This window comes from Pseudomonas sp. GW821-FHT11G12 (genome assembly GCF_058808055.1).
In genome coordinates this window covers 1,015,697-1,073,367 of record NZ_JBXARH010000001.1, presented here as the reverse complement: position 1 = coordinate 1,073,367, position 57,671 = coordinate 1,015,697, and the positions used below count along the sequence as shown (strand labels likewise).

Below are 57,671 nucleotides of genomic sequence, written 5' to 3'. Positions count from 1 at the left end.
AGCGCGTTGTCACTGCGATCGAAACAGAACGCCAGAGCCCCCGAGGGCGCACTGAAATTCTGCTCGACCCGGGTGTTCATCTGTTCCTCGTAGACCTCCACGCCTTCCAAGTCCAGATAGCGGATTCGCCCGGCGAAATGCCCCGGCGACATCTGTTGGTAATGCTGGACCCAGCCCGGTGTGGCGCGAACCTGTTCGGCGACATCGGCGGTGTTGAAAGCTTGAACCTGTAGCGGATTACACGTTGTCATGGGAGACCTTGCGCACTCTTTTGGTGCGCTTTGGTGCTGCTTAAAGTGGATAGATGGAACGGCAAGGCCCGCCCAAGATAGTCGTCAACGCGCCACAGGGGAAGCCTGCGAAAGATGAAATCGCACTTCCCCCCGCGTCAATAAAACCAACGACGAGGTCTTTATGAATGCCCCTTTCGATCAGCTGTTCACGTGGCTGAAAGATCACAAGATTACCGAAGTGGAATGCGTGGTCAGCGACCTGACCGGCATCGCCCGCGGCAAAATTGCACCGACCAACAAGTTCCTGCATGAGCGAGGCATGCGCCTGCCGGAAAGTGTGCTGCTGCAAACGGTAACCGGGGATTTTGTCGACGACGACATCTACTACGACCTGCTCGACCCGGCCGACATCGACATGGTCTGCAAACCGGTGAGCGATGCGGTGTACGTGGTGCCATGGGCCATCGAACCGACGGCCATCGTGATTCACGACACCTTCGACAAGTTCGGCAACCCGATCGAACTGTCGCCGCGCAACGTGCTGAAGAAAGTCTTGCAGCTGTACACCGACAAGGGCTGGAAGCCGATTGTCGCGCCGGAAATGGAGTTCTACCTGACCCAGCGTTGCGAAGACCCGGACTTGCCGTTGAAGGCACCGCTGGGCCGTTCCGGTCGTGCCGAAAGCGGTCGGCAGTCGTTCTCCATCGATGCGGCCAACGAATTCGATCCGCTGTTCGAAGACGTCTACGACTGGTGCGAACTGCAGGGCCTGGACCTGGACACGCTGATCCACGAAGACGGCCCGGCGCAGATGGAAATCAACTTCCGTCACGGCGACGCCCTGGATCTGGCCGACCAGATCACCGTGTTCAAGCGCACCCTGCGTGAAGCCGCGCTCAAGCACAACGTCACCGCGACCTTCATGGCCAAGCCGATTGGCGATGAGCCCGGCAGCGCCATGCACTTGCACCAGAGCGTGGTGGAAATCGCCACCGGCAAGCCGATTTTCGCCAATGCCGACGGCACCATGAGCGATCTGTTCCGCCATCACATCGGCGGTTTGCAGAAATTCATCCCGAAAGTGCTGCCGATGTTCGCGCCCAACGTGAACTCGTTCCGCCGCTTCCTGCCGGACACCTCGGCACCGGTCAACGTCGAATGGGGCGAAGAAAACCGCACTGTCGGCCTGCGGGTTCCAACCTCCGGCCCTGAAGCGATGCGCGTGGAAAACCGTCTGCCCGGCGCTGACGCCAACCCGTACCTGGCGATTGCCGCGAGCCTGCTGTGCGGTTACATCGGCATGGTCGAGGGCATCGAGCCAAGTGCCGCCGTCGAAGGCCGCGCCTATGAGCGCCGCAACCTGCGCCTGCCGATCACCATCGAAGAAGCCCTGACCCAGATGGAAGAGTGCGACACCGTCGCCGAGTATCTGGGCAGCAAGTTCGTGCGCGGCTACGTGGCGGTGAAACGTGCCGAGCATGAAAACTTCAAGCGCGTGATCAGCTCCTGGGAGCGTGAGTTCCTGTTGCTGAGCGTTTAAGCCTGCGACCTGATCGCTCCCGGACACTGTCCGGGAGCGATCCCTACCGACTTTACGAGCATAAAAAATCCAACTCGAAGAGGTGTCGATATGCGTCTGTTGAAATCCCTGATCCCCGCCGCCCTGGCATTGGCGTGCAGCGCAGGTGCCCAGGCCCAACCCCAGGTCAGCGTCTACAACTGGACCGATTACATCGGCCCGACCACCCTCGCCGACTTCCAGGCCGGCAGCGGAATCAAGGTGATCTACGACGTCTTCGACTCCAACGAAACCCTCGAAGGCAAACTGCTCGCCGGTCGCACCGGTTACGACGTGGTGGTGCCGTCCAACCACTTCCTGGCCCGTCAGGTGAAGGCCGGGGCGTTCCTCAAGCTGGATCGTTCGCAACTGCCGAACTGGAAGAACCTCGACCCGAAACTGCTGGCCCTGCTCGAGAAAAACGATCCGGGTAACGAGCACTCGGTGCCGTACCTGTGGGGCACCAACGGCATCGGCTACAACGTCGACAAGGTCAAACAGGTACTGGGCATCGACCACATCGATTCCTGGGCCGTGCTGTTCGAGCCGGAGAACCTGAAAAAACTCACCCAGTGCGGCGTGTCGATGATGGACTCGGCCGACGAAGTGTTCCCGGCGATCCTCAATTACATGGGCATGGACCCGCGCAGCGAAAACCCTGAGGACTTCAAGAAAGCCGAAGCCAAACTGCTGAGCATCCGCCCGTACATCACCTACTTCCACTCCTCGAAGTACGTGTCGGACCTGGCCAACGGCGACATCTGCGTGGCCTTCGGTTACTCCGGCGACGTGTTTCAAGCCGCCAACCGCGCCAAGGAAGCAAACAACGGCGTGAACATCGCCTATGCGATTCCCAAGGAAGGCGCGAACCTGTGGTTCGACCTGCTGGCAATTCCCGCCGATGCCGGCAACACCAAAGAAGCCCACGCCTTCATCAATTACCTGCTCGATCCGCAAGTGATCGCCAAGGTCAGCGCCTCGGTCGGCTATGCCAACCCGAACCCGCCGGCCAAGCAATACATGGACGTCGCACTGGTCAGCAATCCTGAGGTTTATCCGCCTCAGGAGGTGCTCGACAAACTCTACATTTCCACCACCCCGCCCCAGTCGATCATGCGTCTGATGACCCGTTCCTGGAGCAAAGTGAAGTCGAACAAATGAATCAGTACACCCAGGAACACGCCCGCTCCTACTACGCCGCGTCGGCCCGGTCGAGCACGCCCTACCCTGCACTTGAAGCCGACCTGATCGCCGATGTCTGCGTGATCGGCGGCGGCTTCACCGGCGTCAACACCGCCATCGAGCTGGCCCAGCGCGGCCTCTCGGTGGTGCTGCTTGAAGGCCGGCGCATCGGTTGGGGCGCCAGCGGGCGCAACGGCGGCCAGTTGATCCGTGGCATCGGCCATGAAGTCGAGGGCTTCGCCCGCCATGTTGGCGCAGAAGGCGTGCGCTACCTGCAACAGGCCGGCGTCGACTCGGTGGAACTGGTGCGCCGGCGCATCGGCGACAACGCCATCGAGTGCGACTTGCGCTGGGGCTTCTGCGAACTGGCCAACACCACGGCGCAATTCGAAGCGTTCAAGGCCGAACAGGACAGTCTCGTAGCCTCGGGTTATGCCCACGAAACGCGTCTGGTCGGCACCGAAGACATTCGTCGGCAAGTGGTCAACGCCGGTGTCTACAAAGGTGGCCTGATCGACATGGGTTCGGGCCATCTGCACCCGCTCGATCTGGTTCAGGGCGAAGCGCGGCTGGCAGCATCGCTCGGGGTGCGGATCTTCGAGCAGAGCCCGGTGCTGGAAATCATCCACGGTGCGACGGTACAAGTGCGCTGCGCTTCGGGCACGGTACGCGCCGGCAGCCTGGTGCTCGGTTGCAACGCGCACCTGGACGAACTCGAGCAACAACTCAGCGGTAAAGTCCTGCCCGCCGGCAGCTACATCATCGCCACCGAGCCCTTGTCCAAGGAACGCGCCGCCGAACTGATCCCGCAGAATCTCGCGCTCTGCGACCAGAAGGTCGGCCTCGACTATTACCGGCTTTCGGCGGATCGGCGTCTGCTGTTTGGCGGTGCCTGCCATTACTCCGGGAAGGATCCGGCGGATATTGCCGCGTACATGCGACCGAAGATGCTCAAGGTGTTCCCGCAACTGGCGGATGTGCGCATCGACTATCAATGGGGCGGCAAGATCGGCATCACCGCCAACCGCTTCCCGCAGGTCGGACGCCTCAAGCAGCACCCGAACGTGTTCTACGCCCAGGGCTATTCCGGCCATGGCCTGAACGTCACGCACTGGTGCGCCAAATTGCTGGGCGAAGCGATTCACGCCGGCCACAGCCAGGGCATGGACGTGTTCAGCGGCGTGCCGCACATGACCTTCCCCGGCGGCCCGGCGCTGCGCTCACCGCTGTTGGCACTGGGCATGTTCTGGTATCGCCTGCGGGAAATGCTCGGCTGAACCTCGCGGCTTGAAGCGACCTGCACATTTGCTCTATCGCAAAGCACTTCTATATTGATGAAGTGCTTTTGCGTTCCTGACGCTCAGTGCCCAACACACTCTGGAGGTCATGGATGGAGTCGTCAGCCGCCGATCAACCGCGAGCACCCGGCCAGGCACCGATCAAGACCCGGCGCTTCAGCATTTCGCTGGTGTGGATCGTGCCGATTGTCGCCGTGCTGGTAGGCATTTCGCTGGTGGTGCACAACCTGATGCAGGAAGGCCCGACGATCGTCGTCACCTTCAAGACCGGCAGCGGTCTGACCGCCAACAAGACCGAAGTCAAATACCGCAACGTGGTGGTCGGCCAGGTCTCGGATGTCGAACTGAGCGACGACCAGAAGAGCGTCAACGCCACGATCAAGCTGTCCAAACAGGCCGAAACTTTCACCCGCGAAGACTCGCAATTCTGGGTGGTACGCCCGCGTATCGGCGCGGGTGGCGTGTCGGGCATCGATACCCTGCTGTCTGGCGATTACATTGGTGCGGATATCGGCCAATCGAACGATCGCGCCAAGTATTTCAAAGGTCTGGAAAACCCGCCCCCGATCACCTATGGCGAACCGGGCAGGCGCTTCAACCTGCACGCCTCGGATCTGGGTTCGCTGGACATCGGCTCCCCCGTCTACTACCGCAAGATCCCGGTCGGCCAGGTGGTGGCCTATGCCCTGGACCCCGACGGCAAAGGGGTGAATATCGAAGTGTTCATTCACGCGCCGAACGATGCCTACGTCACGGAAAACACCCGTTTCTGGAACGCCAGCGGCATTGACGTGAACGTCGGTGCCAATGGTTTTGCGGTGAAAACCGAATCGTTGTCGACCTTGCTGGTCGGTGGCATCGCCTTCCGCGCACCCGATTACAGCCCCAACGATGTCGCCGCGGCGGATGAAAAGTCCTTCGATCTGTTCGAAGACCAGATGACCGCCCTCGCCCCGCCCAACGGCAAACCGCAGTACCTGAGCCTGCGTTTCGATCAGTCGCTGCGCGGTCTCAAGGTCGATGCTCCGGTGGAATTCCTCGGTATGGAGATCGGCCGGGTGGTCAGCATCAACCTCGACTTCGACGAGAAAAAACGCAGCTTCCCGCTCAACGTCGGCATCGTGATCTACCCGCAACGTCTGGGACGGGCCCACGAAAAGATGCTCAAGGTGCTCAACCACAACCCGGACGACGAAGCCGCCGGCGTGCGTCTGATCGGCACCTTCATCGATAACGGCCTGCGCGCCCAGGCCCGCAGCGGCAACCTTCTCACGGGGCAGCTGTACATCGCTTTGGACTTCTTCCCCAAAGCCGAAAAAGTCGCGTTTGACCCCACCGCTCGCCCGATCAGCGTTCCGACCGTCCCCGGCAGCCTCGAACAGTTGCAGGAAAAACTCGAGGCCATGGTCGACAAACTCAACAAGCTGCCGGTGGAACGCATCGCCGGCAATCTCGACAGCAATCTGGTGGAGCTGCGCAAAGGCCTGACCCAATTCAACGCCAAGACCCTGCCCGGTGTTCAGAGCACCCTGGCGGACGTGAGCAAGACCCTGCAATCGGCCAGCTCGACCCTGGCCGAAGACTCGCCGCAACGCGAGCAACTGACCCAGACCCTCGACGAACTCGGGCGCATGTCGCGCTCGTTGCGTGAACTGTCGGATTACCTGGGCCGTCATCCGGAATCGCTGATTCGCGGTCGCCCCGACAACGCCGCGCCGCTGGATCTCAAAGGACCGCCGCGCAATTGAGCACAGGAGCTGTCCCATGGCTTTACCGCTGAAGTTCACCGTGCTCGCTGCGTGCCTGCTGCTGGGTGCCTGTCGCAGCGACCCGATCAGCTTTCATACCCTGACCCCGGCGCAACCGGCGGCCGGCAGATCGGGCTCGGACATCGCGATTGAAGGCATCAGCGTACCGCCGCAGGTCGACCGGCCGCAGATCGTCATCCGCCAGGGCAACAGTGGCCTGGCAATTCTGGAAACCGAATGGTGGGGCGCCAGCCTGGCCGACGAACTGCGCAGTGCCCTGGTGGATCAACTGAGCAACGCCGGCGGGTCGCGCAAAGTCTCGGTGCGCATCGACGTGCAACGTTTCGATTCGCTTCCCGGGCAATACGCACTGATCGACGCCAAATGGCGACTGCGCGCAACCGGTGAATCCGACAATGGGCTGCTCACTTGCCGTTCAGTCCTGCAAACGCCGTCCGGGCCGAGCATCAATGAACTGGTGATTGCACAACAGAACAACGTCAAGCGACTGGCTGCGCAGATCACTCAGGCGGCGGGTAATGGACGGGGCTGTCCGCCGGCGTCCTGAGTGGCAGGGCTCAACTTCACGCTGAAGCGGCAACCGTTGGATTCGCCCGTACTCAGGTTCACCTGCCATTGCTGTCGCTTGCAGATCCGCTGCACCAGCGACAACCCCAGTCCGAGGCCCTCTCCCCGCCCTTCGTCACCGCGCACGAAGGGCTGAAATACGGCCTGGCGCTGTTCTTCCGGAATGCCGATGCCACTGTCCTCCACCACGAAGCCGTTGGCCCTTAAGGTCAATCGGACAAAACCCCGATCGGTGTAATGCCAGGCATTACGCAGCAGGTTACCCATCACCGATTGCAGAAACGTCAGGTTGAAACGTTCCATGCAGGGCTGATCCACGTCGTAGAAAAACTCCAGCCCTTTTTCGCGAATCAGTCGGCCCCAGATCTCGCACTGAGCATCGGCAACTTCCTTGAGCGTGACGCAAATATCATTGCCGGCATCATCCTCGGCGCGAGCCAGCATCAGGAAGGTATCGACCAGTTGGCGCATCTCATGGCTGGCCCGGGCGATGCGATTGACCTGTGCGGTCGAACGGGGATCCAGCGACGGATTGGCGAGCAACAATTCACAGGAGCCGCCCAGCACCATCAACGGCGTGCGCAGTTCATGGCTGACATCGCTGGTGAACAGTTTTTCGCGGCTCAGGGTTTCGCGCAAACGCCCCAGTGTCTGATCGAACGACAACGCCAGCTCTCCCACTTCATCCGCCGCATAGTCCGGGTGCAGCGGGGGCGCCAGCACCAACAGCTGATCGCGGTGGCGAACCTGGCGTGCCAGACGAATGACCGGCGCCATCACCCGCCGCGCCAACAACCGACCGAGCATGATCGCCAGCAGGATGCTCAGGAGAAACCCGACCGTAACCACGATGAACAGCAACCGCTCACGTTGTTCGAGGCTTTCCTGATCACGCAGCAGTACGTATTTGCGCCCGCCGACCACCTCGACCATCGCGAAAAAATCGTCGCCGTTGAACATGATTTCCTGGAATCCGGGTGACAGCGCGGCCAGTGACGGAATCAGTGCCATGGGCCCAGGCCCGCCTTCAAAGAAAAACAATTCACTCTTTTCCGGCTGATGACTCCAGCGATTGATGTCATCCATCGCCAGCAAGCGGTGCAGGCCGCCACTCAGGGTGCTGGTGGCCAGTTTGTGTTCGACCACATGCACGGCGGCAACGATGCCCAGCGCGAATACCCCGGCGACCAGGGCGCTCATCAAAGCGAACACGATGACGATCCGTTTCGTCAGGCTTTGCTTGAGATCCATTCGGGTCGATGACTCCACTGCTGATTTCAGACTTCCCGGTCAAAAACAGGCGAGCGCCGCGACATTGACCGAACCTGCGCAGCTTCACCGCAAACATAAACATTTGTTAAGCCAGGCCGGTAAAAAAAGGGTATTTGAGTATGGTTATCAAACACCCGGTTAATTGCGCATTTTCAACTCTCGCAAATTTTTCACATGTTCTTCACTGCCCCCCAACGTGCACAAACGTAATGTTCAGCCAATATTCAAGTTCACAACTATAAAAGTTGGTTAAATCGCCGGCCAATCTCGCCTGCGACGTCAAGGGGCATGCCGTGGAGCGACAGATGCAATTAACAGCGACATATAAACAACGCCGGACGCTGCGACTTGGAAGACTGCTGACCATCATCGGTTCGTTGCTGGTCATTGCGTTGGTCAGCGGCTTCGTCTGGATGACCCGCTCGCCCATCGATCTGGGCCAGGCCGGCCATGCGGCCAAGGCTGATTTGACCAAGGCCTGGCAGGCCGGCGAAGTCGTTGCTCTGGTGCGTCATGCCGAACGTTGCGACCGTTCTGACAATCTTTGCCTGGGCCCGGCCGACGGCATCACCAAGGCCGGCAACGACTCTGCAGCGCTAGTGGGCAAAGGCTTCGTGGCACTGGGCATGCAGCAGGCTCAGGTGTTCACCAGCCCGCTGACGCGTACCGTGCAAACGGCGCGTGCCATGTTCGGGCAGGACGCCACAGCCCAGATCTGGCTTGAGTCCTGTGGTTCTTCACTGCGCAACGACGTGGTGGCGCACAAGATGGCGCAACACAATCTGGTACTGGTCACCCACAGCGGCTGCATCAGCGACTTTGAAAAACAGACCGGTTTCCCCCACGCAATCGCCGCCGATTACGGCAGCACCCTGTTCGTACGCATCGATGACAAGGGGCAACTTAAAGTGCTGGGCATCATGAATGCCGACGCCTGGTCCCAACTCAAAAATCATTAATGCTTTAGTTGGATCGGGCCGGCAAAGCTGAACTTTTTTTCAACTAACCAGCGCTGATTTCATTAATTTGTAATGAGACATGTATCTGCCCCCGACTTACTGGACAACTGTTTTTTTTAAGCTTGGCTTTATCGCGAGAACTTCGGCCTGGAGGTACGACAGTTCTCTGGATACAGGAAACGCCCGACACCTGCATTCATTCAACACGATGACACGCCCGCTCAGGAACGCGCCGGGCAGGTCATCGACACAAGAACTTAGTTCGGTACCAAGGCTCTGTCATGACGTCTGAAAACAACCCGCTGCGACACGCTGCCCGTCATTTTCCCCCAACCACGACTTTCGACCGCTTGGCCATCCCCGGCCTGATTCTGGCTTTCGTGGTGTTTTACCTGCTGCCGTTGATGACTCACGGCCTGTGGATCCCTGATGAAACCCGCTACGGCCAGATCAGCCAGGAAATGCTGCTCAGCGGCAACTGGGTGGCCCCGCACTTCATGGGCATCCGTTATTTCGAGAAGCCGATCGCCGGTTACTGGATGATTGCGATCGGTCAGGCGATTTTCGGTGACAACCTGTTCGGCGTGCGTATCGCTTCGGCGCTGAGTACCGGCGCCAGCGTCTGGCTGACCTACCTGATGGCCCGCCGGCTCTGGAACAACCCGCGCATCAGCGCCGCGAGCGCCCTGCTTTATATGAGTTTCGGGCTGATTGCCGGTCAGGCCGGTTATGCCAACCTCGATCCGCAGTTCACCTTGTGGGTCAACCTGAGCATGGTGGCCGTGTGGTTTGCCATCGACAGCCACACGCCCCGCGCTCGCCTGGGTGGCTGGGCGCTGCTGGGTGTGGCGTGCGGCATGGGCCTGATGACCAAGGGCTTTCTGGCCTTGCTGCTGCCGGTACTGATCGCCCTGCCCTACATGATCTGGCAACGTCGCTTCGGCGAACTGGTGCGTTACGGACTGGTCGCCGTGGTGGTTTGCGTGCTGATCAGCCTGCCGTGGGTGTTGGCTGTTCATTACCGGGAACCTGACTTCTGGCGGTTCTTCTTCTGGCACGAACACATCCGTCGCTTTGCCGCTGGCGATGCCGCGCAACATGCCCGTCCGTGGTGGTTCTATCTGCCGCTGCTGTTCGCCTCCACTCTGCCGTGGGCCGTGCTGCTGCCTTCGACGCTCCTGCGCACCTGGCGTGAAAAGCGTGAGGCGAAAACCGCTTACCTGGCGCTGTGGTTCCTGTTGCCGCTGGCCTTTTTCAGCCTGAGCAGCGGCAAACTGCCGACCTACATCATGCCGTGCCTGCTTCCAATCGCACTCTTGATGGGACAGACCGTGATCAACTGGCTGGATCAGCACAGTGGCCGCGTCCTGCGCCTGAACGGCGTGATCAATACCGTCATCGCCAGCGCTGCGCTGGTAGCGCTGCTTTATCTGCAAGCGACCAAAGAAATCTACGAAAACACCGAGATGTTCAGCCTGTCGCTGGTGTACATCGTGCTGGTGGGCTGGATCATCGCCAACGCCTTGCAGGTGTTGCGACCACTGACGTTGTGGGCGATGCCGGCTCTGGGCATCGGTCTGCTGGTGGCGTTGCTGCCTGCGGCCATGCCGGCGCAGATAGTCAACAGCAAGATGCCTGACCAGTTCATTGCCGAGCATCAACAGGAACTGGGTGAAACCTCATCCTTGCTGAGCAACGACCTGGGTGCAGCCTCGGCGCTGTCGTGGCGTTTGAAGCGGCCGCAAGTGGATCTGTTCAACACGATCGGTGAGCTCAAGTACGGCCTCGAAGACCCGGCCATGGCGGCGCGTAAAGTCACCATGGAAAACGTCGGCCAATGGATGACCGATGCGCGGAAAAAAGGCGCGGTCGGTGTGGTCTTGCGCGTCAACAGTACCCAGGAAGAGCAGGAAGTCGAATTGCTGCCGGTGGACGGCAAGCACTACCGTCGCGGCAATCTGCAGATCTTCATCTTTGCGCAGAGCCAGCCATGACCTTGCGCAACAATGAACGGGGCGCCCTGCTGCTCCTGCTGGCCGCCAGCGCCCTGATGTTGCTGCTCGGCCTGGGCAGCCGCGAGCTCTGGGGCGCGGAAACCCGCTGGGCCAACATCGCGTTGCAGATGCTGCAAAGCGGCGATTACTTCGACCCGTACCTCAAGGGCGATCCCTACTACGACAAGCCTCTGTTGTCGTACTGGCTGATCACCGCAACCGCCTGGCTGACCGGTAGCCTGGATCACTGGTCGTTGCGCCTGTCTTCGGTGGTGTCCGCGTGGTTGAGCGTCTGGCTGGTGTACCTGCTGGGCGAGCGCCTGTTTCGCAAAGGCACCGGCCTGATCGCCGGGTGGATGCTGGCGACCACGTTCTATTTCGTGTTCTGGGCACGGGTCGCCACGGCTGACATCCTGACCGTGTGCGGCGTGTTGGCGGCAGTCTGGTGGTACTGGCGCGGGCCGGAAGACACCCGGTTTTCGCGCTACGTGGTGTTTTGCGGCTTGCTGGCCCTGACCTCGCTGTTCAAAGGCCTGATCGGCTTCATCCTTCCGGGGCTGGTGCTGTTGCCGCATCTATTGAATGAAGGTCGCTGGAAGCGCCATCTCAACCTGCGCCTGCTCGGGGCGCTGCTGGTGGCCGGGGCGTTCTATATGACGCCATTCCTGCTGTCCCATCTCTACGGCGCGCCGAACTACGGGGAAAGCGGCCTGGGATTGGTGCTGAGGGAAAACGTCGTGCGGTTCTTCCAGCCGTTCGACAACATCGGCCCGATCTACACCTATTTGTTGTACCTGCCGGTGTATACCCTGCCCTGGGCGCCGTGCTGGATCATCGCCCTGTGGGTTGCCGCGCGGAACTGGAAACACATCGAACCGGACACCCGCTGGCTGATTCAGGGCCTGGGGTTGTTGATGCTGTTCTTCACCGCCAGCGGCAGTCGGCGCAGTTACTACGTGCTGCCGCTGGTACCGTTCGCACAACTGCTCGGGGCCTGGTGGATCACCCGGCGCATGGCTGCGCGCAATGCCGAAAGCCCGTTCGGCGGGCGTGGCCTGAAAATCGGTTTCGGCGTGGCTACCGTCCTGCTGCTCGGTATTCTCGGCGTGCTTTACCCGTGGACCAACAGCGGCGGCGGCGCGATCCGTTTCGGCGAGACCGTGCGCCTGCAAGCCAGCCAAAAGGCGCCATTGAGTCAGTGGCACATGGTCATGGTCGAGGTGGACAACAAAGTGCCGATGTACCTGCAGACCGGCGGTGCACCGTTCTACTACGTGCCGGAAACCCGGGATTTCCCCCGTGATGGCGATGCCGCCGCGATGTTCGAGTGGCTGGAGCGCACCAGCGGCCGGCATTGGGATCCGCAACGGACCATCTTTGTCGCCCAGTACCGCACCGGCGATCCGGTGCCACTCGAGCAGCTCGGTCGCGACCATCAAGTCATCACCACCACCCCGACCCGCGGCGAACAAGTGTTCCACGGACGCGAAGATCAAAGCGTCGCCTACCTCCCCCAAGGCTCCTGAAAGACAACGCCGGGTTCGCCCGGCGTCCCCGCCAAGTGACTGCTAACCTGAATGGCAATGACATGTATTAACGGTTTGTTTGACGTTTTTTTCTCATTTGCCTCTCTACATTGCCAGCCAGCCAACATATGCAAATCATTCGCATTGAAATTTCCTCGCGAACGGTTGCCCATAACGTCTAAAAAACAGGAGCTGCCCCGTCATGAGTTCATCCATTCCGTCCTTTCTGAAGCACGCTGCTCTGGCGACGGCGCTGCTGGCTGCCGGCCAGGTGTTTGCCGCCGACTCGGTTGGTATCGTGGTCTACAACGCCCAGCATGAAACCCTGACCAAGGCGTGGGTCGCCGGCTTCACCGAAGAAACCGGGATCCCGGTCACGATCCGTAACGGCGACGACACGGAAATGGGCAACCAGATCGTGCAGGAAGGCGCATCTTCTCCGGCAGACGTGTTCCTGACGGAAAACTCCCCGGCGATGGTGCTGGTGGACAATGCCAAGCTGTTCGCCCCGGTGGCCCCGGCCACCCTTGAACAAGTGGGCGCAGCCTATCGTCCGGCGCACGGCCAGTGGGTCGGCATCGCCGCTCGCTCTACCGTGTTCGTCTACAACCCGGCGAAACTGGCGGAAAAAGACCTGCCAAAATCCCTGACGGACCTCGCCTCCCCAGCCTGGAAAGGCCGCTGGGCTGCCTCGCCTGCCGGTGCAGATTTCCAGGCCATCGTTGCCGCCGTGCTGGAACAGAAAGGCGAAGCCGCCACCCTTGAATGGCTCAAGGGCATGAAAGCCAACTTCACCGCCTACCGTGGCAACAGCTCCGTGCTCAAAGCGGTCAATGCCGGGCAGATCGACAGCGGCGTGATCTATCACTATTACTACTTCGTCGATCAGTCCAAGACCGGCGAAAACAGCAAGAACACCGCTCTGCACTACTTCAAGCATCAAGACCCGGGCGCGTTCGTGAGCATTTCCGGCGGTGGCGTGCTGGCGTCCAGCAAGCACAAGGACGAGGCTCAGAAATTCCTCCAGTACATCACTGGCAAGCAGGGCCAGGAAGTTCTGCGCACCGGCAACTCCTTTGAATACGCCGTGGGCAAGGACGCAGCATCCAACGCCAAACTGGTGCCGTTGAAGGATCTGGACGCGCCAAAAGTCGACGCATCGAAGCTCGACAGCAAGAAAGCCGTCGAACTGATGACCCAGGCAGGACTGCTGTAATTGATGCCTGAAACTTTACCGGCGGGGATCGCTGCGGCGCCCCCCGCCAACCTTTCACGCAGGACCCGCGCCCTCAACGGTCGCGGGAGCCCTTGGGTGGTCGTGCTGGCGATCGGTGTGTCACTGCTGTCGTTACTGCCGATCGGTTTTGTCATCGGCGTGTCGTGGTACACCGGTTGGGCGACCATCGAAGCGTTGATCTTCCGCCCCCGGGTGGCCGAACTGCTGATCAACACCGTATTGCTGGTATTGATCACCCTGCCAATCTGCATTGTGCTCGGCACCACTCTCGCCTGGCTGACCGAACGCACCAATCTGCCTGGGCGACGATTGTGGTCACTGCTGGCGGTCGCGCCGCTGGCGGTGCCGGCGTTCGTGCACAGTTACGCGTGGGTCAGCCTGATTCCGTCGATCAATGGATTGCCGGCCGGCGTGCTGGTGTCGGTGATCGCCTATTTTCCGTTCCTTTATCTGCCGATCGCGGCGACATTGCGTCGCCTCGACCCGGCGATTGAAGACGTGGCCGAATCCCTCGGCCTCAAGCCGTGGGCGGTGTTCTTCCGGGTGGTCTTGCCGCAATTACGGCTGGCGATCTGTGGCGGTGCGCTGTTGGTGGGTCTGCACCTGCTGGCCGAGTACGGCCTGTACGCAATGATCCGCTTCGATACGTTCACCACCGCCATTTTCGATCAGTTCAAATCCACCTTTAACGGTCCGGCCGCCAATATGCTCGCCAGTGTATTGGCGCTGTGCTGTCTGGCGATGCTGACCGTTGAATCCAGCGCCCGAGGCCAGGCACGTTATGCCCGGGTCGGTTCCGGCAGCGCCCGCGAACAGCGGACCGTGCGCCTCAAACGTGGCACCGCCGCGCTGGGCCTGTGTCTGCAAGTCCTGACCTGCCTGCTGGCGCTCGGCGTCCCGATGCTGACGCTGGGCAAGTGGCTGATCGCGGGCGGCGCCGAGGTCTGGCAAGGCGAAGAGCTGTTGCCGGCGCTGCTTCAGACCCTGTCGTTCGGTGTGGCCGGGGCGTTGTTGACCAGCCTTGCCGCGATTCCGATTGCCTGGCTGTCGATCCGCGCGCCCGGCAAGCTGCAGCGTCTGCTTGAAGGCTGTAACTACATCACCAGTTCTCTGCCGGGGATTGTCGTGGCACTGGCGCTGGTCACCGTGACGATCCACTTCGCCCGGCCGATCTACCAGACCACCATCACTGTGCTGCTGGCGTACCTGCTGATGTTCCTGCCGCGAGCGCTGGTCAGCCTGCGTGCCGGTTTCGCCCAGGCGCCGGTGGAGCTGGAAAACATCGCGCAAAGCCTCGGTCGCTCGCCCCTGCGCGCCTTGTGGCTGATCACCCTGCGCCTGGCCGCGCCCGGTGCGGCAGCGGGTGCCGCGCTGGTGTTCCTGGCGATCACCAATGAATTGACCGCAACCCTGTTGCTCGCGCCCAATGGCACGCGCACCCTGGCCACCGGTTTCTGGGCCATGACCAGCGAAATCGACTACGCCGCCGCAGCGCCTTACGCGCTGCTGATGGTGGTGCTTTCGCTGCCGCTCACGGCCATCCTCTATCACCAATCCAGGCGCAGTGCCGGCCGATGAACGCTCTCGACATCATCAATCTCAGCAAATCCTTCGGCGCGCAAACGGCGCTGGACACCATCAACCTGTCCGTTCCGACTGGCAGCCGCACCGTGATCGTCGGCCCGTCAGGCTCCGGCAAGACCACGCTGCTGCGAATGATCGCCGGGTTCGAATTTCCCGATGCCGGCAGCCTGACGCTCAACGGCCAGACGCTGGTCGACAGCACCCACGCCGTGCCCGCCTACCAGCGGCAGATCGGCTATGTACCGCAGGATGGCGCGCTGTTTCCGCACATGACCGTGGCGGACAACATCGGTTTCGGGCTCAGCGAGACCGGCAGCGCCAGAACCGAGCGCATTCGGGCGCTGATGGACAGTGTGGCCCTGAACGCCAACATGGCCGCGCGCTGGCCCCACGAACTGTCCGGTGGTCAGCAGCAACGGGTGTCACTCGCCCGGGCACTGGCCCAGCAACCACGCCTGATGCTGTTGGATGAACCCTTTTCCGCCCTCGACACCGGCCTGCGCGGCGCCATGCGCAAAATGGTCGCCCGCCTGCTCGAAGAGGCCGGTGTGACCACGATTCTGGTCACCCACGACCAAAGCGAAGCGCTGTCGTTTGCCGACCAGTTGGCCGTCATGCGTGACGGACGACTGGTGCAATCGGGGCATCCAATGGACCTCTACCGCTATCCGGACGACGAGCAGACCGCACGTTTTCTCGGCGAAGCGGTGGTCATGCCGGCGCGGATCGAGGCCGGCTGGGCCCATTGCGATCTGGGACGGATCGCGGTGAACAGCAACGGTTTCTCCGGCCCGGCGCAGATCATGCTGCGCCCGGAACAGCTTCAGCTGTCCGACCTTCCCGCCGACTCGGAGGGCTGCAATGCCGTCGTCACCGAACGCGACTTCGGCGGCAATACCTGCACCCTGACGGTCGAACTTTGCGCCAGCGTCAACGAAGAAGCTGGCCGCTCGCTACTGGTTCGCAGCACGGGCATGCACGCGCCACCGGCCGGCAGCGCCGTGCAACTGTCGATACTTGGGGCCGCCCACGTCTTCGAAGCGTCCTGACGTTCAGCTACAGATCGAAACGATCCACGGCGCGGCGCCGCTCGTTGTCGTCGCGCACGTCGTAGTTGGCGGTCGTCTGGATATTGCTGTGGTGCGCCAGTTTCTGGGCAATCGACAGGTCGTGCTCCTCGATCACCCGGGTGATGAATGAACGGCGGAAATCGTGGGGCATGATCTTCACCCCGACCTGCGTGCCGCGCTGGCGGGCGATGTAATAGATCGCATGTTTGGTGATGCGCTCGCGGGTGATGTGGCTGCCACGGCGGATGCGGTTGAACAGAAACGCATCGTCGCTTTCACCTTCCTTGAGCTCGGAACGGCGAAATTCCAGCCAGGTATTGAGTTTGGCGAACGCCCAGGCCGGTGCGTACTTGATCAGTTGCTTGTTGCCCTTGGCGTTGACGCACAGGCTGCGTTCAGTGAAATCCACCTGGTTCAAATCCAGGTCCACTGACTCGGATTTACGCATTCCGGTGCCGTACAGCAGCGCAATCACGGCAGCGTCACGCAGCCCCTGCGGGCGCGGGTCGGCGGCGCAGACTTCCATCAGTTCGTGAATCAGCGTGCGCTTCAGATTGCGCCCCTGAGACAGTCGCGTGCCGGCGATGCCCTTGACCGAACGCATTTTCAAAAGATGATCCTGAGTGATCAGGCTCATGCGCCAGGCTTCGTTCATCACGCCGCGAATGGCATTTACATAAAGTGAAGAGGTGTTGGGGGCATAGTTGTCTGCACGCAATGCCGCGACTAACGCCACAACATCTTCGGGTTGTAAGGCGTGCCACGGAATGTCCTCGACATTCATGTCTTCAAAGCCGAGACGGTCGGCGGCATCCTGCAAAACGTAACGCATGGTGAGTTGGCTGGAGGGTGCCAAACGCGCCAGATACAAGGACAAAGGGTTACTTTTGATGGATTCTGAAGGGGTAACGGATAAGCTGCTCAAACGAAAGGCCTTGAGTAAAAACAGTCCAGCACAACAACTAACAACTGCAATGAACTTGATGTAAAGAAGAGTCTTGTAGTAGGACTTTTCCGATAAAACCGCAGAAGTCTGAACAGCGGCTGTATGAATTCCAGATAAACGATTCACCGACCGGTTTTTCATATTCCTTTCACAAAATCGGGAATAACCTTAGGTGGATAGGTCCTCAGTCGGTACCGCCCAACCTGCCGGGCAACGCCTGAAAAGTCAACCAACCCCCGACGTCTTGCTGCTCCAGCAACTCGTTGATGCAAAACCCGTTTTTTGTGTCTACGCTGGGATTGGATCCGATGAACAGATGGATCTGTCCATTTTTATCGCAATGAGGTGTCCATGAGTCAGGCGTTTCTCCCCTTCTCCCGCCCGAGTATTGGCGATGAGGAAATTGCGGCCGTCGAACAGGTACTGCGTTCAGGCTGGATCACCACCGGGCCGAAAAACCAGGCACTTGAAGAACAGTTCGCGCAGTACGTGGGTTGCAAGCACGCCGTTGCACTGTCGTCTGCCACCGGCGGGATGCACATCACCCTGCTGGCCCTGGGCATTGGCCCTGGCGATGAAGTCATCACGCCTTCGCAGACCTGGGTCTCCACCGGCAACATGATTTCCCTGCTCGGCGCCACGCCGGTGTTCGTCGATGTCGACCGCGACACCCTGATGACCGACGCGGCCCGCATCGAAGCGGCCATCACGCCGCGCACCAAAGCCATCATTCCCGTGCATTACGCCGGCGCCGCGTTCGATCTCGATCCGTTGTATGCCCTGGCCGACAAGCATGGCATCGCAGTCATCGAAGACGCCGCCCACGCTGCCGGCACCCGCTACAAGGGCCGCCACGTCGGCTCCCACGGCACGGCGATCTTCTCGTTCCACGCGATCAAGAACATGACCTGCGCCGAAGGCGCGATGTTCGTCACCGACGATGAAGCCCTGGCCGCCCGTGTACGCATGCTCAAGTTTCACGGTCTGGGCGTCGATGCCTACGACCGCCTGACCGGTGGCCGCAAGCCGCAGGCCCAGGTCATGGAGCCCGGCTTCAAGTACAACCTGTCCGACATCAACGCCGCGATTGCCCTGGTGCAACTGCAGCGTCTGGACGCCATCAACGCCCGCCGTACTGAACTGGCCACCCAATACCTGCAAAAACTCGAAGGTCTGCCCGTGCAACCGCTGGCCGTGCCGCAGTACGCCCAGCAGCACGCCTGGCACCTGTTCATCCTGCGCATCGACAGCGAGCGCTGCGGGATGGATCGCGAAGCCTTCATGAAAGGTTTGCAGGAGCAAGGCATCGGCACCGGTATCCACTTCATTGCCACCCACCTGCACACCTGGTATCGCCAGCGTGACCCTGATTTGTATCTGCCCAACACCGAATGGAACTCGGCGCGGCTGTGCTCGATTCCGCTGTTCCCCGACATGACCGACCAGGATCTGGATCGTGTTGTCGGTGCCATCGCCACCCTTATGGACAAACGCTCGTGAGACCTTACCCGATAAAATGCGTGTCGATCGTCATCCCGGTCTACAACGAAGAGGACAGTCTGCCTGAGCTGCTTCGGCGCACAGAGGCGGCCTGCGCCCAACTCAAACATGACTACGAAATCGTGCTGGTCGACGACGGCAGTCGCGATGAGTCAGCCAACATGCTCGAGGAAGCCGCCGGACGTGAAAACAGCCCGTTCGTAGCCGTCATTCTCAACCGCAACTACGGTCAGCACGCGGCGATCATGGCCGGTTTCGAACAGTGCAAGGGCGACGTGGTGATTACCCTCGACGCCGACCTGCAAAACCCGCCGGAAGAAATCCCGCGTCTGGTGGCCGAAGCCGAAAAAGGCTACGACGTGGTTGGCACCGTGCGCGGTAACCGTCAGGATTCGGCCCTGCGCCGCTATCCGTCGAAGCTGATCAACCTCGCCGTGCAACGCTCCACCGGCGTGGCCATGAGCGACTACGGCTGCATGCTGCGCGCCTACCGCCGCACCATCATCGACGCGATGCTCGCCTGCCGCGAACGCAGCACGTTCATTCCGATCCTGGCCAACAGCTTCGCCCGTCACACCACCGAAATCGTCGTGGCCCACGCCGAGCGTGAACACGGTGATTCGAAATACAGCCCGATGCGCCTGATCAACCTGATGTTCGACCTGGTGACCTGCATGACCACCACGCCGTTGCGTCTGCTGAGCATCGTCGGCTTCGCCATGGCCGGTCTGGGTGTGCTGTTCGCCGTTGCGCTGATCATCCTGCGCCTGGCGTTTGGCGCTGGCTGGGCCGGTGACGGCACCTTCGTACTGTTTGCGGTGCTGTTCGTGTTTACCGGTGGCCAGTTCATCGGCATGGGCCTGCTGGGTGAATACCTGGGCCGCATGTACAGCGACGTGCGAGCTCGCCCGCGTTTCTTCATTGAAAAGGTGTTGCGCAGTCAGCCGGCCTCCCCGGCACCTGCGGTCACCGTTGATGGTCTCTCTTCTACTTCCACTTCTTCCGATCAGGTTCTCTCATGAGTGCAAAAACCGTTGTCTTCGCTTACCACGATATTGGCTGCGCCGGCATTGAAGCCCTGTTGAACAGCGGCTACGACATTGCAGCAGTGTTCACTCACGCCGATGATCCGAAGGAAAACGCCTTCTACGCCTCGGTTGCGCAACTGTGCGCCAACAAGGGCATCCCGGTGCACGCGCCGGAAGACGCCAACCACCCGCTGTGGATCGAGCGCATCGCCAAGCTCGACCCGGATTACATTTTCTCGTTCTACTACCGCAACCTGCTGAGCGTGCCGCTGCTGGCCCTCGCCAAAAAAGGTGCGTTCAACCTGCACGGCTCGCTGCTGCCACGCTACCGTGGTCGCGCACCGGCCAACTGGGTGCTGGTCAACGGCGAAACCGAAACCGGCGTGACCCTGCACCGCATGGTCAAACGCGCTGATGCCGGCGCCATCGTCGCCCAGCAACGCGTGGCCATCGAGCGCAGCGATACCGGTCTGAGCCTGCACGCCAAGCTGCGCACCGCTGCCAGCGACCTGCTGCGTGACACCCTGCCGAACATGCTGCAAGGCAAGATCACCGAAACCCCGCAAGACGAATCCAAGGCCACCGTGTTTGGCCGTCGTACCCCGGCCGATGGCAAGCTGGTCTGGGCAAAGCCGGCCGAAGAGCTGTTCAACCTGGTTCGTGCCGTGACCCGTCCATACCCGGGCGCCTTCTGTGCCGTGGGCGAGCACAAGCTGATCGTCTGGAGCGCCGAAGTCGTCAAGGGCAACGACGGTCAGGCCCCTGGCCGCGTGATCAGCGTCGATCCGCTGCGCATCGCCTGCGGTGAAGACTCGCTGGTGATCAACGCCGGTCAGCGCAACGACAACGGCCTGTACCTGAGCGGCCCGCAACTGGCCAACGAGCTGGGTCTGGTAGACGGTTCGCTGCTGCGCGGCGCCGAGTCCGGCCGTGCACCACGCCGCACCCGCGTGCTGATCCTGGGCGTCAACGGTTTCATCGGCAACCACTTGTCCGAGCGCCTGCTGCGTGACGACCGCTACGAAGTCTATGGCCTGGACATCGGTTCCGACGCCATCTCCCGTCTGCGCGACCACCCGAACTTCCACTTCGTCGAAGGCGACATCAGCATTCACTCCGAGTGGATCGAGTACCACATCAAGAAGTGCGACGTGGTCCTGCCGCTGGTGGCCATCGCCACCCCGATCGAATACACCCGCAACCCGCTGCGCGTGTTCGAACTGGACTTCGAAGAGAACCTGAAACTGGTTCGCTACTGCGTCAAGTACAACAAGCGCGTGATCTTCCCGTCGACCTCCGAAGTCTATGGCATGTGCCAGGACAAGAACTTCGACGAAGACAGCTCCAACCTGATCGTCGGCCCGATCAACAAACAGCGCTGGATCTACTCGGTCTCCAAGCAACTGCTGGACCGCGTGATCTGGGCTTACGGTGCCAAAGGCCTGAACTTCACCCTGTTCCGTCCGTTCAACTGGATGGGCCCGCGCCTCGACCGTCTGGATTCGGCCCGTATCGGCAGCTCCCGCGCCATCACCCAGCTGATCCTGAACCTGGTGGAAGGCACGCCGATCCGCCTGTTCGACGGTGGCGAGCAGAAACGCTGCTTCACCGACATCGCTGACGGCGTCGAAGCCCTGGCACGCATCATCGATAACGACAACGATGTCTGCAACGGCCAGATCATCAACATCGGCAACCCGGAAAACGAAGCCAGCATCCGTCAACTGGGCGAAGAACTGCTGCGTCAGTTCGAAGCTCACCCGCTGCGCTCCAACTTCCCTCCGTTCGCCGGTTTCCGCGACGTGGAAAGCAAGGCGTTCTACGGTGCCGGTTACCAGGACGTGGAACACCGCAAGCCAAGCATCGCCAACGCCAAGCGCCTGCTGAACTGGGAGCCGACCGTGGAAATGCGCGAGACCATCGGCAACACGCTCGACTTCTTCCTGCGTGAAGCCATGCTCGAAATCGCGGACAAGCGTTAATGCAGGCAGGTCTTCGTATCGATGTCGACACCTACCGAGGCACCCGTGAAGGGGTGCCCCGGCTGCTGGAAATCCTCGACGAAGCGCAGGTCAAGGCAACGTTTTTCTTCAGTGTCGGCCCGGACAACATGGGCCGACATCTGTGGCGCCTGATCCGCCCGCAATTCCTCTGGAAAATGCTCCGTTCCAATGCTGCCGGCCTTTACGGCTGGGACATTCTGCTGGCCGGCACCGCCTGGCCGGGCAAGCCGATTGGTCGCGATCTCGGGCACCTGATGCGTCAGGCCCGGGACGCCGGTCATGAAGTCGGCCTGCACGCCTGGGATCACCATGGCTGGCAGGCCAATGCCGGCACCTGGAGCGACGCGCAACTGATCGAGCAGATCCGTCGCGGCGTCGACACCCTGAGCGACATCATCGGCGAGAAGATCCAGTGCTCGGCCGCCGCCGGCTGGCGTGCGGACGAACGCGTGATCGAAGCCAAGGAGACCTTCGGTTTTCGCTACAACAGCGACTGCCGCGGGCAACAGGTGTTTCGACCTCTGTTGGCCGATGGTTCGGTGGGTGCGCCGCAGATTCCGGTGGACATGCCGACCTTCGACGAGGTCGTCGGCCCGACCGTGGCGGCGAAGGACTTCAACACCTTCATCCTTGACCGGTTCCGTCCGGACAACCTCAACAACTACACCATTCATGCCGAAGTAGAAGGGATTCTGATGGCCGAAGAGTTTCGCCGTTTGCTGGCCGATGCGCGCCAGCGACACATCGAGTTCAAACCTTTGGGCGACCTGCTGCCCGAGTTTCTCAACACATTGCCTGTCGGCCGTGTGCAACGTGGCGCCCTCGAAGGCCGTGAAGGCTGGCTGGGAGTGCAAGGCGCATGAGCAAACGCTGGGCATTGCCGCTGCTGATCGGACTTTTTCTGCTGGCCTACCTGCTGCCGCTCGGCACGCATGGCTTGTGGATTCCCGATGAAACCCGTTACGCACAGATCAGCCAGGACATGCTGCTGAGCGGCAACTGGGTGTCCCCGCATTTCATGGGCCTGCGCTATTTCGAGAAACCGATTGCCGGTTACTGGATGATCGCGCTCGGCCAGGAATTGTTCGGGCAGAACCTGTTCGGTGTGCGTTTCGCCTCGGCCCTCAGCACCGGATTGAGTGTGCTGTTGTGCTTCCTGATCGCCCGCCGGTTGTGGAACGAGCCGCGCAAAAGCTTCATCTGCGCCCTCCTCTACATGAGCTTTACCGTCGTCGCCGGCCAGGCCGGTTACGCCAACCTCGATCCGCAGTTCACCTTCTGGGTCAACCTGAGCCTCGTAGCGCTGTGGTTTGCCGTCGACAGCCGCAGTACCGGGCAACGTCTGGCCAGTTGGGCGGTGTTGGGGCTGGCCTGTGGCATGGGGTTCATGACCAAGGGTTTTCTCGCCTGGCTGCTGCCGGTGCTGATCGCCCTGCCGTGGATGCTCTGGCAGAAGCGCTGGCGTGAGCTGCTGATCTACGGTCCGGTGGCGATTGCCGTCGCGATCATCGTCAGCCTGCCCTGGGTCCTCGCGGTTCATGCGCAGGAGCCGGACTACTGGCGGTTCTTCTTCTGGCACGAACACATCCGCCGCTTTGCCGGTGACGACGCTCAACACGATGCGCCGTGGTGGTTCTACCTGCCGTTGCTGGTCGCGTTCAGCCTGCCATGGGTCGGCATGCTGCCGCCGGCCTTCAAGCAGGCCTGGCAGACTCGTGCTCAACCGGGCATTGCCTTCCTGCTGCTGTGGCTGGTGATGCCGCTGGCGTTTTTCAGCCTGGCCAACGGCAAGCTGCCGACCTACATCCTGCCGTGCCTGCTGCCGCTGGCGTTGTTGCTGGGTCATGCACTGGCCGACCGTCTGCGTCTGGAACAAGGTCGGGCACTGAGCGTCAATGGCCTGCTGAACCTGGTGCTGGGCGTCATCACGCTGATCGCACTGGTTTACCTGCAATTGAAAAAACCGGTGTACGACCACGAACTGCACAGCATGGTGCTGGTGTTCATCGCCCTGATCGGCTGGATCATCGCCAACCTGGCGCAGGCGTTTCTGCCGCTGCAATGCTGGGCGGCTCCGGCCCTCGGCAGCCTGCTGCTGATTGGTGTGCTGCCGGCCGCGTTGCCGAAGTCCGTGGTGGCCAACAAGACCCCGGACCAGTTCATCCTGCATCACCTCGACGAACTGTCCGGCACCACTCACCTGTTGAGTAACGATCTGGGGGCCGCCTCGGCACTGGCCTGGCGCCTGAAGCAACCCAAGGTGGCGTTGTACAACACCGTGGGCGAGCTGAAATATGGCCTGTCCTACCCTGAAGGCGCCGAACAGCGGATCACCACCGATGAAGTCCAGCAGTGGGTGCGTGATGCCCGCCGTACCGGCTCGGTCGGCGTGGTCATGCGGGTCAAGGGCGACGACGAGCTGCACGAAGTCGACCTGCTGCCCAAGGACGGCACGCGTTATGAGCAGGGCAACCTGGTGATCATGGTCCTGCCCAAGGATCCTTCATGAGCTGGTTGCTGTTGCTGACCGCGTGTCTGCTGACGTGCCTGGGCCAGGTCGCGCAAAAGTATGCGGTGGAGAGCTGGCGCGGGGTCGACTCGTCCTGGGCCGACAAACTGCGCTCGCCGTGGCTGTGGCTGGCCCTGTTCGCACTGGGCTCGGGCCTGCTGGTCTGGCTGTTGGTGCTGCAACGCCTTGAAGTGGGCATCGCTTACCCGATGCTCAGCCTCAACTTTGTGCTGATTACGCTGATCGCGCGTTTCGTGTTTCGCGAACCGATCGATCGCCAGCACTGGATCGGTGTGGCACTGGTGATCGGCGGCGTGGCACTGCTGGGGCAACAGTCATGAGCCAGGGACGCGGCATCGGCTTCGCCCTTGGCAGCGTGTTGCTGGTCAGCGGCGCCCAACTGGGCATGCGCTGGAGCATGACGCGCCTGCCGCAGCCTGAACAATGGTTGTCCGCGCTGACCACCGGCAACGTCGATCTGACGGCGCTGGCGGTGGTGTTCACGGCCATTCTCGCCTATGCGCTGTCGATGCTCTGCTGGCTCGCCGCCCTGCGCGACCTGCCGCTGGGCCGGGCCTATTCACTGCTGAGCATCAGCTACGCGCTGGTGTATCTGCTGGCGGCCAGTCTGCCGCTGTTCAACGAATCCTTCAGTTTTACCAAATCACTGGGCGTGGCACTGGTCATGCTCGGCGTCATCACTATCAACACTCGTCCGGCAAAAGCGCCCGATTTGAGGAGTGCTCCATGAAAATCACAGTATTTGGAAGCGGTTACGTCGGCCTGGTGCAAGCCGCGGTTCTGGCCGAGGTCGGCCATGATGTCGTGTGCATGGATATCGATCAGAAGAAGGTCGAACTGCTCAGCCAGGGTCACGTCAGCATCTTCGAACCGGGGCTGTCGAGCCTGGTGCGTGAAGGCCTGGATTCCAGCCGCCTGCACTTCACGTCCGATGAAAAGTTTGCCGTACAGCACGGTCGCGTAGCGTTCATTGCCGTCGGCACTCCGTCCAGCGAGGATGGCTCGGCCGATTTGAAATACGTCCTGTCGGTGGGCGATGCCGTCGCTCGTCATCGTGAGCAGCCGCTGATCCTGGTCGAGAAATCCACCGTACCGGTCGGCACTGGCGACACCTTGCGTGCGCACATTCAGGCCGCGCTGGACAAGGCCGGGCGTGCACTGCAGTTCGATATCGTCTCCAACCCGGAATTCCTCAAGGAAGGTTCGGCGGTCTCCGACTGCCGTCGTCCGGACCGCATCGTCATCGGCTGCGAAGGCGATGACGTGCGCGATGTCATGCGCGACCTGTACTCGCCGTTCAACCGCAACCATGACCGCATCATGTTCATGGACCTGCGCAGCGCCGAACTGACCAAATACGCCGCCAACTGCATGCTGGCGACCAAGATCAGCTTCATCAACCAGATCGCCGAGCTGGCCGAACACCTGGGCGCAGACATCGAGTCGGTACGCCAGGGCATCGGCGCCGACACGCGCATCGGTTACCACTTCATCTACCCGGGCTGCGGTTACGGTGGCTCGTGCTTCCCCAAAGACATGCGCGCGCTGATCCACAGTGCCGAACAGGCACATTGCTCCAGCGACCTGCTGCAAGCGGTCGAAGCGATCAACGAGCGTCAGAAGCACAAGCTGTTCGACCGCATCAATGCGTTCTACAAAGGTGATCTGCGCGGCAAGACCTTCGCCCTGTGGGGCCTGGCGTTCAAGCCGAACACCGACGACATGCGCGACGCGCCTAGCCGCGTACTGCTCGATTCGCTGTTTGCCGCCGGCGCCAGCGTTCGCGCCTTCGACCCGGAAGCGATGCAGGAAACCCAGCATCTGTACCCGAACGAAGAAAAACTGATGCTGATGGGCACCCCGGAATCGGTACTGTCCGGTTCCGACGCGCTGATCATCTGCACCGAATGGCAGCAGTTCAAGGCCCCGGACTTCGACCTGATCCAGCAACGCCTCAAGGACCCGGTGATTTTCGACGGCCGTAACCTGTACGACGCCGATCGCCTGGCACGCAACGGCTTCAAGTACTTCCCGATCGGCCGTGGGGATTCGCGCAAATTGCCGATCCCGCTGCAACAATGGCCTAACACTGCGGACGTCGCTTGATCCCGTTGTCGCCTGCCATCCGCCAGCAGTCCCTGATCGCAGGGCTGCTGGCACTGTTGTTGTTTATCGCCGGGGTTTACGGACAGGCACCCATTGGCTTCGATTCACGTTTTGTACTGTTTGCCCAGGAGATGCTGAGACACGGGCCGACGGTATTCCCGACCACGTATGGCCAGCCGTACGCCGATTATTCGGCGGTTTCGACGCTGTTCATCTGGCTGTTGTCGCTGCCTTTCGGCGCAATCAATACGCTGACGGCGTGGCTGCCCAGCGCCATCGCCGGCGGGGTGATCGTGACGTTGATGTACCGCTTGCTGGCGGTGCATTCGCAACGCTGGGCGTTGATCAGCATTGCGCTGCTGATGCTCACCAGCACCTTCGTTACGGAAGTCCGGGCGGTGTCGCAAGACCTGATGCTGGCTGCCGTGGCGCTGTCGGTGTTCTACCTGGGCTACGCACACGACCATTTCGGCTCCGGCCGACGCTGGCCGTTGATCTTTGCCCTGTTGTTGCTGGGCTTCGGCATCCGCGGGCCGATCGGCCTTGTGGTGCCGACCGGCATGCTCTGCAGCTATTACCTGCTCAACCGCCAATGGGCACGGCTGTTCGTGTTCGGTGTGCTGGCGTCGATCCTGCTCGCCGCCTGCGTCGGACTGCTGTTGTGGCTGGCCAAGCTCAGCGGTGGCGAGGCCTTTCTGCAAGACGTGATCCGCATGCAGTTCATGGGGCGCATGGATGGCAGTGAGGGCGTCAGCGGCTCGCTGTATTACTTCACCAGTTCGCTGGGCAACTACGCGCTGGCCTATCCACTGGCGCTGGTGGTCCTGGCGGCGGCATGGCTGAGCAAACCGCATCAGCGCGGGCCGGCGTTGCGGCTGGTGCAATATTGCGCGGCGGCCGGGTTGATCGTGATGGTCGGCCTGTCGATTCCACAGGCGAAGAAGGCACGTTACCTGCTGCCGATGTTGCCGATGGCGGCGATCATCGCGGCGTACCCGTTTCAGGTGGCTCATGGTCAGGTGTTCGCGTGGTTGCGCGGGATCATTCAGGGGCTTTGGCTGCTGACGCCGGCGCTGCTGATGGTTGCGTTGCTGGTGGCGCAGCGCAGGTTTCCGGGCGTGCTGACCGGTGTCATGCCGGTGCTGATCGTGCTGGGCGTGCTGCAACTGCTGGCGTTGTCCCGACTGTGGAAATCGCGCTGGCGCGCTGAAGTGCTGGCCCTGAGCGCGGTGTTGGCGTTGTGGACGGTCTATGCGGCGGTGTTCGAGCCGGTAGAACGTGATCTCTACGACACCCGTGCCTTCAGTCGCGCTGCGTTCGCTCAGGTTCAACAGAACCCGGCACCGCTGGTGCTGCACGGCATGGGCAAAGACGCCAAGGCGATCAAGTTCATGGTCAACGTCGAACAGGACCTGCAACCGCAGTTCACCGAAACCGTTCAGCAACTGGAAGCGCTCAATGCCCCGGCCTGGCTGATCATGGACAGCAAGGACCTGCAATCGCTGCAAGGTACGCCGCTGGCCGGCCTGCAACCGGTATTGACCGGGCGTTTTGACAAGAACGATTACGTGCTGTTGTACCTGAAACCCTTGTAGACCTCGTTGAAGGCTGCGATCTTGCGGACTTTCCCAGGATCACAGCCTTCGGCAGTTAACGCATGACATTCACGCTTCGCCTCGCCCGGGCCGCCAACGCGGCCACCCTCCCCGCCATCGAACGCTCGGCCGCCGAGCTGTTCCGCCTCGACCCGACCCTGGCCTGGCTGGCCGACAGCGATGTACCCGACGCCGCACAGCATTTGCAGGCCATCGAGCAGGGACATGTATGGGTCGCAGAAAATACTGTCGGACAACTTGCCGGTTTTTTAAGGGCCGTTGAAATCGACAACCAGTTGCACGTCGAGGAACTGTCCGTCAGCCAACACTTTCAGGGCCGCGGCATCGGTCGCAAGTTACTGTTGGGCGTGATTGAACACGCGCGACGGCAACAACTTGAGGCGATCACACTGACCACTTTCCGCGACCTGCCGTGGAATGCGCCGTTCTATCAACGCATGGGTTTTGTGCCATTGAACGAAGTGGATGCAGGACCGCGTTTGATTGAGGTACTCAACGACGAAATCGCCCACGGTTTGCCCGGTGAGCGACGTTGCGCGATGCGATTGATGCTCGGCTGAATTACAGCGGCGCCTTCAGATCGACGCCCAACGCCTGAGCGAACGCCTTCACCAACGGACTGCGCACGGTGTTGTGACGCAGGATCAGATTGAACGGCGTGGCGATGTTGATTCGCTCCGGCAGCACTGCACGAAACTGCCCCGCCGCCACCAGCGTGGCCGCGTAATGCCGGGGCAGGAAGCCTACGAAGCGCCCGGTCTTGATCAGCAGCGCCACGGCTTCGACCTGGGTCGCCGAGGCGGAAAAACTGTCGTAGCGGGCAAAATTGAGTTTGTCGCGATGGATCGCGTAACGGTGGTTGATGCACTCGTAATCCTGCAGCACGTCGCTGTTCATTTGTGCTTCCGGCATGTCGAACAACGGATGGCCGACAGCGCAGTAAACCTCCGAACGTTCTTCATATAACGGGTAATAATCAAACTCTTCGCGCTTTTGATAGACCGGCACTATTCCCGCCACCAGGCGCCCCTCTACCACCCCTCTTTCCACCTCATCCAGCTGAGTGGCCTGAAGTTGAAACCTTACTTTCGGCGACTCTTCATTTATTCTTTTAAGCGCTGCAACTAACGGTGAATTAAGGTCACTGATCGTATTGTCGATCACCCCCACCCCAAGATCGCCGATAAGTTCGTTCTGTGCCGAACTAAGCCTATCCCGAAAGTTGTCGACCGAGGCGAACAGATCAATCGACGCCTGATACACCAGACGCCCTTCCTCGGTCAGGTGAAACCCCTCGCGACCCCGGGTACACAGGCGCATGCCGATGCGGATTTCCAGGTCGGAGATCTGCTTGCTGATGGCCGCAAGGCCCACGTTCAGCTCGTTTTGCGCGGCGCTGAAGCCTCCCGCCTCGACCACGGCCTTGAACACCTTGAGCAGTTTGAAATCCAGTCCGCTGAGGGCCAGCGGTGCTCGGTGAGCCGTTTTCAGCGGCGGGTTTCCGGAATTGGAAAGTGGGGTTTCCATAATGCTGATTTACCTCTGGCGCAATGTTCAACAATCTGTGTCCAACAACAAAAACATCGCCGGCTAATAATAATGATCACAGAAAACAAGCCTTGGCAACCGCCAAAAAATCCCGAACATCAGTGCCAACTCACTGATCGCCAAACATTAAAAGCTGACACTTCGATCAGCTCTTGTCTCTTTGCAACTGCCCTCTTGAAAACTGCTTTGGCCTGATTCTGTCCGCTCACTTTTCAGCGTGTTCGACAGGCCATGCACACCGATTTCAGTTCGCGTTACCGACGAGGAAAACAACAAATGTCTCAAACCACCGACCGTCTCTGGGGTGCCCGTTTCAAAAGCGGCCCGTCCGCAGCCCTGGCGGCCCTGTCCCGTTGCCCCGAGCGCTATTTCCGCCTGACGCCGTACGATCTGGCCGGCTCCAAGGCCCACGCCGGGGAACTGCAACGTGCCGGCCTGCTGGACGAGCAGGAAACCCGCACGATGATCGAAGCCCTGGACGGCATCGGTGCCGATTTTGCTGCCGGGCGCATTGCCCCGACGCTGGACGACGAAGACGTTCACACCTTCATCGAGCGCCTGCTGACCGAACGCCTCGGTGCACTGGGCGGCAAGCTGCGCGCCGGCCGTTCGCGCAACGACCAGACCGCCAACGACCTGCGCCTGTTCCTGCGGGATCACGTGCGCACCCTGGCTGTGGAAGTCCTGGCCCTGCAAACGGCGCTGGTGAATCAGGCCGAGCAGCACGTCGACAGCATCTGCCCGGGTTTCACCCACCTGCAGCAGGCGCAGCCAATCGTGTTTGCCCATCACTTGCTGGCCCACGCCCAATCGATGCTGCGTGACGTGCAGCGCCTGGTGGACTGGGACAACCGCACTTCGCTGTCGCCCCTCGGTGCAGCAGCCATGGCCGGTTCCGCCATCGCTCGCCAGCCGCAGCAATCAGCGAAGGAAATGGGCTACGCCGGGGTCTGCGAAAACTCCATCGACGCCGTGGCCAGCCGCGATCACGTCGCCGAATTCCTGTTCATCGCCAGCATGCTCGGGATCAACATCTCGCGTCTGGCCGAAGAGTTCTGCCTGTGGTCGTCGCGCCAGTTCCGCTGGGTCGATCTGGACGACGCCTACGCCACCGGCAGTTCGATCATGCCGCAGAAGAAAAACCCGGACATCGCCGAACTGGCCCGAGGCAAGGCTGGCCGCCTGATCGGCAACCTGACCGGCCTGCTGTCGACGCTCAAATCCCTGCCGCTGTCGTACAACCGCGACCTGAGCGAAGACAAGAACGGCGTGCTCGACAGCGTCGATACCTTGTTGTTGGTGCTGCCGGCGATGGCCGGGATGGTTGCGACCATGACCGTCAACGTCGAGGAACTGCGTCGTCAGGCGCCGCTGGGTTTCACCCTTGCTACCGAAGTTGCCGACTGGCTGGCGGTGCGCGGCGTGCCGTTCAAGGAAGCCCACGAAATCACCGGGGCGCTGGTGCAGGCCTGCGAGAAACACAGCCTCGAATTGTGGGAAGCCTCGCCGGCGCTGCTGGCCGAAATCGACCCGCGCCTGACGGCGGACGTGCGCGACAGCCTGACCCTGGAAGCCGCCATCGCTGCCCGCAGCGGTTGGGGCGGCACCGCGCCGCAGCAAGTGCGCGAGCAGATCGGCCGACTGAAAACCGCCCTCGCTGCGCAGCAACAGTGGACCGAAAACTACCAAGGCTTCCGCCTCTAAGCCGGATCCCCCTCCCATCGGGAGGGGGTTGATCTGAAAGTACAGTGTACGGAGAAACACCATGAGCCAGACTCAGGCAGAACGACTCCAGGCGGAGCGCAAACTGGCGGAAAACCAGTTCGACATCACCCAATACCAGCACGTGCCACGGCGCTATTACGGGCGGATCTTCTTCGCCACGCTGATTGTGATCGCGATCATCGGTCTGGTGCGGGCCTTCGCCGAAGGCAAGATCGAATGGTCGTACATCGGCCAGTTCCTGACCTCCGAAGCGATCATGTGGGGCCTGCTCAACACGATCATCATGGCCGTGCTGGCCATGGCGCTGGGCATCGTGTTCGGGGTGATCACCGCGATCATGCGCATGTCGGCCAACCCGATCCTGCGCTACGTGGCGCTGACCTACACCTGGCTGTTTCGCGGTACGCCGCTGATTCTGCAACTGCTGTTGTGGTTCAACCTGGCGCTGATTTTCCCCACCATCGGCATTCCCGGCCTGTTCGAACTCGACACCGTGAGCCTGATGACGCCGTTCGTGGCCGCCCTGCTCGGCTTGAGCATCAACCAGGGCGCCTACACCGCCGAAGTGGTGCGCGCCGGCCTGCTGTCGGTGGACACCGGCCAGTACGAAGCGGCCAAGTCGATCGGCATGCCGCGCCTGCAAGCGCTGCGCCGGATCATCCTGCCGCAGGCCATGCGGATCATCATTCCGCCGGTCGGCAACGAGTTCATCGGCATGGTGAAAATGACCTCGCTGGCGAGCGTGATCCAGTACTCGGAACTGCTCTACAACGCCCAGAACATCTACTACGCCAACGCCCGGGTCATGGAGCTGCTGATCGTCGCCGGTATCTGGTACCTGGCCACCGTCACCGTCCTGTCCTTTGGTCAAAGCCGTCTGGAGCGTCGTTTCGCTCGCGGCGCCGGCAAGCGCTCGTAAGCCGCGCAGGAGAATCGAACATGAGAAGCATCGTCAAGGCTGTGGCCCTGAACAAATATTACGACCAGTACCACGCGCTCAAGGACATCAACATCGAGGTCGAGCAAGGCGAAGTGCTGTGCATCATCGGCCCGTCCGGCTCGGGCAAGAGCACCCTGCTGCGCTGCGTCAATCAGCTGGAAAAGATCGACAAGGGCGGCCTCTGGGTCGATGGCGAACTGGTGGGCTACCGCGTCGTCGGGCACAAGCTGCACGAACTCAACGAGTCGCAGATCGCCCGTCAGCGCCTGGCCACCGGCATGGTGTTCCAGCGCTTCAACCTGTTTCCGCACATGACTGTGCTGCAAAACATCATCGAAGGCCCGTGCCAGGTGCTCAAGCGTTCGCCCAAGGAGGCGCACGAAGAAGCCCTGGAACTCTTGGCCCGGGTCGGCCTGGCCGACAAACGCGACAGCTACCCGATCGAGTTGTCGGGCGGTCAGCAGCAACGGGTGGCGATTGCCCGCGCCCTGGCCATGCGACCCAAGCTGATGCTGTTCGATGAACCCACTTCGGCACTCGACCCGGAACTGGTCGGTGAGGTGCTGTCGGTGATGCGCGATCTGGCGCAGACCGGCATGACCATGATCGTCGTCACCCATGAACTGGGCTTCGCCCGGGAGGTTTCCAACCGCATGGTGTTCATGGACGGCGGGCAGATCGTGGAGGCTGGAAGCCCCGAAGAAATACTAATAAGTCCGCAAAACCCGCGCACCCAAAGCTTCATTTCTGCCGTTCGAACCTGAGGCCCCTTTGGCCTTCACAACACTCATAAGAGAACGTCCATGAAGAACTTCGTTATCCCAGCAGTACTCGCAGGCCTGATGGCTTCCAGCGTCAGCTTCGCCGCCGAATTGCCGGCCGGCATCAAGGAAAAAGGCGAGATCGTCGTCGCGATCATGCCCAACTACCCGCCGATGGATTTCAAGGACCCGGCCACCAACAAGCTCACCGGTCTGGACTACGACCTGGGCAACGCCTTGGCCGAGCGCCTCGGGATCAAGATCAAGTGGCAGGAAACCGGCTTCGAGCAAATGATCAACGCCCTGACCACCGACCGCGTCGACATCGTGCTGTCGGGCATGACCGACACCGCCGAGCGTCAGGCCAGCGTGACCTTCGTCGACTACTTCACCAGCGGCCCGCAGTTCTACACCTTGCAGAAGAACACCGCGACCAACGAAATCACCGACCTGTGCGGCAAGAAAGTCGGCACCAGCCGCCGCACCACGTTCCCGGCGGAAATCGCCGCGTGGAGCAAGGAACACTGTGAAGCGGCAGGTAAACCTGCGATCAACGTGATCGGCACCGAAGGCTCGGCCGACGCCCGTGCCCAACTGCGTCAGAGCCGTATTGATGCGGCGATGCAGGGCAGCGAGACCCTGTCGTACCTCAAGACCCAGGAAAAGGACATGTACAAGACGGTCGGCCAGCCGATCTCCGTGCAGTTCACCGGGCTGGGTGTGAGCAAGAAGAAACCTGAGCTGAGTGAAGCGGTGAAAGTGGCGTTGCAAAGCATGGTGGATGACGGCAGCTACAACGCGATTCTGAAGAAGTGGGATCTGGAGCTGGGTGCGATCAAGGAAGTGACCATCAACGCCGGCAAGTAAGGCTCGAGATCGCTCCCCCTCACCCCAGCCCTCTCCCCCAAGGGGGGCGAGGGGGGAAAGGGAGCCGATCTTCATGCTGCTCAAAACCTGAGCTCGACTGGGTTTTTCAGGTCGACTTTTCAGATCCAGAGTTCGACTCGATTTTTCAGGTCGATGTAACCCTCCAGAACACCTCAATCGGCTCCCTCTCCCTCCGGGAGAGGGCTGGGGTGAGGGAAAGCTTGTCAATACCATCGGAGCGCCACACCCATGTCCGCCCCTCAACAACCCACCTGGCCCGACCAGCACAAAGCCTGCCTCGCCCTGGCCTTCGACCTCGACGGCCCGACCGGCGACGCGATGCTCAACGGCTCGATCTGGCACAAACCCGAATACTTTGGCTTCGGCGGCTACGGCCCCTACCGCGCCTTGCCGCGCCTGCTCGATCTGCTCGACACCTTCAAGATCCCGACCACCTTCTTCGTCCCCGCGTGGGTCGTGGAAAACTGGCCGAAACAATGCCAGGCCATCGTCGAGCGCGGCCATGAAGTCGCCTACCACGGCTACAAGCACGAATCTTTCTACGCCCTGACGCTGGACCAGCAGCAGGCCGTGATGAACAAGTCCCGCGACGTGTTCTGGCAATACCTGCACATCCGCGCCGAGGGTTTTCGCACTCCGTCCGGTGATTGGCGCGCCGAGACCCCGGCGATGCTGGCCGACAACGGCGTCATCTATTCCAGCAGCATGCGCGGCGACGATCGCCCGTATCTGGTCAACGTCCCCGGCCACGACACCCCGCTGGTGGAGATCCCCGGCCGCTGGGAAATGGACGACTACGCCTCCCTCGCCTACACCCGCGCACCGAACTTCCCGTCCGGGCTCGACCGCACCGCCAGCTATGAGCTGACCCTCGACAACTGGCAACGCGAGTACGACGGCGCGATGGACGAGGGGTTGTGCCTGACCACCCTGTTCCACCCGAAAATCACCGGCAAACCGGGGCGCATCCTGTTGCTGGAGAAACTCTTCGAACACATGCGCCAGCGCGATGACGTGTGGTTCGCCACCTGCCGTGACGTCGCCCGCTGGTGGCTGAAGGAGCATCACCATGGCTGACGCTGAAAACCTCTGGCCCGCCGGCAAACGCTGCGCGGTGGTGCTGTCCGTCGATTACAACGACATCCACGGTATTCTCACCCAGGCCCCGGAAGTCGCCGGGCGCGACAAGACGCTGTCGGTGTGGCGCTACGGCACGCAACGCGGCGTCGAGCGCTTGCTCGGTCTGTTCAGGGAACTCGGGGTGCGCAGTAGTTGGTTCGTGCCCGGCATCGTCGCCGAGGAAAATCCACAGCACATCGCAGCGATACAGGCTGACGGCCATGAAATCGCGTGTGCCGGTTACCGCCATCAGGATTACGACACGCTGGATCTGGCGGCGCAAAGCGCGGAAGTCGCCAAGGGTTGTGCAGCACTGGAAACGTTGACAGGCGTGCGTCCGACCGGTTTCCGGATTCCTGCGGGCAACGGTGCACCGGGGTTTATTGAAGCCTTGAAAGATCAGGGTATTCACTGGTCTTCCTCATGGCGTGGCGATGACCTGCCGTTCTGTCACCCGACCGCGCCCGACGTGGTCGAGCTGCCGCTGCATTACGAACTGGAAGACGAACCCTATTTCGCCTTCAACCTGAGCCCGGCCGTGCCGCCGGCGCAATCGCGGATCGCTTCCTACAGCCACACACTCGGTAACCTGCAAATGGACTTCGCCGGGTTCCACCGCTTTGGCCTGTGCTACGTGCTGCGCCTGCACCCGGAAATCATCGCCACGCCGGGGCGTATCGGTGTGTTGCGTGAATTGCTGCAAGGCATTCAGCAGCACGACGACGTGTGGATCGCCACCGGTGCCGAAGTCGCACAATGGTGGTCGCAAACGGCGGCGCCAGTCGCGCAGGATCACCCGGCCTCCGTGTATGAGCGCCATTATCGGGACTACCTCGTATGACCCAACGCATGCAGCGGCTGGCGCAGTTTTGCGTCGAGACCCGGTTTGAAGATCTGCCCCCGGCGTTGGTGGAACAGGCCAAGCGACACATTCTCGATACCTTCGGTGCCGCGCTGGCCGGGGCCGACAGTGCGGTCGCGCTTCAGGCTCGGCAGGTGTTCGGCGCCGAACCGGGCACCGCACTGGTCTGGGGTTCATCACTGCGTGTCGGCGCCGGGCATGCAGCATTGCTCAACGGCATCGCCGCCCATGCGCTGGAACTGGACGATACCGGCGGTTGCGATCATTCCGGCGCGGTGGTGCTGCCGGCGGTGATGGCCGCGCTGTCGCTGGTGGATCGGCCGGTGGACGGTCGCGAGTTCATCACCGCCGTGGTGATCGGCTACGAAATCGGTCGACGGGTTCTGGAAGCCTGCGGCAGTTATTCCGCGCACAACGGCGCCGGTTGGCACTCCACCGCCACCTGCGGCGTGTTCGGCGCGGCGGCGGCCTGTGCGCGGATCTTTGCCCTGGATGCAGGGCAAACCGTATCGGCGCTGGGCATCGCCGGCAGTTTCAGCGGCGGGTTGTGGGCGTTCATCCATGACGGTTCGCAAAGCAAGAAACTGCACAGTGGCCGTGCGGCCGAAGGTGGTCTGCTGGCGGCGCGTTTTGCTCGCGAAGGCGTCAGCGGGCCATCGGTGTTGTTCGATGATGTCTGGGGTGGATTTCTCAAGACCCTCGCGTCGGGCAGCGCACAACCGGATGCACTGGACGCCGAGTTGGGACAGGTCTGGAAACTCGCGCGCTGTTCGATCAAACCCTACGCCGCCTGCCGTGGCACTCATTCGGCGATCGATGCGCTCGGCTTGTTGCTGGAGCAATTGCAGGTCGGCGCCGATCAGGTGGAAGACGTCCAGGTGAACCTGTGCGGGTTTCTGCTCGACATGTGCGGCGGTCGCGATACCCGCAGCCTGGCCGCCGCGCAGATGAGTCTGCCCTACGCCCTCGCCGCGCGTCTGGTGCACGGCCATTGCCGGCTTGAGGCTTACGATGAACAGCCGCGCAACGATCCGCGCATTGCGCAATGGCTGACGCGCATTCGCCTTGAAGTGGATGAGCGTCTGTCGGAGGATGGCGAGCCGGTGGTCATTGTTCGAACCCGCGACGGGCGTCAGGCGAGCCTGTGTGTCGAGGTGCCGCTGGGCGCGCCGGGCAATCCGTTGAGCGAAGCGGCGCTGGAGGAGAAGTTTCTCAGTCTGGCGTTGCGCGTGAGTTCAGCAGCCAAGGCTGAACGGCTGCTGGCGCAGTTGCGGCAACTGCAAACGCTGGATTCCGTGCGCGATCTCGAGCACCTGTTAACCGAATAAGGACATTTGATTTTCCGTGGCCACCTACTCGCTCGTTATCCGCCGCCTGATGATCGTTTCGCTGACGATTGTCGTCAGCCGCGCCATCACCAGTCCTTTGCTCACCTTGTTTTTGAGCAACAAGCTCGGCCTCAACCAACAGGACGTCGGGTTGTTGCTGGGCATCGCGGTGTTCATCGCCACCCTGCTTGCGCTGTACGGCGGCTACATCATCGACCGACTCGAGAAACGTCGGTTGCTGATTCTGGCGATGCTCTCCAGTGCAGTCGGCTTCGTGCTGCTGACCTTCGCCAAAGACCTGTACCTGACCACCGCGACCCTGGTCATCACCGAAACCGCCTCGGCGTTGTTCCTGATCGGCTCCAAGGCGATCCTCAGCGAAAACCTGCCCATGGGCCAACGGGCCAAGGCGTTTTCCCTGCGCTACACCCTGACCAACATCGGCTACGCCACCGGCCCGATGCTGGGTGTGGTGATCGCCGGGGTGTACCCGATTGCGCCGTTCCTGATTGCCGCCGGTATCGCTTTCGGCAGCATCTTCCTGATGATCGGTATTCCCAAGGACGCCAGCCCGGTCGCCGCCATCGGCCAGCCGCAAAGCTTCCTGAAAACCCTGATTACCCTGAAAAACGACCGCACGCTGATCATGTTCACCTGCGGCTGTCTGCTCAGCACCGTGGTCCACGGGCGCTTCACCCTGTACCTGTCGCAATACCTGCTGGTGGTCGAAGACTCGCAGCGCGCCCTGCAAACCATGGCCGCCCTGCTCGCCTGCAACGCCATCGCGGTGATCCTGTTGCAGTACCAGATCGGCCGCTTTCTCAACCGGGAAAAACTGCGCTACTGGATTGCCGCCGGCACCAGTCTGTTCATTCTCGGCCTGATCGGTTTCAGCCTCGCCGACAGTCTGGTGAGCTGGTGCATCGCAATGTTCATCTTCACCCTCGGCGAGATGATCATTTATCCGTCGGAGTTCCTGTTCGTCGACACCCTGGCCCCGGAAGAATTGCGCGGCAGTTATTACGGCGCGCAGAACCTCGCAGCATTGGGCGGTGCATTGAGTCCGGTGATCTGCGGTTTCCTGCTGATGCACACGCCGGCGCCGACCATGTTCTATGCGCTCAGCGCGCTGACCGCGATGGGCGGATTCCTGTGCTTCATGAGCGGACGGCGAGTGGCTTTACTTCATAAATAATGCATTGAAGATGCATTTATATGAATTTGTCAGCATCGAGATTGCTTGGCACACTGTGCACGTTCCTCCCCCAATAGTTGGAACACTTCGAAGGACTTTCCGGATTGACGGACAAGTCCTTTTTTTTGCCTTCAGTTTCCCCAAGAGGATCGGTTCTTCATGCTCGCTCGCTGGTTGCCCGCCGCCATCAACACCCGTCCCACCGAATGGAGCCGCGCCGCCATCGGTATGGCGCTGGGCACGTTGTTCAGTGTGTGGGCGTGCAGTCAGGTGTTCGGCATCGAAGTCGCCTACCACCTGATCGGTCCGCTGGGCGCCTCGGCGGTGTTGCTGTTCGCCGTGTCCTCCGGCGCCCTCGCCCAGCCGTGGTCGATCATCGGCGGCTACCTGTGTGCGGGCGCCGTGGCATTGCTGGTGGCCCACGTCCTCGGCCGAACCCTGGGCAGCGCGTGCCTGGCGGCGGGCATGGCACTGATCCTGATGTGCTGGCTGCGCTGCCTGCACCCACCGGCCGGCGCGGTGGCATTGACGATGGTGCTCGCCGACCCGACGACCATCGCCATGGACTGGAAAGCCCTGGAACCGGTCATGCTCAGCGCCGCGTGCATGCTGCTCAGCGCGCTGGCATTCAACAACCTGACCCGCATCCGCTACCCGAAACGCCCGGCCGAACCCGCGCCCGCCGTGGCGCCGATCGATACGCAGGCCATCACGGCTGAAGACCTGAAACTGGCGCTGGCGGACATGGAGGCGTTTATCGATGTCACGCCGGAGGATCTGGAGCAGTTGATTCATGCCAGTGAACTGCATGCCAAGCGGCGGAGCATTGGTCAGGTGTTCACCTGAGCGCGACATATGGCGACAACGCCCCGCAAGCGATCAATCCGGCATCGACCGGATGATGTCCGTCAGATCCTCTTTGGTGATTTCATTGGCTTTGATAGCTGCGGCGATGTCTTTTTTGGAGAGCGGAAAACGTTTGAACATGTCTTTCAACGTATCGGCATCGACATTCGACAACCAGCGAGGATCAATCAATGATCCTCCATACTCGGACTTCATCGGCACTGGATCGCCGGCAATAACACCCTTGTGATTGAAAAAGACCATGTAACGGCTAAAACCTTCGGGATAGCTTTTGTCGTAATAAAGCGTCGTGCTGACGGGCAGCACGTAATAGTGTTCATCATCGCCACGCCCCGCGATCAGCAAGGGTTCTTTGGTCCTGATCATCTCCATGCCATACACCCTGGAAAGCCCGCCACGCAGGACAAACGCCCACGCTGCGACATTGATAACCGTCAGCAGCAGTAGCAACACAACGATCAGTCTGCCTGTTGAATACCTTGTTATTGACATGGTGCGCCTCCATTGCGCGTTGAGCTCTGGTGAAAAAAACTCTGGGGTTCTGTTGCAGACGCTATTGAAGCGAAGGTCTGTCTGCCGGCTCGTCGCAACCGCCGCGCAGCCTAGCAGGCGCCAGCGCTCCGGCCACAATTTTTCATTTTGTGGTCAAGGCAAAAATGCAGACACCCCATGCACATATCCCCGTTGTACACGGCAAATTTGCACTGTTACGATCCGGTAACGCTCGCGCGCGAGCTTCTCGAATAAAGACAATAAAAGCAGGGAGTTAGTGATGACTGCTCAGGCTTCATCCCCGCGGACTTCGTCCATGGATGCCACGCCACACGAAGTGCTGGCCGAGGTTCGCAATCACATCGGTCATCTGACCCTCAATCGCCCCGCCGGCCTCAATGCCCTGACCCTCGACATGGTGCGCCAGCTCCAGCAATACCTGGACGCTTGGGCCGCTGATGCCGATATCCACGCGGTCGTGCTGCGCGGTGCCGGCGAGAAAGCCTTCTGTGCCGGTGGCGACATTCGTTCCCTGTACGACAGCCATAAAAGCGGCGACACGCTGCATGAAGATTTCTTCGTCGAGGAATACGCCCTCGACCTGACGATCCACCACTACCGCAAACCGGTGCTGGCGCTGATGGATGGCTTTGTCCTTGGCGGTGGCATGGGCCTGGTGCAAGGCGCCGATCTGCGGGTGGTCACCGAGAAGAGCCGACTGGCAATGCCGGAAGTGGCCATCGGGTATTTCCCGGATGTCGGCGGCAGTTATTTCCTGCCGCGCATTCCCGGCGAACTGGGCATTTACCTGGGCGTCAGCGGCGTGCAGATTCGTGCGGCGGATGCGCTGTATTGCGGCCTCGCCGACTGGTATCTGGACAGCAGCAAACTCGGCACCCTCGACGAGCAACTCGATCAGTTGCAATGGCACGACACGCCGTTGAAAGACCTGCAAAGCCTGTTGGCCCGCCACGCCGTGCAAACCCTGCCGGATGCGCCGCTTGAAGCCTTGCGCCCGGCCATCGATCACTTCTTCGCGTTGCCCGACGTGCCGAGCATCGTCGAGCAGTTGCGTGCCGTGACCGTCGCCGACAGCCATGAATGGGCGACCACCACCGCCGACCTGCTGGAAACCCGCTCGCCGCTGGCCATGGGCGTGACCCTGGAAATGCTGCGTCGCGGCCGGCACCTGAGCCTGGAACACTGCTTCGCCCTCGAACTGCATCTGGATCGTCAGTGGTTCGAACGCGGCGACCTGATCGAAGGCGTGCGCGCCTTGCTGATCGACAAAGACAAATCACCACGCTGGAACCCGCCGAGCCTTGCCGCGCTGCACGCCGAGCACATCGCGAGTTTCTTCCACGGTTTCGCTGAGAGCGGGAGCTGAGCCATGCACGATCTCGAATTGACTGAAGACCAGGTAATGATCCGCGACATGGCCCGGGACTTCGCCCGTGGCGAAATCGCCCCCCACGCCCAAGCCTGGGAAAAGGCCGGCTGGATCGATGACGGTCTGGTGGCGAAGATGGGCGAACTCGGCCTGCTGGGCATGGTGGTGCCGGAAGAATGGGGCGGCACCTATGTCGACTACGTGGCCTATGCGCTGGCGGTGGAAGAGATTTCCGCCGGTGACGGCGCTACCGGCGCGTTCATGAGCATTCACAACTCGGTGGGCTGCGGGCCGGTGCTCAACTACGGCAGCGAAGAACAGAAACAGACCTGGCTGGCGGACTTGGCCAGTGGCGCGGTGATCGGCTGTTTCTGCCTGACCGAGCCCCAGGCCGGCTCCGAAGCGCACAACCTGCGCACCCGCGCTGAACTGCGTGACGGGCAATGGGTGATCAACGGCGCCAAGCAATTTGTCAGCAACGGCAAACGGGCGAAACTGGCGATCGTGTTTGCGGTGACCGATCCGGATCTGGGCAAGCGCGGTATCTCGGCGTTCCTCGTGCCGACCGATACACCGGGTTTCATCGTCGACCGCACCGAACACAAGATGGGCATCCGTGCTTCCGACACCTGCGCGGTGACGCTGAACCATTGCAGCATTCCCGAAGCGAATCTGTTGGGTGAACGCGGTAAAGGCTTGGCGATTGCCCTTTCCAACCTGGAAGGCGGACGCATCGGCATCGCGGCGCAAGCACTTGGCATCGCCCGTGCGGCGTTTGAAGCGGCGCTGGGTTACGCCCGTGATCGGGTGCAGTTCGGCAAGGCGATCATCGAGCACCAGAGCATCGCCAACCTGCTGGCGGACATGCAGATGCAGATCAACGCGGCACGCTTGATGATCCTGCATGCGGCACGGCTGCGTACGGCAGGCAAACCGTGTCTGTCGGAAGCTTCGCAGGCCAAGCTGTTTGCTTCGGAAATGGCTGAAAAGGTGTGCTCTTCAGCGATTCAGATTCATGGCGGGTATGGGTATCTGGAGGATTACCCGGTGGAGAAATATTACCGGGATGCGAGGATTACCCAGATTTATGAGGGGTCCAGCGAGATACAGCGGATGGTGATTGCGCGGGAGTTGAAGAACTATCAGTTGTGATAGGTCTGGAATCGGGTGTGGTGTGAGATCTTCTCCCCCTCACCCCAGCCCTCTCCCGGAGGGAGAGGGAGCCGACCGAGGTGTCTGGCGTCATACATCGACCTGAAAGATCGAGTCGATTATGGATTCACAGGCGATCTTTCAAGTCGGCGTATCTCTTCAATATTCCCCAATCAGTCCCCTCTCCCTCCGGGAGAGGGCTAGGGTGAGGGGGGGCTCTTGATTTTGCTTTGTTACTTACCTTGGAACTCCGGCGACCGCTTGGCCACAAACGCCGCCATCCCTTCTTTCTGATCCTGCGTCGCAAACGCCGCATGGAACACCCGACGCTCGAATCGCACGCCTTCAGTCAGGTTCACTTCGAACGCGCGATTCACGCTTTCCTTGACCATCATCGCAATCGGCAACGACTTGCTGGCGATCACCGCCGCGACTTTCAGCGCTTCATCCAGCAGTTCATCACTCGGCACGATCCGCGCGACGATGCCGCAACGCTCGGCTTCAACCGCGTCGATCAAGCGCCCGCTCAGGCACATTTCCATGGCCTTGGCCTTGCCCACGGCGCGGGTCAGGCGCTGGGTGCCGCCCATGCCCGGCAGCACGCCAAGGTTGATTTCCGGCTGGCCGAATTTGGCGTTGTCGCCGGCCAGGATGAAGTCGCACATCAACGCCAGTTCACAGCCACCGCCGAGAGCGAAGCCGTTGACCGCAGCAATGATCGGCTTGCGCCGGTTGGCCACGCGGTCGCTGTCGCTGAACAGGTCGTCCATGTAGATCTGCGGGTAGGTCAGATCCGCCATTTCTTTGATGTCGGCGCCGGCGGCGAAGGCTTTTTTCGAACCGGTGATAACGATGCAGCCAATGTTCGCATCGGCTTCCAGGCCATCGAGGGCGCGGTTCACTTCGCTGACCAGTTGCGCGTTCAGGGCGTTCAGCGCCTGCGGGCGGTTCAGGGTGATGACGCCGACGCGACCATGGGTTTCCAGCAAAATCGTTTCGTAACTCATGTGCAGATTCCTTCTCAAAGATTGCGCGAAATGACCATGCGCTGAATGTCGCTGGTGCCTTCGTAGATCTGGCAGACCCGCACGTCGCGGTAGATGCGCTCCAGCGGGAAGTCGTTGAGGTAACCGTAACCGCCCAGGGTTTGCAACGCCATGGAGCAGACCTTCTCGGCCATTTCCGAGGCGAACAGCTTGGCCATCGACGCTTCGACCAGCGCCGGCTGACCGCTGTCACGCAGGGCGGCGGCGTAATGCACCATCTGCCGCGCCACGGCGATCTGGGTCGCCATGTCCGCCAGGCGGAACGCCACGGCCTGGTGCTCGATGATCGGCTTGCCGAAGGTGTCACGCTCGCGGGCGTAATCACGGGCGGCTTCGAACGCGGCGCGGGCCATGCCCACCGATTGCGAAGCGATGCCGACACGGCCGCCTTCAAGGTTGGCCAGGGCAATTTTGTAGCCCTCGCCCTCCTCGCCCAAACGGTTGGCCACTGGCACTTTCACGTCTTCAAACAGAATCTGACAGGTGTCCGAGGCATGCTGGCCGAGCTTGTCTTCGACCCGGGCGACTTTGTAGCCCGGCGAGTCAGTCGGCACGATAAAGGCGCTGATCCCGCGTTTGCCGGCGCTCGGGTCGGTGACGGCAAACACGATCACGATCCCGGCGTTCTGCCCTGAGGTGATGAACTGTTTGCAGCCGTTGAGCACGTAGTGATCGCCTTCCAGCCGTGCACGGGTTTTCAGGCTACTGGCATCGGAACCGGCCTGCGGTTCGGTCAACGCGAAAGCACCGAGCATCGCGCCGCTGGCCAACGGTTTGAGGAAGCGTTCGCGCTGGTCGTCGTTGCCGAACTTGAGGATCGGCACGCAACCCACCGAGTTGTGCACGCTCATGATGGTCGAGCAAGCACCGTCGCCGGCGGCGATTTCTTCCAGAGCCATGGCGTAGGCCAGGTAACCGGTGTCACAACCGCCCCACTGCTCCGGCACCAGCATGCCGAAAAAGCCCAGTCCGGCCATTTCGCCGATGGCTTCTTTCGGGAAGCGGTGCTCGCGATCCCACTCGGCGGCGAACGGTTTCAGCCGTTCCTCGGCAAACTGCCGGGCCATGTCGCGGATTTGTTGTTGGTCGTCATTGGGAATCATGGCAAATCCTTCACTCGGTTCAGACGCACTCGACGGCCATCGCCGTGGCTTCGCCGCCGCCGATGCAGATCGCCGCGACGCCACGTTTCAGGCCTTTCTGGCGCAGGGCCGAGAGCAAAGTCACCAGAATCCGCGCACCGGAGGCACCGATCGGATGACCGAGGGCGCAGGCACCGCCATGGATGTTGAGCTTGTCGTGGGGGATTTCCAGGTGGGTCATCGCCGCCATGCCGACCACTGCAAAGGCTTCGTTGACTTCGAGCAGATCGACCTGATCCAGCGACCAGCCGGTTTTCTTCATCAGCTTCTTGATCGCGCCGATCGGTGCCACCGGGAACAGGCCCGGGGTGTCGGCAAACGCGGCGTGGCCGTGAATCACCGCCAGTGGTTTCAATCCTTGTTTCTGCGCTTGCGACTGGCGCATCAGCACCAGTGCCGCTGCGCCGTCGGAGATCGAACTGGAGTTGGCTGCGGTTACGGTGCCGCCCTCGCGGAACGCCGGTTTCAGCGAAGCGATCTTGTCCAGTTTGGCTTTTGGCGGTTGCTCGTCGTTGCTGATGACCACTTGTTCCTTGCCGACGGTCACGGTCAGCGGAACGATTTCGGCCTTGAAGCTGCCGTCCTTGATCGCCTGCTGGGCGCGGGTAGTCGAGGCGATGGCGAAAGCGTCCTGAGCCTCGCGGCTGAAGTCGTTGGTTTCAGCGCAATCTTCGGCGAAGGTGCCCATCAGGCGACCCTTGTCGTAGGCATCTTCGAGACCGTCGAGGAACATCGAATCCAGCACCCGGCCGTGGCCCATGCGGTAACCGGCACGGGCGCGGTCCAGCAGGTACGGCGCGTTGGACATGCTTTCCATGCCGCCGGCGATCACCACATCGGCGCTGCCGGCCAGCAGCATGTCGTGGGCCAGGATGGTGGTTTCCATGCCTGAACCGCACATCTTGTTGACGGTGGTGCAGCGGGTGGATTTGTCCAGCCCGGCACCCAGTGCAGCCTGACGCGCAGGCGCCTGGCCGAGACCGGCTGGTAGTACGCAGCCGAACAGCACTTCATCGACCGCATCAGCGGCGACACCGGCACGCTCAACCGCAGCCTTGATTGCAGCGGCGCCCAGTTGCGGTGCAGTCAGGCTTTTCAGTTCGCCTTGGAAGCCGCCCATCGGGGTACGAACGGCACTGACAATGACAATCGGATCGTTGGAGATAGTCATGAGAAATCCTCCTTATTTGGCGGCCATGCGCAAGGCACCGTCGAGACGGATCACCTCGCCGTTGAGCATGCTGTTTTCAATGATATGCCGCACCAGCGCGGCGTACTCGGCAGGTTTGCCCAGGCGTGGCGGGAACGGCACGCCAGCGGCCAGCGAGTCGCGCACTTCCGGGGTCATGCCGGCCATCATCGGGGTTTCGAAAATGCCTGGGGCGATGGTCATCACGCGGATGCCGAAGCGCGCCAGTTCACGGGCGGCAGGCAGGGTCAGGCTGGCGATGGCGCCTTTGGACGCGGAATACGCGGCCTGGCCAATCTGGCCGTCGAATGCAGCGACGGAGGCGGTGTTGATGATCACACCACGTTCGCCGTCGGCGTTGGCTTCGCTTTCGGCAATCGCTGCCGCTGCGAGGCGCAGCATGTTGAAGCTACCGATCAGGTTGACGTTGATCACCTGCGCGAAGCTCGCCAGCGCATGCGGGCCGTTCTTGCCGAGGATCTTCTCGCCCCGGACGATACCGGCGCAGTTCACCAGACCATTCAGGCTACCGAAAGCTTTTACCGTAGCCTGTACGGCGGCTTCGGCGGCGGTTTCGTTGCTGATGTCGGCCACTACGCTTTGCGCACCGAGGCGTTGAGCCTGAGCGGCGACGGCTTCGGCGTTCATGTCCACCAGCATCACTTTGGCGCCGGCGGCAACCAACAGCTCAGCGGTGGCTGCACCCAGCCCGGACGCGCCGCCGGTGACGATAAAAACCTTGTTCTCGATCTGCATGACTGTTTCCTTGGATTCAAGCTGAAACGTTGTGCGCCGCAGCCTCTTGAGCCTTGGCGATTTCCTGGTTGCGCAAGATAAAGCGCTGCAATTTGCCGCTCGGGGTTTTCGGCAACTCGCTGACAAATTCGATTTCACGGGGATACGAATGCGCGGCCAGACGTTTGCGCACGTGTTGGCGCAGTTCTTCGGCCAGCGCCGGTTCGGCGCGGTATTGCGGGTTGAGCACGACGAAGGCCTTCACCAATTCGGTGCGCTCGGGATCGGGTTTGCCGACCACCGCCGCTTCGACCACCGCCGGGTGCTCGATCAGTGCGCTTTCCACGTCGAACGGGCCGACGCGATAGCCGGAAGTGGTGATCACGTCATCGCTGCGACCGACGAAGCTGATGCTGCCGTCCGGGTTCCACTCGACGGTGTCGCCGCTCAGGTAGTAATCGCCGACGAAGGCCTTGGTCGGTGCACCTTCGTAACCGGCGAACCAGCACATTGGCGATTGCGTGCGGTCGATGGCGAGAATGCCTGGCTGACCCACGCCGAGTTCGTTGTTCTGCTCATCGAGCACCACAATGCGATGGCCCGGCGAGGCAAACCCGGCGGCGCCGAGGTGAATCGGGTGTTCGAGGCCATGGTGATTGCACAGGACCATGCCCAGTTCGGTCTGGCCGTAGTGGTCATGAATGACCACGCCGAGGTTGTCAGCGAACCAGCGAATCACTTCCGGGTTCAACGGCTCGCCAGCGCTGCTGACGATGCGCAACTTGCCCTTGATCGATTTGGCGAACTCATCGCCGCCGGCAATCAACAGGCGATACGCCGTAGGCGAACCGGTGAGGTTGGTGATCCCGTACTTGTTGATCACCCGGCAGGTGCTTTCGAGGGTGAACGGGCCATCGTAGAAGGTGATTGGGTGGCCCATCGACAACGGGCCGGTGACGCCGAAATAGATGCCATAGGCCCAGCCCGGATCGGCAACGTTCCAGAACGCATCTTCCGGGCGCAGATCCACGGCATCGCGGGTGTAGCTCTGGAACGCCACGACTGCCTTGAGCGGCACCGACAGCGCTTTCGACGGGCCGGTGGTGCCCGAGGTGAACATCAGCAGGAACGGGTCTTCGCCGGTCAGCATGACCGGTTCGCAGACATTGGAATGGTTGGGCAGCTCGGCCCAGAAACTGAAGTCGCCACGGACGATGCCCTGGCCTTTCGGACCGCCGACGGTGACCAGCGTCGGGCAGTCGGCGACTTCACTGAGTTTCGGCCGGTTGACCGCATCGGTCACCACCACTTTTGCGCCGGAACTGTTCAGGCGATGTTCGAGGGCTTTCGGGCCGAACGCGGTGAACAGCGGTTGATACACCGCGCCGATGCGCCAAGTGGCGAACACGGTGATCAGCAATTCGATATTGCGCGGCAGCAGGCCGGCGACCTTGTCGCCCTTCTGCACGCCTTGGGCGAGAAGGAAATTGGCGAAACGCGCGGCTTTGTCCTGCAGATCGCTGAAGGTGTAAGTCGCACTGGCGCCGTCGCGGCCTTCCCAGAACAGCGCGATGCGCCCCGGCAAGGCGTGACGGTCACAACATTCGACGCAGGCGTTGAGCGCCTCGAGCGTGCCGCTGAGTGCGGCGTCCACGGTGTGCTGATAATCAAACTGCTGGGTGGCAGACAAGTAATCGCGCATTGCCAGAATCCCTCTGTGTTTTTATTAGGTTGGGGAACCGTAAACAACAGAGGAATACTCGCGCCGCACGCCGGCGGCGGCAATGGTCAAAGCCCTCAAAGTGGATGACTGGTTTGGCCAAGAATCCCGACTTTGATCGCTCCCACGCCGACCGCGTTGATCGTTCCCACGCTCTGCGTGGGAATACCTCAAGGGACGCTCCGCGTTCCAGCTCTGGAAGGGACGCGGAGCGTCCCGGGCTGCATTCCCACGCGGAGCGTGGGAACGAGAGTCAGGGGCGGGTCAGACCGCTTCGTTGAGAATCAGGCTGCGGTAATGCCCAGGATTGGTCCCTGACCACTTGCGAAACGCCTTGTAGAACGAGCTCGCATCGGCAAACCCCAGGCGTGTGGCGATGTCGACAAAACTGATCGAAGGTTCCGCCAGCCAGATGATCGCCAGTTCCTTGCGCACGCTGTCCTTGAGGCCTTGGTACGTCTGCCCTTCTTCAGCCAGGCGCCGGCGCAGGGTCGAAGCCGACATGCACAGCTGCTGGGCCAGGGCTTCGGTTTCCGGCCACTGTTCGGCGGGCAACTGACGCAGATCCTGCTTGATCCGGCTCGCAAGGCTTTCCGGGTCGCGGTACTTCACCAGAATGTTGGCCGGGGCATGGGCCAGAAAACGCTTCAACTCCTCGGCGCTGCGCTTGATCGGCAGATCCAGCACCTCGGCGGCGAAGATCATCCGCGTGCGTGGCCGATCGAAGCGCAGGTTCTCGGAGAACATCACCCGGTAGTCGTCGCAGAAGTCCGGCGCCGGGCAGCGCAATTCAATGGCCAGGATCGGAATCCGCCGCCCCGCGAGCCAGCAGGCCACGCCGTGGACGATCATCCAATAGGTGAAATAGGTGAAGGCGCGGCGCGGTTCAGGATCGTCCTCCAGCAAGACGATCTCCGCCAGGCTTTGCTGGTGCACCAGTTGCGCCGGCATGCGCTCAAGCATCAGCGACAGGAAATTCAAACCGGCGCTCAAACCGGCAGCCAGATTCGGCTGGGCCATCGCGCTGCGACAGAGGAATTCCAGGCTGCCGGACTTCAGCTTGCGCGGGTCCATGCCAAAGAACTCGTCATCGCCGCGCCGCGCCAGCAGTCGCCACAACCGTGCGTACTGGCTGGCCGGGACGCGGGCGTCATCGGTGGACAGCAGCGCCGGATCGATGCCGGCCTTGTTCAAGACTTCTTCCGTGGCCACGCCCGGGGCACAACTTTGCAGCAGTGCTTCGCGCACCAGTTGAATGGCGATGGTGTCTTTTTCCGACATGGATCGAGGCAAATCCTGTTGTTGTTCGGGTGGCAGGCATCTTAACGCAGCTGCCCTGGCACGGCGCGCTCCATCCGGGAATGTCCGTTGCGTATTTGAGAATGGTTGATCTTCAAGCTTGTTCAGCTACCGTTCAGGTAAATGTCAATGAGTGCCATGTGAGAATGACTTTCATTATGTTACAACTTGTAACCTCATTTCGTTACACAGTGGATGCCGAATGCTCGTTCCTTTTCTGATCATGCTGCGTGAAGGCATTGAAGCCGCGCTGATCGTTGGCATTATCGCCAGCTACCTGCAACAGACCGGCCGTGGCCAATGGATGCCGGCGGTGTGGATCGGCGTATTTCTCGCCGCTGCGCTGGCGCTGCTGGTGGGTGGTGGCCTGGAACTGGTCAGCGCCGAATTCCCGCAGAAACAGCAGGAACTGTTCGAAGGCGTGGTCGGCCTCATCGCCGTGGGCATCCTCAGCTCCATGGTGTTCTGGATGCGCAAGGTCGCGCGTTCGATCAAGCATTCGCTGCAAGCGTCCCTCGATCATGCGCTGACCGCTTCGAAACATCAGGTCATCGCGCTGATCGCCATGGTGTTTTTCGCCGTCGCCCGGGAAGGACTGGAAACCGTGTTCTTCCTGCTCGCCGTGTTCCAGCAGAGCGAAGGCCCGGGCGCGCCGATCGGTGCCCTGCTCGGCCTGATCCTGGCCATCGTCGTCGGCTTCCTGATCTACAGCGGCAGCATGCGCCTGAATCTGTCGGCGTTCTTCCGCTGGACCGGGCTGTTCATCCTGGTGGTCGCTGCCGGCATCCTCTCCAACTCGGTGCAGGCGCTGCATGAGGCCGGGGTGTGGAACCACCTGCAAACCGTGCTCTTCGATTTCAGCGCGACGCTGCCGATGGACGGCCCGCTGGGCTCGGTGCTGGCCGGCATGTTCGGTTATCAGGATGCCCCGACCGTCAGCACCCTCGGCGCCTACCTGATCTACCTGGTGGTGGCGCTGGTGATGTTCTTCTATCCGGCCTCCGCCCCTGCGCCCAAAGCCGCCGCTTCGAATTCCGCTTCCAGCCAATAAGGGCCTCCATGTCAAAGCCTAATATTCCTCAGGCCTCCCCTCCCCGCGCCTTGCGCTGGGCGGTGGCCGGTTCCGTGGTCGTGATGATCGCCGCCGGTGGCCTGTTCTACTACGCCTCGAAAATGGCTGCGGCCAAGCGTCAGCACAACCATGACGAAGTGGTGGTCAACATCCACCCCGGCAGTTGCGAGCCCAACGAGCTGAGCGTGCCGGCCGGCCGCGCCAGTTTCCGCATCGTCAACCGCTCCGACCGGGCAGTGGAATGGGAAATCCTCGACGGCGTGCTGGTGATCGAAGAACGCGAAAACATCGCGCCGGGCCTGAGCCAGGTGATCAACGCCAACCTGCAACCCGGCGACTACGCCATCACCTGCGGCCTGCTGAGCAACCCGCGCGGCGTGCTGCATGTGACGCCGACCGCTGCCTCGGATGCCGCCGCCAAGGCCAAGCCGTCGATGGTCGCTTTCGTCGGGCCGCTGTCGGAATTCCGTGTCTATCTGGCCACCCAGAGCAGCGCGCTGATCAGAGCCGTCACGGCGCTCAATCAAGCGATCACCAGCGGCGATCTGGCCCAGGCTCAAGCGGCGTACTTGCCGGCCCGCGCGGCGTATCAGCGTCTGGCTCCGGCCGCACAACGCCTGGCCGAGCTGGACAACAGCATCAACGCCCGCGCCGATTACTTCGAGAAACGCGAACAGGATCCGGCCTTTGTCGGCTTCCATCGCATCGAATACGCGCTGTTCCAGCAACGCAGCCTCGACGGTCTGTCGCCGGTTGCCGAGCGCCTGTTGGGCGACGTCACCACGCTGAAACAACAGTTGCTGGCCCAGTCGCTGCCACCGGAGCAACTGGTGGAAATCCTCGTGCGCAACCTCAACACCCTGGCCGACGTGCGCGCCGCCAGCGGCGAAGAGGAACGCTACAGCCACGGCGACCTCAACGGTTTTGCAGCGAATCTGGGGACCGCGCACAAAGTCGTCGAACTGTTGCGCCCGATGCTGAGCAAATCCGCCGTCGACCTGCTGCCGAAAATCGACAGCGCGCTGACTGATTTCGATACCACGCTGAACGGTTTCAAGGTCAAGGATGGCTACGCCAGTTACGACACCGTCAACGGTGAGCAACGCAAGCAGATCGCCGACAAGGCCAAGGCTCTGGCCGACGCCCTCGACGCCATTGATCCCGCCCTCGGCCTCTCCGGCCTGTAAGTAGAAGACGAATACCGATGAACGATTCCGAACACTTCAACCTGCAACGTCGCCGCGTACTGATGGGCATGGGCGCCGCCGGTGTCGCACTGGCCGGCACCGCCCTGAGCTGCCCGGCAATGGCCGCCGCCCCTGCGCAAGTCACCGAAGCGCCGAGCAGTGACAAGACCCAGGATCACCACGACTTTCATGGCGCGCACCAGACCGGCATCGTTACCCCGCGTCCGGCGTCCGGCATGCTGGTGTCGTTCGATGTGCTGGCCAGCGACCGCGAAGACCTCGAACGTCTGTTCCGCACCCTCAACGAGCGCATCGCGTTCCTGATGAAAGGCGGCCCGGTGGCGCAGATCGACCCGAAATTGCCGCCACCGGATTCCGGCATCCTCGGCCCGGTGGTCACACCGGACAACCTGACCATCACCGTGTCGGTGGGCGAATCGCTGTTCGACGAGCGTTTCGGCCTCGCCTCCGCCAAACCCAAGCGCCTGATCCGCATGGTCGGTTTCCCCAACGATGCGCTGGAGCCCGATTGCTGCCACGGCGACCTGAGCCTGCAGTTCTGCTCCAACACCGCCGACACCAACATCCACGCCCTGCGCGACATCGTGAAGAACCTGCCGGACCTGCTGCTGGTGCGCTGGAAGCAAGAAGGCAGCGTACCGCCGCAAGCCCCGGCGAAACCGGGTGTGCCAGCGCAATCGGCGCGTAACTTCCTGGGTTTTCGCGATGGTTCGGCCAACCCGGATTCCAACGACGGCAAAGCCATGGACCGCATCGTCTGGGTGCAACCGGGCAGCGACGAGCCGGCCTGGGCCGTTCACGGCAGTTATCAGGCGGTGCGGATCATCCGCAACTTCGTCGAACGCTGGGACCGCACGCCGTTGCAGGAGCAGGAAAGCATCATCGGCCGAGTCAAAACCACCGGCGCGCCGATGGGCGCCAGCCATGAAACCGAAGTCCCCGATTACAGCAAGGATCCGGAAGGCAAGCTGACCAAGCTCGACGCGCACATCCGCCTGGCCAACCCGCGCACCGCCGCGAGCCAGGCCAACCTGATCCTGCGTCGGCCGTTCAACTATTCCAACGGTGTGAACAAGAACGGCCAGCTCGACATGGGCCTGCTGTTCATCTGCTACCAGGCCGATCTGGAAAAAGGCTTCATCACCGTGCAGACCCGCCTCAATGGCGAGCCGCTGGAGGAATACCTCAAGCCGGTCGGCGGCGGTTACTTCTTCACCCTGCCGGGTGTTACGGGCGACAAGGATTTCATCGGTCGCTCGTTGCTCAACGCTACCCAACCAAAAACAACTGCATAGCATTCAACAGGAGCCGCCCCCATGAAAAAGACGCCCATCGCGTTATTGCTGACCCTCGGTCTACTCAACACCCCGCTGTCGGCGCTCGCGGCGACCGCACCGCTGGATCTGGTCGGGCCGGTTTCGGACTACAAGATCTACGTCACCGAGCAACTGGACCAACTGGGCACCCACACCAAGCAATTCACCGATGCCGTGAAAAAGGGCGACCTGGCCACCGCGCAGAAGCTCTATGCACCGACTCGCGTCTACTACGAGTCGATCGAGCCGATTGCCGAGCTGTTCAGTGACCTCGATGCGTCCATCGACTCCCGCGTCGACGACCACGAAAAGGGTGTGAAGGCTGAAGACTTCACCGGTTTCCACCGCCTCGAGTACTCGCTGTTCTCGGAGAAGAGCACCCAGGGCCTGAACGATCTGGCCGACAAACTGGATAAAGACGTCCAGGACCTGCAGACCCGCGTCGCCGGCCTGACCTTCCCGCCCGAGAAAGTCGTCGGTGGTGCTGCCGCACTGCTGGAAGAAGTCGCTGCCACCAAGATCTCCGGTGAAGAAGACCGTTACAGCCACACCGACCTTTATGACTTCCAGGGCAACATCGACGGCGCGAAGAAAATCGTCGACCTGTTCCGTCCGCAGATCGAGAAGCAGGACAAGGCCTTCGCGGCCAAAGTCGACAAGAACTTCGCCACCGTGGACAAGATCCTGGCCAAGTACAAGACCAAGGACGGCGGCTTCGAGACCTATGACAAAGTGAAGGAAAACGACCGCAAGGCGCTGGTCGGCCCGGTCAATACCTTGGCCGAAGACCTGTCGACGCTGCGTGGCAAGCTCGGTCTGAACTGAGTTCTGCGCATAAAAAATCCCCCGGACGCGTCCTGCGTTCGGGGGATTTTCGTTTTCCGGTCTTACAGAATCCGGTACAGCAACCGCTCGACCCGTACCCGGCTCACGCGTTTGAGGAACTTGGCCACCCCGCTCGGGTAATCCGGCAAGGCTTCCAGATCCTGGAATCGTGCGATTCGCTGGGTGTGTTCGAAGATGTTTTCCAGCTCCAGACGCCGAGGCTCCAGCCACTCGCCTTTCGGGTCATCGATCAGCAAGGCGTTTTCCAGATCGAGACGGAACGCCCGCGGGTTGAGGTTGTTGCCGGTCAGCAAGGTGTAGCGCTGATCGATCCACATGCCCTTGAGGTGATAGCTGTTGTCGCCCTCACGCCACAAATGCAGGTTCAACTGGCCGCTGTCGATGTTGCGCTGATGGCGCTTGGCGAAACGGCGCAGGCTGATCTCGTAGAGATACGGTAGCGCGGCGATCACCTTGAACGGCTCGGTCGGCGGAATGTAGAAGTCGTTGGCCGTCTTGTCGCCGACCACGATGTCAATCTTCACGCCGCGAGCCAGCGCCCGGTTGATCTCGCGGATCACCCCCAGTGGCAGGTTGAAGTACGGCGTGCAGATGGTCAGTTGCTTCTGGGCGCTGGCGATCAGCTCCAGAATCACCCGGTTCAGCGGGTTGTTCTTGCCCACACCGAGCAACGGGCTGACGGACAGGCCGGTATGCGCCGTGCTGCCGGCGCTGGTGTCGTACGTCGCGTATTTGAGGCGGCTGCGCAGGTCGCCGATGTCGTTGCGCAGGCTGCGGGTGGTCGGCAGGTTCGGCAAGTCGAGGCGATGCACCGCTTTCGATTCGATCAGGCCGTGCTTGACCAGATGGTGCATCGAATCCGCCAGTTCCCGGCTCTGCAGCACGTGATAACGGTCGAAGCGGTACTTGTCGAACTTGTGCAGATAGACGTTGTTCAGGCTCGCACCGCTGTAGACCACGCAATCGTCGATCACGAAGCCTTTGAGGTGCAGCACGCCGAACAGCTCACGAGTCTGCACCGGCACGCCGTAGACCGGCACCACGCTCTGGTGGGTGCGAGTCATTTCCTGATACCAGGCCGAGTTACCTGGCTGCTTGCCGGCACCGATCAAGCCGCGCTGGGCGCGCAGCCAGTCGACGACCACAACGATTTCAAGCTCGGGACGCTTGAGTTTGGCGGCGTGCAAGGCATCGAGGATTTCCTGACCGGCTTCGTCATTTTGCAGATAGAGCGCGACGAGGTAGATGCGCTGGGTCGCCTGGGCGATTTTCTCCAGCAGGCAACGACGGAACTCGGCGGCGCCGGACAGAATGGTCACGGCCTCGGCGGTCAGCGGAAAGCTGCGCAACTTGGGCAGCAGAGAGCGTTTGAAAAGCAACGGCATAGGGCTCGCAATGGGTCGAATCCGAAGAACCCGAGAGCTTACACCATCAACTCCTTCGGGTCTTCCCGCCTGATTGATCGTTCCCACGCTCTGCGTGGGAATGCAGCCCGGGACGCTCCGCGTCCCTTCCAGAGCTGGAACGCGGAGCGTCCCTTGAGGCATTCCCACGCAGACGGTTCGACGCCTCGACGTGGGAACGATAAATAAAAAACATTTGACCAAGGAGAACGATCGTTCTACTGTTCGCCACATGAACGAAATCACTAGCAACGACACGACCCGCGACATCATTCTGGATGTCACCGAAAAGTTGATCTACAAAAGTGGCATCGCCGCCACTGGAATGGATCTTCTGGTGAAAACCGCCGGTGTCTCCAGAAAGAGTATCTACCGCTACTTCGCCAACAAGGAGGAGCTGACCGTCGCCGCCCTGCAGCGCCGCGACGTGCGCTGGATGCACTGGTACAGAAGCGCCGTCGATCAGGCCGAAACCCCGGCCGATCGCCTGCTCAACCTGTTTACCGTGCTCAAGGGCTGGTTCGCCTCGGAAGGCTTCCGGGGCTGCGCCTTCATCAATACCAGTGGCGAAACCGGCGATCCGCAGGATCCGGTGCGCCAGGTCGCCAAAGACCACAAACAGAAGCTGCTCGACTACGTGTGCGAGCTGTGTACCGAACATGGTGCCGAGGACCCGCAACTGCTGGCCAAACAGTTGCTGATCCTGATTGACGGCGCCATTACCGTAGCGCTTGTGATGGGTGATCACAGTGCCGCCGATAATGCGCAATGCATGGCGCGAAAGTTATTGGACCTGTAAAGCCTCAATAAGCGACAAGTTGTTCAATCGTTAATTTGATCGGGAGACAAACATGTCTACTGCAGCCGAAGTACGTCCGCCATTGCCACCCTTCAACCGTGAATCGGCCATTGAAAAAGTTCGTCTGGCCGAAGATGGCTGGAATTCCCGCGACCCGCACCGCGTATCGCTGGCTTATACCCTCGACACAAAGTGGCGCAACCGCGCCGAATTCGCCAACAACCGCGAAGAAGCAAAAGGCTTCCTGACCCGCAAATGGGCCAAGGAGCTGGATTACCGCCTGATCAAGGAACTCTGGGCGTATTCCGACACCCGCATCGCCGTGCGCTACGCCTACGAATGGCACGACGACTCGGGCAACTGGTTCCGCTCCTACGGCAACGAGAACTGGGAATTCGACGAGCACGGCCTGATGTTCCAGCGTTATGCCTGCATCAACGACATGCCGATCAAGGAAAGCGAGCGCAAGTTCCACTGGCCGCTGGGCCGACGCCCGGATGATCATCCGGGGCTGTCCGACCTGGGTCTGTAATTAAGCCGTCGATCCTTCCTGCAGATTGTGCAGGAAGGGTCTTCAGGCCACTTCGGCGCTGAGCTTCAGCGCTGCTTTGGCCTCCAACTCCCGCACCAACGGCAACACTCGCTTGCCGAAATACTCCACCTCTTCCTGAAAGTGCAGGAACCCCGCCAACACCAGATCCACTCCCACCGCTTTCAACGCCACGATCCGCTCGGCAATCTGCTGAGGCGTGCCGATCAGATTGGTCTTGAAGCCATCGTTGTACTGCACCAGATCTTCAAACGTCGATTTCGCCCAGTTGCCCTCGCCCTCCGGCGATGCCCTGCCCGCCTGTTTCGCGGCATCACCAAAGGCATTCACCGCTTCCGGATCCGCCTGATCGATGATCTGCGCCAACACCGCTTTGGCTTCTTCTTCGGTATCCCGGGCAATGACAAACGCATTCACCCCGATTTTGACTGAATGATGGTTCGCTGCCGCTTTGGCGCGAATGTCATCGACCTGGGCCTTGATGCCTTCGACGCTGTTGCCGTTGGTGAAATACCAGTCCGACACCCGTGCCGCCATGTCCCGCGCGGCACGGGAACTGCCGCCCTGAAAGATTTCCGGCCGGCCCAGCGGTTTCGGTTTGAGGCTGTAGTTATCGAAACGATAGAAATCGCCACGGAAGGTGAAATTGTCCTGACTCCAGATCCCTCGCAATGAACGGATGAACTCTTCCGAGCGACGATAGCGCTCGTCGTGCTCCAGCCAGTGTTCGCCGATGGCCTGGAACTCGCCCTTGAACCAGCCGCTGACGATGTTCACCGCAATCCGGCCGTTGGTGAGTTGATCGATGGTCGCCAACTGTTTGGCCGCCAGCGCCGGTTGCCACGGGCCGGGCAGAATGGCGGCGATGACTTTGAGCTTGCTGGTGGCGGCGAGCAGCGCGTGGCTGAACGCCACCGATTCATGCTGGAACTCGGCGCCGTAGCCGGCGGTGAAACGGATTTGCGTCAAGGCGTATTCGAAACCCGCCGCCTCGGCCAGTTGCGCCAGTTTGCGGTTGTAGTCGATGCCCCAGTCGGTACGTTGTTCGATCTTGCTGACCACCAGCCCACCGCTGACGTTCGGCACCCAGTAGGCAAATTT

Annotated in this window: 51 protein-coding genes (2 of these 51 running past the window's edge); 38 read left to right on the top strand and 13 right to left on the bottom strand. The window is 61.3% G+C overall.

Annotated elements, in window-relative coordinates; all coding sequences use genetic code 11:
* Positions 1–251, bottom strand: partial view of a helix-turn-helix domain-containing protein gene (locus AC1RR7_RS04850; RefSeq protein WP_493156356.1) — the start only. 655 nt of this gene lie to the left of the window's left edge; only the first 251 of its 906 coding nucleotides appear in the window; the start codon lies at positions 249–251; its stop codon lies beyond the left edge, outside the window.
* 163 nt (positions 252–414) lie between these two features.
* On the opposite strand from AC1RR7_RS04850, the gene AC1RR7_RS04845 reads away from it, so the two are divergent.
* From AC1RR7_RS04845 to AC1RR7_RS04825, 5 genes are all read left to right on the top strand, one after another.
* Positions 415–1,773 (top strand): glutamine synthetase family protein, encoded by a 1,359-nt coding sequence (locus AC1RR7_RS04845; RefSeq protein WP_096821445.1) that lies wholly within the window; start codon positions 415–417, stop codon positions 1,771–1,773.
* 90 nt (positions 1,774–1,863) lie between these two features.
* Positions 1,864–2,952, top strand: coding sequence for a polyamine ABC transporter substrate-binding protein (locus AC1RR7_RS04840; protein WP_192558052.1), 1,089 nt, complete (start codon positions 1,864–1,866; stop codon positions 2,950–2,952).
* Positions 2,949–4,250, top strand: a complete 1,302-nt coding sequence (locus tag AC1RR7_RS04835; protein ID WP_493156355.1) for an NAD(P)/FAD-dependent oxidoreductase — start codon at positions 2,949–2,951, stop codon at positions 4,248–4,250. Before AC1RR7_RS04840 ends, AC1RR7_RS04835 begins: the two co-directional genes overlap by 4 nt.
* Before the next feature lie 113 nt (positions 4,251–4,363).
* Complete coding sequence (locus AC1RR7_RS04830) at positions 4,364–6,019, top strand: PqiB family protein (RefSeq protein WP_102620021.1); 1,656 nt, start codon at positions 4,364–4,366, stop codon at positions 6,017–6,019.
* 16 nt (positions 6,020–6,035) lie between these two features.
* Positions 6,036–6,587: a PqiC family protein gene (locus tag AC1RR7_RS04825; RefSeq protein WP_192558054.1), complete on the top strand. Its 552-nt coding sequence runs from the start codon at positions 6,036–6,038 to the stop codon at positions 6,585–6,587.
* On the opposite strand, the gene AC1RR7_RS04820 is transcribed toward AC1RR7_RS04825, so the two are convergent.
* The gene (locus AC1RR7_RS04820; protein ID WP_273536268.1) at positions 6,545–7,858 is read right to left on the bottom strand and encodes a sensor histidine kinase; all 1,314 of its coding nucleotides are present in this window, start codon (positions 7,856–7,858) and stop codon (positions 6,545–6,547) included. The two genes, AC1RR7_RS04825 and AC1RR7_RS04820, sit on opposite strands and share 43 nt — an antisense overlap.
* A 326-nt stretch (positions 7,859–8,184) precedes the next feature.
* Here AC1RR7_RS04820 and pmrG point away from each other — a divergent pair, with 326 nt between their 5' ends.
* The 6 genes from pmrG to AC1RR7_RS04790 all read left to right on the top strand — a co-directional run bounded on the left by pmrG (position 8,185) and on the right by AC1RR7_RS04790 (position 16,228).
* Positions 8,185–8,838 carry a lipopolysaccharide core heptose(II)-phosphate phosphatase PmrG gene (pmrG, locus tag AC1RR7_RS04815; RefSeq protein ID WP_102620024.1) on the top strand — a complete coding sequence of 218 codons (654 nt, stop codon included), beginning with the start codon at positions 8,185–8,187 and terminating at the stop codon, positions 8,836–8,838.
* A 281-nt stretch (positions 8,839–9,119) separates the two neighbouring features.
* Positions 9,120–10,832, top strand: a complete 1,713-nt coding sequence (arnT, locus tag AC1RR7_RS04810) for a lipid IV(A) 4-amino-4-deoxy-L-arabinosyltransferase (RefSeq protein ID WP_493156352.1) — start codon at positions 9,120–9,122, stop codon at positions 10,830–10,832.
* Entirely contained in the window at positions 10,829–12,358 is a 1,530-nt protein-coding gene (locus AC1RR7_RS04805) for an ArnT family glycosyltransferase (protein ID WP_493156350.1), read from the top strand. The genes arnT (AC1RR7_RS04810) and AC1RR7_RS04805 overlap by 4 nt, the downstream gene beginning before the upstream one ends.
* A 202-nt stretch (positions 12,359–12,560) precedes the next feature.
* Positions 12,561–13,574, top strand: a complete 1,014-nt coding sequence (locus AC1RR7_RS04800) for an iron ABC transporter substrate-binding protein (protein WP_096821454.1) — start codon at positions 12,561–12,563, stop codon at positions 13,572–13,574.
* A gap of 3 nt (positions 13,575–13,577) precedes the next feature.
* Complete coding sequence (locus tag AC1RR7_RS04795) at positions 13,578–15,173, top strand: ABC transporter permease (protein ID WP_096821607.1); 1,596 nt, start codon at positions 13,578–13,580, stop codon at positions 15,171–15,173.
* Positions 15,170–16,228, top strand: coding sequence for an ABC transporter ATP-binding protein (locus AC1RR7_RS04790; RefSeq protein ID WP_493156348.1), 1,059 nt, complete (start codon positions 15,170–15,172; stop codon positions 16,226–16,228). Before AC1RR7_RS04795 ends, AC1RR7_RS04790 begins: the two co-directional genes overlap by 4 nt.
* 7 nt (positions 16,229–16,235) lie before the next feature.
* Here the strand turns inward: AC1RR7_RS04790 and AC1RR7_RS04785 are convergent, their stop codons facing one another.
* Positions 16,236–17,174 carry a site-specific integrase gene (locus tag AC1RR7_RS04785; protein WP_493156346.1) on the bottom strand — a complete coding sequence of 313 codons (939 nt, stop codon included), beginning with the start codon at positions 17,172–17,174 and terminating at the stop codon, positions 16,236–16,238.
* Positions 17,175–17,546: 372 nt separating this feature from the next.
* Between AC1RR7_RS04785 and arnB the strand changes: the two genes are divergently transcribed.
* From arnB to AC1RR7_RS04735, 10 genes are all read left to right on the top strand, one after another.
* The gene (gene arnB / locus AC1RR7_RS04780) at positions 17,547–18,695 is read left to right on the top strand and encodes a UDP-4-amino-4-deoxy-L-arabinose aminotransferase (RefSeq protein WP_096821457.1); all 1,149 of its coding nucleotides are present in this window, start codon (positions 17,547–17,549) and stop codon (positions 18,693–18,695) included.
* On the top strand, positions 18,692–19,717 hold the full coding sequence (gene arnC / locus AC1RR7_RS04775) for an undecaprenyl-phosphate 4-deoxy-4-formamido-L-arabinose transferase (RefSeq protein WP_096821458.1): 1,026 nt from the start codon (positions 18,692–18,694) through the stop codon (positions 19,715–19,717). The genes arnB and arnC overlap by 4 nt, the downstream gene beginning before the upstream one ends.
* Positions 19,714–21,705 (top strand): bifunctional UDP-4-amino-4-deoxy-L-arabinose formyltransferase/UDP-glucuronic acid oxidase ArnA, encoded by a 1,992-nt coding sequence (gene arnA / locus AC1RR7_RS04770; RefSeq protein ID WP_493156344.1) that lies wholly within the window; start codon positions 19,714–19,716, stop codon positions 21,703–21,705. The genes arnC and arnA overlap by 4 nt, the downstream gene beginning before the upstream one ends.
* The gene (gene arnD / locus AC1RR7_RS04765; protein ID WP_096821460.1) at positions 21,705–22,589 is read left to right on the top strand and encodes a 4-deoxy-4-formamido-L-arabinose-phosphoundecaprenol deformylase; all 885 of its coding nucleotides are present in this window, start codon (positions 21,705–21,707) and stop codon (positions 22,587–22,589) included. Before arnA ends, arnD begins: the two co-directional genes overlap by 1 nt.
* Positions 22,586–24,235, top strand: a complete 1,650-nt coding sequence (gene arnT, locus AC1RR7_RS04760) for a lipid IV(A) 4-amino-4-deoxy-L-arabinosyltransferase (RefSeq protein WP_096821461.1) — start codon at positions 22,586–22,588, stop codon at positions 24,233–24,235. Before arnD ends, arnT (AC1RR7_RS04760) begins: the two co-directional genes overlap by 4 nt.
* A complete protein-coding gene (arnE, locus tag AC1RR7_RS04755) occupies positions 24,232–24,576 on the top strand; it encodes a 4-amino-4-deoxy-L-arabinose-phosphoundecaprenol flippase subunit ArnE (RefSeq protein ID WP_065257283.1) in 345 nt (114 codons plus the stop codon). Before arnT (AC1RR7_RS04760) ends, arnE begins: the two co-directional genes overlap by 4 nt.
* Positions 24,573–24,986: a 4-amino-4-deoxy-L-arabinose-phosphoundecaprenol flippase subunit ArnF gene (gene arnF, locus AC1RR7_RS04750; RefSeq protein WP_102620032.1), complete on the top strand. Its 414-nt coding sequence runs from the start codon at positions 24,573–24,575 to the stop codon at positions 24,984–24,986. The genes arnE and arnF overlap by 4 nt, the downstream gene beginning before the upstream one ends.
* The gene (locus tag AC1RR7_RS04745; protein WP_096821463.1) at positions 24,983–26,362 is read left to right on the top strand and encodes a UDP-glucose dehydrogenase family protein; all 1,380 of its coding nucleotides are present in this window, start codon (positions 24,983–24,985) and stop codon (positions 26,360–26,362) included. The genes arnF and AC1RR7_RS04745 overlap by 4 nt, the downstream gene beginning before the upstream one ends.
* On the top strand, positions 26,359–27,957 hold the full coding sequence (locus tag AC1RR7_RS04740) for an ArnT family glycosyltransferase (RefSeq protein ID WP_493156342.1): 1,599 nt from the start codon (positions 26,359–26,361) through the stop codon (positions 27,955–27,957). The genes AC1RR7_RS04745 and AC1RR7_RS04740 overlap by 4 nt, the downstream gene beginning before the upstream one ends.
* Positions 27,958–28,019: 62 nt before the next feature.
* Entirely contained in the window at positions 28,020–28,538 is a 519-nt protein-coding gene (locus AC1RR7_RS04735) for a GNAT family N-acetyltransferase (RefSeq protein ID WP_493156340.1), read from the top strand.
* Between the two features lies 1 nt (position 28,539).
* Here the strand turns inward: AC1RR7_RS04735 and AC1RR7_RS04730 are convergent, their stop codons facing one another.
* The gene (locus AC1RR7_RS04730) at positions 28,540–29,505 is read right to left on the bottom strand and encodes a LysR family transcriptional regulator (protein WP_096821466.1); all 966 of its coding nucleotides are present in this window, start codon (positions 29,503–29,505) and stop codon (positions 28,540–28,542) included.
* 297 nt (positions 29,506–29,802) lie between these two features.
* On the opposite strand from AC1RR7_RS04730, the gene argH reads away from it, so the two are divergent.
* The 9 genes from argH (at position 29,803) to AC1RR7_RS04685 (ending at position 39,190) form a co-directional block, all read left to right on the top strand.
* The gene (gene argH / locus AC1RR7_RS04725; protein WP_102620035.1) at positions 29,803–31,230 is read left to right on the top strand and encodes an argininosuccinate lyase; all 1,428 of its coding nucleotides are present in this window, start codon (positions 29,803–29,805) and stop codon (positions 31,228–31,230) included.
* A gap of 61 nt (positions 31,231–31,291) precedes the next feature.
* Entirely contained in the window at positions 31,292–32,170 is an 879-nt protein-coding gene (locus tag AC1RR7_RS04720) for an amino acid ABC transporter permease (protein ID WP_096821468.1), read from the top strand.
* A gap of 20 nt (positions 32,171–32,190) precedes the next feature.
* Positions 32,191–32,955: an amino acid ABC transporter ATP-binding protein gene (locus AC1RR7_RS04715; protein ID WP_096821469.1), complete on the top strand. Its 765-nt coding sequence runs from the start codon at positions 32,191–32,193 to the stop codon at positions 32,953–32,955.
* A 39-nt stretch (positions 32,956–32,994) separates the two neighbouring features.
* Positions 32,995–33,819, top strand: coding sequence for an ABC transporter substrate-binding protein (locus AC1RR7_RS04710; protein ID WP_249486042.1), 825 nt, complete (start codon positions 32,995–32,997; stop codon positions 33,817–33,819).
* A 249-nt stretch (positions 33,820–34,068) separates the two neighbouring features.
* Positions 34,069–34,917, top strand: a complete 849-nt coding sequence (locus AC1RR7_RS04705) for a polysaccharide deacetylase family protein (protein WP_102620037.1) — start codon at positions 34,069–34,071, stop codon at positions 34,915–34,917.
* Positions 34,910–35,800: a polysaccharide deacetylase family protein gene (locus AC1RR7_RS04700; protein WP_493156338.1), complete on the top strand. Its 891-nt coding sequence runs from the start codon at positions 34,910–34,912 to the stop codon at positions 35,798–35,800. Before AC1RR7_RS04705 ends, AC1RR7_RS04700 begins: the two co-directional genes overlap by 8 nt.
* On the top strand, positions 35,797–37,149 hold the full coding sequence (locus AC1RR7_RS04695) for an MmgE/PrpD family protein (RefSeq protein WP_493064874.1): 1,353 nt from the start codon (positions 35,797–35,799) through the stop codon (positions 37,147–37,149). Before AC1RR7_RS04700 ends, AC1RR7_RS04695 begins: the two co-directional genes overlap by 4 nt.
* A gap of 16 nt (positions 37,150–37,165) precedes the next feature.
* Positions 37,166–38,344 (top strand): MFS transporter, encoded by a 1,179-nt coding sequence (locus AC1RR7_RS04690; RefSeq protein ID WP_096821474.1) that lies wholly within the window; start codon positions 37,166–37,168, stop codon positions 38,342–38,344.
* 159 nt (positions 38,345–38,503) lie between these two features.
* Positions 38,504–39,190, top strand: coding sequence for an HPP family protein (locus AC1RR7_RS04685; protein ID WP_493156336.1), 687 nt, complete (start codon positions 38,504–38,506; stop codon positions 39,188–39,190).
* A 33-nt stretch (positions 39,191–39,223) separates the two neighbouring features.
* Here the strand turns inward: AC1RR7_RS04685 and AC1RR7_RS04680 are convergent, their stop codons facing one another.
* Complete coding sequence (locus AC1RR7_RS04680; protein ID WP_493156334.1) at positions 39,224–39,703, bottom strand: hypothetical protein; 480 nt, start codon at positions 39,701–39,703, stop codon at positions 39,224–39,226.
* Between the two features lie 280 nt (positions 39,704–39,983).
* On the opposite strand from AC1RR7_RS04680, the gene AC1RR7_RS04675 reads away from it, so the two are divergent.
* Together AC1RR7_RS04675 and AC1RR7_RS04670 are read left to right on the top strand one after the other, a co-directional pair.
* Entirely contained in the window at positions 39,984–41,090 is a 1,107-nt protein-coding gene (locus tag AC1RR7_RS04675) for an enoyl-CoA hydratase/isomerase family protein (protein ID WP_102620042.1), read from the top strand.
* Between the two features lie 3 nt (positions 41,091–41,093).
* Positions 41,094–42,245: an acyl-CoA dehydrogenase family protein gene (locus AC1RR7_RS04670; protein ID WP_493071034.1), complete on the top strand. Its 1,152-nt coding sequence runs from the start codon at positions 41,094–41,096 to the stop codon at positions 42,243–42,245.
* 233 nt (positions 42,246–42,478) lie between these two features.
* On the opposite strand, the gene AC1RR7_RS04665 is transcribed toward AC1RR7_RS04670, so the two are convergent.
* The 6 genes from AC1RR7_RS04665 to AC1RR7_RS04640 all read right to left on the bottom strand — a co-directional run bounded on the left by AC1RR7_RS04665 (position 42,479) and on the right by AC1RR7_RS04640 (position 49,358).
* Entirely contained in the window at positions 42,479–43,252 is a 774-nt protein-coding gene (locus tag AC1RR7_RS04665; protein WP_085730850.1) for an enoyl-CoA hydratase, read from the bottom strand.
* 14 nt (positions 43,253–43,266) lie between these two features.
* Positions 43,267–44,394, bottom strand: coding sequence for an acyl-CoA dehydrogenase (locus tag AC1RR7_RS04660; protein ID WP_273536132.1), 1,128 nt, complete (start codon positions 44,392–44,394; stop codon positions 43,267–43,269).
* A gap of 19 nt (positions 44,395–44,413) precedes the next feature.
* Complete coding sequence (locus tag AC1RR7_RS04655) at positions 44,414–45,604, bottom strand: acetyl-CoA C-acyltransferase (RefSeq protein WP_493156331.1); 1,191 nt, start codon at positions 45,602–45,604, stop codon at positions 44,414–44,416.
* 12 nt (positions 45,605–45,616) lie between these two features.
* Complete coding sequence (locus AC1RR7_RS04650) at positions 45,617–46,378, bottom strand: SDR family NAD(P)-dependent oxidoreductase (protein WP_096821481.1); 762 nt, start codon at positions 46,376–46,378, stop codon at positions 45,617–45,619.
* 16 nt (positions 46,379–46,394) lie between these two features.
* Positions 46,395–48,059, bottom strand: a complete 1,665-nt coding sequence (locus AC1RR7_RS04645) for an AMP-binding protein (protein ID WP_096821482.1) — start codon at positions 48,057–48,059, stop codon at positions 46,395–46,397.
* 282 nt (positions 48,060–48,341) lie between these two features.
* Positions 48,342–49,358, bottom strand: a complete 1,017-nt coding sequence (locus AC1RR7_RS04640; RefSeq protein WP_493156329.1) for an AraC family transcriptional regulator — start codon at positions 49,356–49,358, stop codon at positions 48,342–48,344.
* A gap of 220 nt (positions 49,359–49,578) precedes the next feature.
* On the opposite strand from AC1RR7_RS04640, the gene efeU reads away from it, so the two are divergent.
* From efeU to efeO (AC1RR7_RS04620), 4 genes are read left to right on the top strand one after another with little or no spacing between them, the layout of a single operon-like run.
* The gene (gene efeU, locus AC1RR7_RS04635) at positions 49,579–50,427 is read left to right on the top strand and encodes an iron uptake transporter permease EfeU (RefSeq protein ID WP_493071040.1); all 849 of its coding nucleotides are present in this window, start codon (positions 49,579–49,581) and stop codon (positions 50,425–50,427) included.
* An 8-nt stretch (positions 50,428–50,435) separates the two neighbouring features.
* Positions 50,436–51,635, top strand: a complete 1,200-nt coding sequence (efeO, locus tag AC1RR7_RS04630; RefSeq protein WP_493156328.1) for an iron uptake system protein EfeO — start codon at positions 50,436–50,438, stop codon at positions 51,633–51,635.
* Between the two features lie 17 nt (positions 51,636–51,652).
* Positions 51,653–52,951: an iron uptake transporter deferrochelatase/peroxidase subunit gene (gene efeB, locus AC1RR7_RS04625; protein ID WP_493156327.1), complete on the top strand. Its 1,299-nt coding sequence runs from the start codon at positions 51,653–51,655 to the stop codon at positions 52,949–52,951.
* 21 nt (positions 52,952–52,972) lie between these two features.
* Positions 52,973–53,797: an iron uptake system protein EfeO gene (efeO, locus tag AC1RR7_RS04620; RefSeq protein WP_493156325.1), complete on the top strand. Its 825-nt coding sequence runs from the start codon at positions 52,973–52,975 to the stop codon at positions 53,795–53,797.
* 62 nt (positions 53,798–53,859) lie between these two features.
* On the opposite strand, the gene pssA is transcribed toward efeO (AC1RR7_RS04620), so the two are convergent.
* Complete coding sequence (gene pssA, locus AC1RR7_RS04615; RefSeq protein WP_096821488.1) at positions 53,860–55,203, bottom strand: CDP-diacylglycerol--serine O-phosphatidyltransferase; 1,344 nt, start codon at positions 55,201–55,203, stop codon at positions 53,860–53,862.
* Positions 55,204–55,453: 250 nt separating this feature from the next.
* Here pssA and AC1RR7_RS04610 point away from each other — a divergent pair, with 250 nt between their 5' ends.
* A complete protein-coding gene (locus AC1RR7_RS04610; RefSeq protein ID WP_192558074.1) occupies positions 55,454–56,020 on the top strand; it encodes a TetR/AcrR family transcriptional regulator in 567 nt (188 codons plus the stop codon).
* 52 nt (positions 56,021–56,072) lie between these two features.
* A complete protein-coding gene (locus AC1RR7_RS04605; protein ID WP_192558075.1) occupies positions 56,073–56,552 on the top strand; it encodes a nuclear transport factor 2 family protein in 480 nt (159 codons plus the stop codon).
* Positions 56,553–56,594: 42 nt separating this feature from the next.
* On the opposite strand, the gene sfnG is transcribed toward AC1RR7_RS04605, so the two are convergent.
* Positions 56,595–57,671, bottom strand: the 3' portion of a protein-coding gene (gene sfnG, locus AC1RR7_RS04600) for a dimethylsulfone monooxygenase SfnG (protein WP_493156323.1). It continues 18 nt past the right edge of the window; the window shows 1,077 of its 1,095 coding nt (coding positions 19–1,095); its start codon lies off the right edge, out of view; its stop codon occupies positions 56,595–56,597.

Coding starts and splice junctions, on each gene's coding strand:
- AC1RR7_RS04845 (WP_096821445.1), top strand. CDS start 415: ATGAATGCCCCTTTCGATCAGCTGTTCACGTGGCTGAAAGATCACAAG.
- AC1RR7_RS04840 (WP_192558052.1), top strand. CDS start 1,864: ATGCGTCTGTTGAAATCCCTGATCCCCGCCGCCCTGGCATTGGCGTGC.
- AC1RR7_RS04835 (WP_493156355.1), top strand. CDS start 2,949: ATGAATCAGTACACCCAGGAACACGCCCGCTCCTACTACGCCGCGTCG.
- AC1RR7_RS04830 (WP_102620021.1), top strand. CDS start 4,364: ATGGAGTCGTCAGCCGCCGATCAACCGCGAGCACCCGGCCAGGCACCG.
- AC1RR7_RS04825 (WP_192558054.1), top strand. CDS start 6,036: ATGGCTTTACCGCTGAAGTTCACCGTGCTCGCTGCGTGCCTGCTGCTG.
- AC1RR7_RS04820 (WP_273536268.1), bottom strand. CDS start 7,858: ATGGATCTCAAGCAAAGCCTGACGAAACGGATCGTCATCGTGTTCGCT.
- pmrG (WP_102620024.1), top strand. CDS start 8,185: ATGCAATTAACAGCGACATATAAACAACGCCGGACGCTGCGACTTGGA.
- arnT (WP_493156352.1), top strand. CDS start 9,120: ATGACGTCTGAAAACAACCCGCTGCGACACGCTGCCCGTCATTTTCCC.
- AC1RR7_RS04805 (WP_493156350.1), top strand. CDS start 10,829: ATGACCTTGCGCAACAATGAACGGGGCGCCCTGCTGCTCCTGCTGGCC.
- AC1RR7_RS04800 (WP_096821454.1), top strand. CDS start 12,561: ATGAGTTCATCCATTCCGTCCTTTCTGAAGCACGCTGCTCTGGCGACG.
- AC1RR7_RS04795 (WP_096821607.1), top strand. CDS start 13,578: ATGCCTGAAACTTTACCGGCGGGGATCGCTGCGGCGCCCCCCGCCAAC.
- AC1RR7_RS04790 (WP_493156348.1), top strand. CDS start 15,170: ATGAACGCTCTCGACATCATCAATCTCAGCAAATCCTTCGGCGCGCAA.
- arnB (WP_096821457.1), top strand. CDS start 17,547: ATGAGTCAGGCGTTTCTCCCCTTCTCCCGCCCGAGTATTGGCGATGAG.
- arnA (WP_493156344.1), top strand. CDS start 19,714: ATGAGTGCAAAAACCGTTGTCTTCGCTTACCACGATATTGGCTGCGCC.
- arnD (WP_096821460.1), top strand. CDS start 21,705: ATGCAGGCAGGTCTTCGTATCGATGTCGACACCTACCGAGGCACCCGT.
- arnT (WP_096821461.1), top strand. CDS start 22,586: ATGAGCAAACGCTGGGCATTGCCGCTGCTGATCGGACTTTTTCTGCTG.
- arnE (WP_065257283.1), top strand. CDS start 24,232: ATGAGCTGGTTGCTGTTGCTGACCGCGTGTCTGCTGACGTGCCTGGGC.
- arnF (WP_102620032.1), top strand. CDS start 24,573: ATGAGCCAGGGACGCGGCATCGGCTTCGCCCTTGGCAGCGTGTTGCTG.
- AC1RR7_RS04745 (WP_096821463.1), top strand. CDS start 24,983: ATGAAAATCACAGTATTTGGAAGCGGTTACGTCGGCCTGGTGCAAGCC.
- AC1RR7_RS04735 (WP_493156340.1), top strand. CDS start 28,020: ATGACATTCACGCTTCGCCTCGCCCGGGCCGCCAACGCGGCCACCCTC.
- AC1RR7_RS04730 (WP_096821466.1), bottom strand. CDS start 29,505: ATGGAAACCCCACTTTCCAATTCCGGAAACCCGCCGCTGAAAACGGCT.
- argH (WP_102620035.1), top strand. CDS start 29,803: ATGTCTCAAACCACCGACCGTCTCTGGGGTGCCCGTTTCAAAAGCGGC.
- AC1RR7_RS04720 (WP_096821468.1), top strand. CDS start 31,292: ATGAGCCAGACTCAGGCAGAACGACTCCAGGCGGAGCGCAAACTGGCG.
- AC1RR7_RS04715 (WP_096821469.1), top strand. CDS start 32,191: ATGAGAAGCATCGTCAAGGCTGTGGCCCTGAACAAATATTACGACCAG.
- AC1RR7_RS04710 (WP_249486042.1), top strand. CDS start 32,995: ATGAAGAACTTCGTTATCCCAGCAGTACTCGCAGGCCTGATGGCTTCC.
- AC1RR7_RS04705 (WP_102620037.1), top strand. CDS start 34,069: ATGTCCGCCCCTCAACAACCCACCTGGCCCGACCAGCACAAAGCCTGC.
- AC1RR7_RS04700 (WP_493156338.1), top strand. CDS start 34,910: ATGGCTGACGCTGAAAACCTCTGGCCCGCCGGCAAACGCTGCGCGGTG.
- AC1RR7_RS04695 (WP_493064874.1), top strand. CDS start 35,797: ATGACCCAACGCATGCAGCGGCTGGCGCAGTTTTGCGTCGAGACCCGG.
- AC1RR7_RS04685 (WP_493156336.1), top strand. CDS start 38,504: ATGCTCGCTCGCTGGTTGCCCGCCGCCATCAACACCCGTCCCACCGAA.
- AC1RR7_RS04680 (WP_493156334.1), bottom strand. CDS start 39,703: ATGTCAATAACAAGGTATTCAACAGGCAGACTGATCGTTGTGTTGCTA.
- AC1RR7_RS04675 (WP_102620042.1), top strand. CDS start 39,984: ATGACTGCTCAGGCTTCATCCCCGCGGACTTCGTCCATGGATGCCACG.
- AC1RR7_RS04670 (WP_493071034.1), top strand. CDS start 41,094: ATGCACGATCTCGAATTGACTGAAGACCAGGTAATGATCCGCGACATG.
- AC1RR7_RS04665 (WP_085730850.1), bottom strand. CDS start 43,252: ATGAGTTACGAAACGATTTTGCTGGAAACCCATGGTCGCGTCGGCGTC.
- AC1RR7_RS04660 (WP_273536132.1), bottom strand. CDS start 44,394: ATGATTCCCAATGACGACCAACAACAAATCCGCGACATGGCCCGGCAG.
- AC1RR7_RS04655 (WP_493156331.1), bottom strand. CDS start 45,604: ATGACTATCTCCAACGATCCGATTGTCATTGTCAGTGCCGTTCGTACC.
- AC1RR7_RS04650 (WP_096821481.1), bottom strand. CDS start 46,378: ATGCAGATCGAGAACAAGGTTTTTATCGTCACCGGCGGCGCGTCCGGG.
- AC1RR7_RS04645 (WP_096821482.1), bottom strand. CDS start 48,059: ATGCGCGATTACTTGTCTGCCACCCAGCAGTTTGATTATCAGCACACC.
- AC1RR7_RS04640 (WP_493156329.1), bottom strand. CDS start 49,358: ATGTCGGAAAAAGACACCATCGCCATTCAACTGGTGCGCGAAGCACTG.
- efeU (WP_493071040.1), top strand. CDS start 49,579: ATGCTCGTTCCTTTTCTGATCATGCTGCGTGAAGGCATTGAAGCCGCG.
- efeO (WP_493156328.1), top strand. CDS start 50,436: ATGTCAAAGCCTAATATTCCTCAGGCCTCCCCTCCCCGCGCCTTGCGC.
- efeB (WP_493156327.1), top strand. CDS start 51,653: ATGAACGATTCCGAACACTTCAACCTGCAACGTCGCCGCGTACTGATG.
- efeO (WP_493156325.1), top strand. CDS start 52,973: ATGAAAAAGACGCCCATCGCGTTATTGCTGACCCTCGGTCTACTCAAC.
- pssA (WP_096821488.1), bottom strand. CDS start 55,203: ATGCCGTTGCTTTTCAAACGCTCTCTGCTGCCCAAGTTGCGCAGCTTT.
- AC1RR7_RS04610 (WP_192558074.1), top strand. CDS start 55,454: ATGAACGAAATCACTAGCAACGACACGACCCGCGACATCATTCTGGAT.
- AC1RR7_RS04605 (WP_192558075.1), top strand. CDS start 56,073: ATGTCTACTGCAGCCGAAGTACGTCCGCCATTGCCACCCTTCAACCGT.